Annotated in this window: 43 protein-coding genes and 1 tRNA gene (2 of these 44 running past the window's edge); 25 read left to right on the top strand and 19 right to left on the bottom strand. The window is 66.9% G+C overall.

The features are described from left to right. The 3 genes from ASE79_RS18890 to ASE79_RS18880 all read right to left on the bottom strand — a co-directional run. A protein-coding gene (locus tag ASE79_RS18890) for an aldo/keto reductase (protein WP_056420367.1) crosses the window boundary here: on the bottom strand, nucleotides 1-775 show its 5' portion. It extends 173 nt beyond the left edge of the window; 775 of the gene's 948 nt are visible here — the first part of the coding sequence; the start codon lies at nucleotides 773-775; the stop codon falls past the left edge of the window. Continuing rightward, nucleotides 772-960: a hypothetical protein gene (locus tag ASE79_RS18885; protein ID WP_235517068.1), complete on the bottom strand. Its 189-nt coding sequence runs from the start codon at nucleotides 958-960 to the stop codon at nucleotides 772-774. Before ASE79_RS18885 ends, ASE79_RS18890 begins: the two co-directional genes overlap by 4 nt. Before the next feature lie 142 nt (nucleotides 961-1,102). Further along, nucleotides 1,103-1,474 (bottom strand): hypothetical protein, encoded by a 372-nt coding sequence (locus ASE79_RS18880; RefSeq protein WP_056420363.1) that lies wholly within the window; start codon nucleotides 1,472-1,474, stop codon nucleotides 1,103-1,105. Between the two features lie 206 nt (nucleotides 1,475-1,680). On the opposite strand from ASE79_RS18880, the gene ASE79_RS18875 reads away from it, so the two are divergent. The 4 genes from ASE79_RS18875 to metH all read left to right on the top strand — a co-directional run bounded on the left by ASE79_RS18875 (nucleotide 1,681) and on the right by metH (nucleotide 7,466). Continuing rightward, nucleotides 1,681-2,634: an ArsR/SmtB family transcription factor gene (locus ASE79_RS18875; RefSeq protein ID WP_056420360.1), complete on the top strand. Its 954-nt coding sequence runs from the start codon at nucleotides 1,681-1,683 to the stop codon at nucleotides 2,632-2,634. Then, nucleotides 2,631-3,575, top strand: coding sequence for a methylenetetrahydrofolate reductase (metF, locus tag ASE79_RS18870; protein ID WP_056420357.1), 945 nt, complete (start codon nucleotides 2,631-2,633; stop codon nucleotides 3,573-3,575). The genes ASE79_RS18875 and metF overlap by 4 nt, the downstream gene beginning before the upstream one ends. Before the next feature lie 40 nt (nucleotides 3,576-3,615). Then, nucleotides 3,616-4,674: a homocysteine S-methyltransferase family protein gene (locus tag ASE79_RS18865; RefSeq protein WP_056420351.1), complete on the top strand. Its 1,059-nt coding sequence runs from the start codon at nucleotides 3,616-3,618 to the stop codon at nucleotides 4,672-4,674. A gap of 80 nt (nucleotides 4,675-4,754) precedes the next feature. Then, on the top strand, nucleotides 4,755-7,466 hold the full coding sequence (metH, locus tag ASE79_RS18860; RefSeq protein ID WP_056420349.1) for a methionine synthase: 2,712 nt from the start codon (nucleotides 4,755-4,757) through the stop codon (nucleotides 7,464-7,466). Nucleotides 7,467-7,578: 112 nt separating this feature from the next. On the opposite strand, the gene ASE79_RS18855 is transcribed toward metH, so the two are convergent. Beyond that, nucleotides 7,579-9,039, bottom strand: coding sequence for an aldehyde dehydrogenase family protein (locus tag ASE79_RS18855; protein ID WP_056420345.1), 1,461 nt, complete (start codon nucleotides 9,037-9,039; stop codon nucleotides 7,579-7,581). A gap of 106 nt (nucleotides 9,040-9,145) precedes the next feature. Between ASE79_RS18855 and ASE79_RS18850 the strand changes: the two genes are divergently transcribed. From ASE79_RS18850 to ASE79_RS18830, 5 genes are all read left to right on the top strand, one after another. Then, entirely contained in the window at nucleotides 9,146-10,123 is a 978-nt protein-coding gene (locus tag ASE79_RS18850; protein WP_056420344.1) for a quinone oxidoreductase family protein, read from the top strand. 89 nt (nucleotides 10,124-10,212) lie between these two features. Then, nucleotides 10,213-10,533, top strand: a complete 321-nt coding sequence (locus ASE79_RS18845; protein WP_235517066.1) for a hypothetical protein — start codon at nucleotides 10,213-10,215, stop codon at nucleotides 10,531-10,533. Beyond that, complete coding sequence (locus tag ASE79_RS18840; protein ID WP_056420341.1) at nucleotides 10,530-12,059, top strand: methyl-accepting chemotaxis protein; 1,530 nt, start codon at nucleotides 10,530-10,532, stop codon at nucleotides 12,057-12,059. Before ASE79_RS18845 ends, ASE79_RS18840 begins: the two co-directional genes overlap by 4 nt. A 66-nt stretch (nucleotides 12,060-12,125) precedes the next feature. After that, nucleotides 12,126-12,806, top strand: a complete 681-nt coding sequence (locus ASE79_RS18835) for a response regulator transcription factor (protein WP_199861102.1) — start codon at nucleotides 12,126-12,128, stop codon at nucleotides 12,804-12,806. Continuing rightward, complete coding sequence (locus ASE79_RS18830; protein WP_056420337.1) at nucleotides 12,803-14,143, top strand: sensor histidine kinase; 1,341 nt, start codon at nucleotides 12,803-12,805, stop codon at nucleotides 14,141-14,143. Before ASE79_RS18835 ends, ASE79_RS18830 begins: the two co-directional genes overlap by 4 nt. A 63-nt stretch (nucleotides 14,144-14,206) precedes the next feature. Here ASE79_RS18830 and ASE79_RS18825 read toward each other — a convergent pair whose 3' ends face one another. Then, nucleotides 14,207-16,753, bottom strand: a complete 2,547-nt coding sequence (locus ASE79_RS18825; protein WP_056420335.1) for a TonB-dependent receptor — start codon at nucleotides 16,751-16,753, stop codon at nucleotides 14,207-14,209. A 236-nt stretch (nucleotides 16,754-16,989) separates the two neighbouring features. Between ASE79_RS18825 and ASE79_RS18820 the strand changes: the two genes are divergently transcribed. Beyond that, nucleotides 16,990-20,088: a TonB-dependent receptor gene (locus ASE79_RS18820; RefSeq protein ID WP_082445444.1), complete on the top strand. Its 3,099-nt coding sequence runs from the start codon at nucleotides 16,990-16,992 to the stop codon at nucleotides 20,086-20,088. After that, nucleotides 20,088-21,110 carry a phytase gene (locus ASE79_RS18815; RefSeq protein WP_056420332.1) on the top strand — a complete coding sequence of 341 codons (1,023 nt, stop codon included), beginning with the start codon at nucleotides 20,088-20,090 and terminating at the stop codon, nucleotides 21,108-21,110. Before ASE79_RS18820 ends, ASE79_RS18815 begins: the two co-directional genes overlap by 1 nt. Before the next feature lie 34 nt (nucleotides 21,111-21,144). Here ASE79_RS18815 and ASE79_RS18810 read toward each other — a convergent pair. Beyond that, a tRNA-Gly gene (locus ASE79_RS18810) sits at nucleotides 21,145-21,218 on the bottom strand. Between the two features lie 137 nt (nucleotides 21,219-21,355). Here ASE79_RS18810 and ASE79_RS18805 point away from each other — a divergent pair. Genes ASE79_RS18805 through ASE79_RS18795 form a run of 3 tightly spaced genes read left to right on the top strand, consistent with a single transcriptional unit; the run spans nucleotide 21,356 to nucleotide 22,784 of the window. Continuing rightward, nucleotides 21,356-21,931 carry a TspO/MBR family protein gene (locus ASE79_RS18805; RefSeq protein WP_082445454.1) on the top strand — a complete coding sequence of 192 codons (576 nt, stop codon included), beginning with the start codon at nucleotides 21,356-21,358 and terminating at the stop codon, nucleotides 21,929-21,931. Continuing rightward, nucleotides 21,928-22,293 carry a thiol-disulfide oxidoreductase DCC family protein gene (locus ASE79_RS18800; RefSeq protein ID WP_056420330.1) on the top strand — a complete coding sequence of 122 codons (366 nt, stop codon included), beginning with the start codon at nucleotides 21,928-21,930 and terminating at the stop codon, nucleotides 22,291-22,293. Before ASE79_RS18805 ends, ASE79_RS18800 begins: the two co-directional genes overlap by 4 nt. Beyond that, nucleotides 22,290-22,784 carry a DUF427 domain-containing protein gene (locus tag ASE79_RS18795; RefSeq protein ID WP_056420328.1) on the top strand — a complete coding sequence of 165 codons (495 nt, stop codon included), beginning with the start codon at nucleotides 22,290-22,292 and terminating at the stop codon, nucleotides 22,782-22,784. The genes ASE79_RS18800 and ASE79_RS18795 overlap by 4 nt, the downstream gene beginning before the upstream one ends. 6 nt (nucleotides 22,785-22,790) lie before the next feature. On the opposite strand, the gene ASE79_RS18790 is transcribed toward ASE79_RS18795, so the two are convergent. From ASE79_RS18790 to ASE79_RS18780, 3 genes are read right to left on the bottom strand one after another with little or no spacing between them, the layout of a single operon-like run. Further along, a complete protein-coding gene (locus ASE79_RS18790) occupies nucleotides 22,791-23,825 on the bottom strand; it encodes an NAD(P)-dependent oxidoreductase (protein ID WP_156359774.1) in 1,035 nt (344 codons plus the stop codon). Beyond that, nucleotides 23,707-25,098 carry a sensor histidine kinase gene (locus ASE79_RS18785; RefSeq protein ID WP_056420321.1) on the bottom strand — a complete coding sequence of 464 codons (1,392 nt, stop codon included), beginning with the start codon at nucleotides 25,096-25,098 and terminating at the stop codon, nucleotides 23,707-23,709. Before ASE79_RS18785 ends, ASE79_RS18790 begins: the two co-directional genes overlap by 119 nt. Nucleotides 25,099-25,135: 37 nt before the next feature. After that, nucleotides 25,136-25,801, bottom strand: coding sequence for a response regulator transcription factor (locus tag ASE79_RS18780; RefSeq protein WP_056420590.1), 666 nt, complete (start codon nucleotides 25,799-25,801; stop codon nucleotides 25,136-25,138). Between the two features lie 111 nt (nucleotides 25,802-25,912). Here ASE79_RS18780 and ASE79_RS21335 point away from each other — a divergent pair, with 111 nt between their 5' ends. Next, nucleotides 25,913-26,572: a hypothetical protein gene (locus ASE79_RS21335; RefSeq protein WP_056420318.1), complete on the top strand. Its 660-nt coding sequence runs from the start codon at nucleotides 25,913-25,915 to the stop codon at nucleotides 26,570-26,572. Between the two features lie 91 nt (nucleotides 26,573-26,663). Here ASE79_RS21335 and ASE79_RS18770 read toward each other — a convergent pair whose 3' ends face one another. The 4 genes from ASE79_RS18770 to ASE79_RS18755 form a co-directional block, all read right to left on the bottom strand. Continuing rightward, nucleotides 26,664-26,894 (bottom strand): hypothetical protein, encoded by a 231-nt coding sequence (locus tag ASE79_RS18770; protein WP_056420315.1) that lies wholly within the window; start codon nucleotides 26,892-26,894, stop codon nucleotides 26,664-26,666. After that, a complete protein-coding gene (locus ASE79_RS18765; RefSeq protein ID WP_056420313.1) occupies nucleotides 26,891-28,024 on the bottom strand; it encodes a PepSY-associated TM helix domain-containing protein in 1,134 nt (377 codons plus the stop codon). The genes ASE79_RS18770 and ASE79_RS18765 overlap by 4 nt, the downstream gene beginning before the upstream one ends. A gap of 151 nt (nucleotides 28,025-28,175) precedes the next feature. Continuing rightward, nucleotides 28,176-29,810, bottom strand: a complete 1,635-nt coding sequence (locus ASE79_RS18760; RefSeq protein ID WP_056420310.1) for an OFA family MFS transporter — start codon at nucleotides 29,808-29,810, stop codon at nucleotides 28,176-28,178. Nucleotides 29,811-29,854: 44 nt separating this feature from the next. After that, a complete protein-coding gene (locus ASE79_RS18755) occupies nucleotides 29,855-30,529 on the bottom strand; it encodes a fumarylacetoacetate hydrolase family protein (protein ID WP_056420307.1) in 675 nt (224 codons plus the stop codon). 107 nt (nucleotides 30,530-30,636) lie between these two features. Here ASE79_RS18755 and ASE79_RS18750 point away from each other — a divergent pair, with 107 nt between their 5' ends. Both ASE79_RS18750 and ASE79_RS18745 read left to right on the top strand, forming a co-directional pair. Continuing rightward, complete coding sequence (locus ASE79_RS18750) at nucleotides 30,637-31,731, top strand: catalase family protein (RefSeq protein ID WP_156359762.1); 1,095 nt, start codon at nucleotides 30,637-30,639, stop codon at nucleotides 31,729-31,731. Further along, nucleotides 31,724-32,518: a metallophosphoesterase family protein gene (locus ASE79_RS18745; RefSeq protein WP_235517062.1), complete on the top strand. Its 795-nt coding sequence runs from the start codon at nucleotides 31,724-31,726 to the stop codon at nucleotides 32,516-32,518. Before ASE79_RS18750 ends, ASE79_RS18745 begins: the two co-directional genes overlap by 8 nt. A 20-nt stretch (nucleotides 32,519-32,538) precedes the next feature. Here the strand turns inward: ASE79_RS18745 and ASE79_RS21150 are convergent, their stop codons facing one another. The 4 genes from ASE79_RS21150 to rpoB form a co-directional block, all read right to left on the bottom strand. Next, nucleotides 32,539-33,405 carry a hypothetical protein gene (locus tag ASE79_RS21150; RefSeq protein ID WP_156359761.1) on the bottom strand — a complete coding sequence of 289 codons (867 nt, stop codon included), beginning with the start codon at nucleotides 33,403-33,405 and terminating at the stop codon, nucleotides 32,539-32,541. A 19-nt stretch (nucleotides 33,406-33,424) separates the two neighbouring features. Further along, nucleotides 33,425-34,708: a glycosyltransferase gene (locus ASE79_RS18735; protein WP_056420301.1), complete on the bottom strand. Its 1,284-nt coding sequence runs from the start codon at nucleotides 34,706-34,708 to the stop codon at nucleotides 33,425-33,427. 224 nt (nucleotides 34,709-34,932) lie between these two features. Next, nucleotides 34,933-39,219: a DNA-directed RNA polymerase subunit beta' gene (rpoC, locus tag ASE79_RS18730; RefSeq protein WP_056420298.1), complete on the bottom strand. Its 4,287-nt coding sequence runs from the start codon at nucleotides 39,217-39,219 to the stop codon at nucleotides 34,933-34,935. Between the two features lie 169 nt (nucleotides 39,220-39,388). Beyond that, complete coding sequence (gene rpoB / locus ASE79_RS18725; RefSeq protein WP_056420295.1) at nucleotides 39,389-43,543, bottom strand: DNA-directed RNA polymerase subunit beta; 4,155 nt, start codon at nucleotides 43,541-43,543, stop codon at nucleotides 39,389-39,391. A gap of 410 nt (nucleotides 43,544-43,953) precedes the next feature. Here rpoB and ASE79_RS18720 point away from each other — a divergent pair, with 410 nt between their 5' ends. Continuing rightward, nucleotides 43,954-44,418 carry a hemerythrin domain-containing protein gene (locus ASE79_RS18720; protein ID WP_056420291.1) on the top strand — a complete coding sequence of 155 codons (465 nt, stop codon included), beginning with the start codon at nucleotides 43,954-43,956 and terminating at the stop codon, nucleotides 44,416-44,418. A 200-nt stretch (nucleotides 44,419-44,618) separates the two neighbouring features. Here ASE79_RS18720 and ASE79_RS18715 read toward each other — a convergent pair whose 3' ends face one another. Beyond that, nucleotides 44,619-45,365, bottom strand: coding sequence for a M15 family metallopeptidase (locus ASE79_RS18715; RefSeq protein WP_235517061.1), 747 nt, complete (start codon nucleotides 45,363-45,365; stop codon nucleotides 44,619-44,621). Nucleotides 45,366-45,413: 48 nt separating this feature from the next. Between ASE79_RS18715 and ASE79_RS18710 the strand changes: the two genes are divergently transcribed. The 6 genes from ASE79_RS18710 (at nucleotide 45,414) to galA (ending at nucleotide 54,102) form a co-directional block, all read left to right on the top strand. Beyond that, nucleotides 45,414-46,127, top strand: coding sequence for an RluA family pseudouridine synthase (locus ASE79_RS18710; protein ID WP_056420285.1), 714 nt, complete (start codon nucleotides 45,414-45,416; stop codon nucleotides 46,125-46,127). A gap of 21 nt (nucleotides 46,128-46,148) precedes the next feature. After that, nucleotides 46,149-46,574: an alternative ribosome rescue aminoacyl-tRNA hydrolase ArfB gene (gene arfB, locus ASE79_RS18705; protein ID WP_056420283.1), complete on the top strand. Its 426-nt coding sequence runs from the start codon at nucleotides 46,149-46,151 to the stop codon at nucleotides 46,572-46,574. 198 nt (nucleotides 46,575-46,772) lie between these two features. Beyond that, nucleotides 46,773-47,258 carry a GAF domain-containing protein gene (locus tag ASE79_RS18700; RefSeq protein WP_056420279.1) on the top strand — a complete coding sequence of 162 codons (486 nt, stop codon included), beginning with the start codon at nucleotides 46,773-46,775 and terminating at the stop codon, nucleotides 47,256-47,258. 111 nt (nucleotides 47,259-47,369) lie between these two features. Next, on the top strand, nucleotides 47,370-48,449 hold the full coding sequence (locus ASE79_RS18695) for an RcnB family protein (protein WP_082445442.1): 1,080 nt from the start codon (nucleotides 47,370-47,372) through the stop codon (nucleotides 48,447-48,449). Nucleotides 48,450-48,687: 238 nt separating this feature from the next. Next, nucleotides 48,688-51,627: a TonB-dependent receptor gene (locus ASE79_RS18690; RefSeq protein ID WP_235517060.1), complete on the top strand. Its 2,940-nt coding sequence runs from the start codon at nucleotides 48,688-48,690 to the stop codon at nucleotides 51,625-51,627. 15 nt (nucleotides 51,628-51,642) lie between these two features. Next, nucleotides 51,643-54,102: a beta-galactosidase GalA gene (galA, locus tag ASE79_RS18685; protein WP_056420273.1), complete on the top strand. Its 2,460-nt coding sequence runs from the start codon at nucleotides 51,643-51,645 to the stop codon at nucleotides 54,100-54,102. Between the two features lie 11 nt (nucleotides 54,103-54,113). Here galA and ASE79_RS18680 read toward each other — a convergent pair whose 3' ends face one another. After that, nucleotides 54,114-56,843 (bottom strand): DUF5695 domain-containing protein, encoded by a 2,730-nt coding sequence (locus tag ASE79_RS18680; protein ID WP_056420270.1) that lies wholly within the window; start codon nucleotides 56,841-56,843, stop codon nucleotides 54,114-54,116. Between the two features lie 91 nt (nucleotides 56,844-56,934). Between ASE79_RS18680 and ASE79_RS18675 the strand changes: the two genes are divergently transcribed. Continuing rightward, nucleotides 56,935-57,671 carry the 5' end (the start) of a glycoside hydrolase family 127 protein gene (locus ASE79_RS18675; protein ID WP_056420265.1) on the top strand. The gene runs 1,636 nt beyond the window's last position, so 737 of the gene's 2,373 nt are visible here — the first part of the coding sequence; its start codon is at nucleotides 56,935-56,937; its stop codon lies beyond the right edge, outside the window.

Raw genomic sequence — 57,671 nt, 5'->3', positions numbered from 1 at the left:
CCTCGACCACCGAGTCCATCGCGTCGAGTACGGCCTTCCCCTTGCCGTCGAGCAGTTCACCCATCCGCCCGCCGCGGACGCTCTGACCCAGGTCGTCCTTGGTGCGGTATTTGCCGGTCAGGAAGCCCGAGGCGAGGCCGTAATAGGGCAGCACGCCGATATTCTCGGTGACGCAGTAATCCTGGAGTTCGCCCTCGAACTTGGTCCGGCTGACGAGGTTATATTCGGGCTGGAGCACGTGATAGCGCGGCAGGTCCGACGTCTTGGCGGCGTCGACCGCGGACTTCAGGCGGGCGGCGTGGAAATTGGACGCGCCGATGACGCGCACCTTGCCGGCATCGACGAGCTTACCGAACGCTTCGAGGACGGCCTCCTGCGAAACATCTTCATCGTCCTGATGCGCGTAATAGAGATCGATCCGATCGGTGCCGAGGCGCTTGAGCGAGGCTTCGGCTGCAGCGGCGATCCGCGCAGGCGCGAGCTTCTCGCCACCGTCGCCGGGCAGCATGCCGACCTTGGTCGCGATCAGCACGTCGTCGCGCTTGCCGCTAGCCTTCAGCCATTCGCCGATCATGCTCTCGGATTCGCCGCCCTTGTGGCCGTCGACCCAGGCCGAATAGATGTCGGCGGTATCGATCATCGTGCCGCCGCCAGCGACGAACGCGTCGAGCACCGCGAAGCTGGCGGCGCGGTCAGCCGTCCACCCGAAGACGTTGCCGCCGAGGACGAGGGGGGCGATCTTGAGATCGGTCGAACCGAGGCGGCGCAGGGTCATCGCGTCTGATCACTTTGATTTGAGGGTATGTCTGTATCGGGCGCCGTTTCGTCATGAGCGGTGACGACCGCGTTGAGATCGACGCTGTTCGCATCGAGCATCGCGGCCGCCTCGTTCAACTGATGCGCTTCGTCGGCGGTAACGGCCCCGGGTTCGCTGGCGGGCGAGCAGGCTGCCAGCACCACGGGTAGCAGGACCGCCGCCGCGCCCCATCCGTCATGCCAGCGAACGCTGGTATCTTTCCGCTTGGGTCGAGGAGACCCGAACGGGGAGATCCCGGCGTTCTCCGGGATGACGAGGGTAGGCGGGCGGCGATCCATTCAGGGCTTAGTCCTTGATCGCATTGCCGGCGCGGGTCAGCGCGTTGCCCGTGGCATCGGCAGCGCGGTCTGCACCGTTGCTGATCGAGGCGCCTGCGCGGTCTGCGCCGGCTTCGATACGGTCACCGGCGCGGTCGGCCTTCACGTCGAGATTGTCGGTGGCGTTGTCCATGCGCGCACCGGCATTGTCGAGCGAACGCTCGGCCGAACCCAGCGCACGATCGCTGGCGGCGCTGACGTCGTCGACCGCGTTCGCGGTGGTCGCGCTGGCATCGGCGGCGATTGCGTTGGCGGCCTGTGCCGTCTGGTCCTGCGCGTTGTTGCTGCAGGCTGCGAGACCGGCCGTCAGGGCCAGCGCGGGGATCAGAAACTTCTTCATATAAACTACTCCCGTTGACGATCTGGCGTCCCTCCCGCGGGTATTCCCGGGGACGTGGCCCTTGTGGACCAGCAAATGCCCGGCCCATAGCGCAATCGAACGCGGATGAAGCGTTTCCGATCCGTCACGATCGGACGCGATGCGATAAGTCGCAGAGGCTTACGGCTGCGTTGACCTCATATAAAGAAATCTTTATATGATCCGTCATGACGATGGCGCTCGAAATCTTCCGTGCATTGGCGGACGCAACGCGGTTGCGGATCCTTGCACTGTTGCGGCGCATGGAGCTGTCGGTCGGCGAGCTCGCGCAGGTGCTCGGGCAGAGCCAGCCACGCGTGTCGCGGCATGTGAAGATCCTGTGCGACGCCGGGCTTGCCGAGCGGCGCAAGGAGGGCAGCTGGGTGTTCGTCGCGCTGGGTACGCCGAGCGCGGTCGAGCCGATCGCGGCGGCGCTCGACGCCTGGGCGAAGGCCGAGCCCGATCACTGGGCGGTCGCGGATGCGGCGCGGCTCGCGGCGGTGCGCGCGGACCGGGCGGCGAGTGCGGCCGCGTGGTTCGAGGGGCATGCCGACGAATGGGACGCGATCCGCTCGCTCCACGTCGCCGAAAGCGAGATCGAGGCGGCGATGGCCGCTGTTCTCGGCGCGGCGCCGATGGAGACGCTGATCGATATCGGCACCGGCACCGGGCGGATGCTCGAGCTGTTCGGCGGGCGGGCGAAGGTCGCGCTCGGGATCGATCGTAGCTCGGAAATGCTGCGGCTCGCACGCGCGAAGCTGCACGACATGGCGCATGCCGAACTTCGCCAGGCGGACCTGTATGCGCTGCCGCTCGAAGATGCCGCGGCCGATGTCGCGATCCTGCACCACGTCCTGCATTTCGCGCAGCAGCCCGGCGCCGCGGTGAGCGAGGCGGCGCGCGTGCTCGCCCCCGGCGGCCGGTTGCTGATCGCCGATTTCGCGAGCCACGACCGCGAGGAACTGCGGCTGCGCGATGCGCATACGCGGCTGGGCTTTGCGGACGAGCAGATGGCGGCGTGGTTCGCGGGCGCCGGTCTGCACACGGCGCGGGTGGAGACGCTCGAGGGCGGCGAGTTGACAGTGAAATTATGGCTCGGTCGCAAGATCGGCGCGAGCTTGCGTGAGGTGAAGGCGGCATGACGAACATTTCGATTCCCCAATTGGCGGAAGCGCGTCGCGCGCTCGAGGAACCGCTGTTCGCGGATCTGGCGGGCGACGTCGGCATCAGCTTCGAATTCTTCCCCCCCAAGAGCGAGAAAATGGAGACGCAGCTTTGGGAGGCGATCCGGACGCTGGAGCCGCTCGCGCCCGATTTCGTGTCGGTCACTTATGGCGCTGGCGGGTCGACGCGCGAGCGGACGCACGCGACGGTCGCGCGGATCCAGCGCGAGACGTCGATGAACGCAGCGGCGCATCTCACCTGCGTCGAGGCGACCAAGGCCGAGATCGACCAGGTCGCGGAGGAGTATTGGGCGGCGGGCGTGCGCCATATCGTTGCGCTCCGCGGCGACATGCCGACGCTGGGCCAGCCCTATCAGGCGCATCCGGGCGGGTATGAGAATGCGGCGGCGCTCGTTGCGGGCCTGCGCAAACTGCACCCGTTCGAAATCTCGGTCGCGGCCTATCCCGAATGCCACCCGGAATCGGGTGATCCCAATGCCGATATCGACAATCTGAAGCGCAAGCTCGACGCGGGCGCGAGCCGCGCGATCACGCAGTTCTTCTTCTCGCCCGAGGCGTATTTCCGGTTCCGCGACCGGGTCGCTGCTGCTGGGATCACCGCGCAGATCTTGCCGGGCATCCTGCCGGTGTCGAACGTCGCGCAGACCCGCAAGTTCGCGGGGCTCTGCGGCGCGGAGATCCCGGCCTGGATGGACCGGTTATTCGAGGGGCTCGACGATCATCCCGCCGCGCGACAGCTCGTCGCGGCGACGATCGCGGCCGAGATGTGCCGGCGGCTTTACGCGGGCGGCGTGAAGGATTTCCACTTCTACACGCTCAACCGCGCCGAACTCGCCTATGCCATCTGTCACATGCTCGGCGTGCGCGCGAAGAGCGACGTGACGGTGGCTGCGGCGTAACTCGATCCTCCCCGKWMCGGGGAGGATCGAAGGATTGACGATGACACCACGTGAACGTTTCAACGCGGAAGCCGCCAAGCGCATCCTGATCACCGACGGCGCGTTCGGGACCGAGATCCAGAACTGGAAGCTCGACGAGGCGGCCTATGCGGGCGACCTCGGCCTGAGCCACGACCAGAAGGGCAACAACGACATCCTGGCGATCACCAAGCCGGAAGTGCCCGAGACGATCACGCGCGAATATCTGGAGGCCGGGTCCGACATCGTGTCGACCAACACGTTCAGCGCGAACATCATCAGCCAGGCGGATTACGGCGCGGAGCATCTGGTGCGCGCGATCAACGTCGAGTCCGCCCGCATCGCACGTGCGCTCGCGACCGAGTATGAAGCGAAGGACGGCCGTCCGCGGTTCGTTGCGGGTGCGATCGGGCCTACCAACAAGACGCTGTCGCTGTCGCCCGATGTCAACGATCCGGGCTTTCGCGAGATCGACTTCGATTATCTGAAGGGCGTCTACCGCGAACAGATCGACGCGCTGCTCGAAGGCGGCGAGGGGGTCGGCGTCGACTTCATCCTGATCGAGACGGTGTTCGATACCTTGAACGCCAAGGCCGGGATCATGGCGGCGATCGAGGCGGGCGACGATCTCGGGCGCGACGTGCCGATCATGCTGTCGATGACGCTGACCGATCTGTCGGGGCGCAACCTGTCGGGGCACACGGTCGAGGCGTTCTGGCACGCGGTGCGGCATGCGCGGCCGGTGACGATCGGGCTGAACTGTTCGTTCGGCGCGGAGCAGCTGCGGCCGCACGTGAAGACGCTGTCGGGGATCGCCGACACGCTGATCATGATCTACCCGAATGCCGGGCTGCCCAACGAACTCGGCGAGTATGACGAGATGCCGGCGACGACAGCCGGGCTGGTCGGCGAATGGGCGGTGGCCAAGCAGGTCAACGTGCTCGGCGGCTGCTGCGGCTCGACGCCGGCGCATATCAAGGCGATGGCGGACGGTGTGCGCGGGCTCGAACCGCGTGTGGTCGCGAGCCCGGAGGTTCGGACCAAGCTCGCCGGCCTCGAACCGTTCACGATGGCCGCCTAGTTCCCCTCCCGCTTGCGGGAGGGGTTAGGGGAGGGGCTCCCCCGACCCCTCCCGCAAGCGGGAGGGGAGGAAAGAAGATCATGACCACCACTTCCTCCTCCACCTCCTTCGTCAACATCGGCGAGCGCACCAACGTCACCGGCTCGGCGCGCTTCAAGAAGCTGATCATGGCGGGCGACTATCCCGCCGCGGTCGAGGTCGCGCGCCAGCAGGTCGAGAGCGGCGCGCAGGTGCTCGACGTCAACATGGACGAGGGGCTGCTCGACGCGCACCACGCGATGACGACGTTCCTGAAGCTCATCGCCGCGGAACCCGACATCGCGCGCATCCCGTTCATGGTCGACAGCTCGAAATGGAGCGTGATCGAGGCCGGGCTGAAGTGCGTCAGCGGCAAGCCGATCGTCAACTCGATCAGCATGAAGGAGGGCGAGGAGCAGTTCCTTGCCCAAGCCAAGAAGTGCATGGCGTACGGCGCCGCGGTGGTCGTGATGGCGTTCGACGAGGTCGGCCAGGCGGACACCAAGGCGCGGAAGGTCGAGATCTGCGAGCGCGCGTACAAGCTGCTCGTCGGGATCGGCTTCCCGCCCGAAGACATCATCTTCGATCCCAACGTCTTCGCGGTCGCGACGGGGATCGAGGAGCACGACAATTACGGCGTCGACTTCATCGAGGCATGCCGCGAGATCAAGGCGCGCTGCCCGCACGTCCATATCTCGGGCGGGCTGTCGAACTTCAGCTTCTCGTTCCGCGGCAACGAGCCCGTGCGCCGCGCGATGCACAGCGTGTTCCTATACTACGCGATCCCCGCGGGCATGGACATGGCGATCGTCAACGCCGGCCAACTCGACATCTATGACGATATCGACCCCGAGCTGCGCCAGGCGGTCGAGGATGTCGTGCTCAACAAGGATCCCGAGGCGGGTGAGCGGCTCGTCCAGCTCGCCGAACGCTATCGCGGTACCGATGTCGTCGCCGAGAAGGCAGCGGCCGAATGGCGCTCGCTCGACGTCAACAAGCGGCTCGAATATGCGCTGGTCAAGGGCATCGACCTCCACGTCGTCGAGGATACCGAGGAAGCGCGCCAGATCATCGATGGCAATGGCGGTCGCCCGATCGAGGTGATCGAGGGCCCGCTGATGGACGGCATGAACGTCGTCGGCGACCTGTTCGGCAGCGGCAAGATGTTCCTGCCGCAGGTCGTCAAGTCGGCGCGCGTGATGAAGAAAGCGGTCGCGCATCTGCTGCCCTACATCGAGGCGGCCAAGGAGCCCGGCGCGCGCGGCAAGGGCAAGATCATCATGGCGACCGTCAAGGGCGACGTGCATGATATCGGCAAGAACATCGTCGGCGTCGTGCTCCAGTGCAACGGGTTCGACGTGGTCGATCTAGGCGTCATGGTGCCGTGGTCGAAGATCCTCGAGGCCGCGAACGAGAATGACGCGGACATGATCGGGCTGTCGGGCCTCATCACGCCGAGCCTCGACGAGATGGTGACGGTCGCCGAGGAGATGAAGCGCGCGGGCATGACGATGCCGCTGCTGATCGGTGGTGCGACGACGTCGAAGGTACATACCGCGCTCAGGATCGCGCCGGCGTATGACGGTCCGGTGGTGCACGTGCTCGACGCGAGCCGCGCGGTCGGCGTTGCCTCGACGCTGGTGTCGGACACGATCCGCGACGAGTTCGTGACGAAGACCGCGGACGAATATGAGGCGGTGCGTCTGTCGCGCGCGAACAAGGGGCAGAGCGAGCTTCTTCCGCTTGCGACGGCGCGCGAGCGTGCGTTCGTGGCGGACTTCGCGATGAAGCCTGCCGCGCCCGTGAAGCCCGGCGTGCATGTGTTCGCCGACTGGGATCTGTCGGACCTGCGTGACTATATCGACTGGACGCCGTTCTTCCGCGCGTGGGAGCTGGCGGGCAACTTCCCCGCGATCCTGACCGACGAGGTGGTCGGCGAGAGCGCGTCGTCATTATATGCGGACGCGCAGGCGATGCTCGACACGATCGTCGCGGAAAAGTGGCTGACGCCCCGCGGTGTGGCCGGGTTGTGGCCCGCGCGGCGCGAGGGGGATGATGTGGTGGTCACTGCTCCCTCTCCCCTGCGGGGAGAGGGCTGGGGTGAGGGGCAGCCAAGCAATGCTGCGCCTGGAACAGCCCCTCACCCCGACCCTCTCCCCGCAGGGGAGAGGGAGCAGAAGGAGGTGCGCCTGCCCATGCTCCGACAGCAGATCGCCAAGCGCGAGGGCCGCGCAAACATGTGCCTGGCCGATTTCGTCGACACGCAGGACGACTGGTTCGGCGGCTTCGCGGTCGGCATCCACGGGATCGACGAGCACATCGCGCGCTTCAAGGCGGGGCATGACGACTATAACGACATCCTGCTGAAGGCGCTCGCCGACCGCTTCGCCGAGGCGTTTGCAGAGCGGCTCCACAAGCATGTCCGCACCGAGCTGTGGGGTTACGCGCCGGACGAACAGCTCACCAACGAGGCGATGATCAAGGAACAGTATCGCGGCATCCGCCCTGCGCCGGGCTATCCCGCATGCCCCGATCACAGCCTCAAGCCGATCCTGTTCGACCTGCTCGACGCAGAGACCGCGACCGGGCTCGAACTGACTGAGAGCTTCGCGATGTTCCCGACCGCAGCGGTCTCCGGCTTTTATTTCGGCCACCCGCAGGCCGAGTATTTCGGCGTCGCGCGCGTCGGCCGCGACCAGCTCGAGGATTATGCGGCGCGACGCGGCGCGGACCTGAAGACGGCCGAACGCTGGTTGCGTCCGAACCTCGATTAATCCGTCATCCTGACGAACGTCAGGATGACGGTCTGCGAGTGACTAACGCACGCGCACCCCACGCGTGCTTTGCAGGCTAGCCCCTCTCGCGAAAGGGGAGAGGGGCCTCCACTCAGGCCCCGGCTTCGGCAGGCTTGCCCTCGCGCACGTCGCCGGGCAGGCCGGTGATCGTCTTCACCTCCATGAAGTCGGTCAGGCCATAGCGGCCGTTCTCGCGGCCGTTGCCCGACTGTTTATATCCGCCGAACGGGGCGCCGATGTCGGGGCTCCACGAATTGATCGTCACCAGCCCCGCGCGCAACCGGCCTGCGACCTTCGCCGCCGCGGCCGGGTCGCCCGAGATGGTCGCCGACAGCCCGTATTCGGTCGCGTTGGCGATGCGAATGCCTTCGTCCTGATCGGCATAGGCGGTGATCGTCGCGACCGGGCCGAACGTCTCCTCCTGCGCGATCCGCATGTCCGGGCGGACGTCGGTGAACAGCGTCGGCTGGATGTAATAGCCCGCATTGCGCCCGTCCGGACGACCCACGCCGCCCGTCACCAGCGTCGCGCCTTCGTCGATCGCGGACTGGATCAGCCCCTGGATCTTGTCGAACTGCGCCTTGTTGACGACCGGGCCGATATGCTGGCCCATCTCGGCGGGATCGCCGACCTTGGTCTGCTCCATCATCGATTTCACGATCGCGGTCGCTTCGGCGACCTGGCTCGCATGGACCAGCAGGCGAGTCGGTGCGATGCAGCTCTGTCCCGAATTGGCGAGCACGCCGGCCACCGTCGGCGGCAGCACGGCCGCTAGATCGGACCCCTCGAGGACGAGGTTCGCCGCCTTGCCGCCAAGCTCCTGATGCACGCGCTTGACCGTCGGTGCCGCCGCCAGCGCGACCGCGATGCCGGCGCGTGTCGAGCCGGTAAAGCTCACCATATCGACGTCGCGGTGCGCGCACAGCGCCGCGCCGACCCCGGGCCCGTCGCCGTTGACGAGGTTGAACACCCCCGCCGGCACGCCCGCCGCATCCATGATCTCCGCCAGGATCACCGCGCACGACGGCGCCTCCTCGGACGGCTTCAGGATCATCGTGTCGCCCGCGGCGAGCGCCGGCGCGACCTTCGCGCAGATCTGGTTGAGCGGCCAGTTCCACGGCGTGATCATCGCGACGACGCCGAGCGGCTCGTGCACGACGGTCGCCTTGCCGATCGTTTCGGAGAATTCGAACGCCGCCAGCGCCTTTGCGGTCGCCGAGAAATGCGCGAGTCCCGTGGGCGCCTGCGCCATCGACGCGAGCGCCATCGGTGCGCCCATCTCCTGCGACATCGCCTTCGCCAGATCGGGCATCCGCGCCTTATATTCGGTCATGATCCGGCCGAGCACGTCGAGCCGCTCCTGCACGCTCGTCCGGCTCCAGCTCTCGAACGCCACGCGCGCCGCAGCGACCGCCTTGTCGACGTCGGCGGCGGTGCCCAGCGTGATTTCGGTGCACGGCTGCTCGGTCGACGGGTCGATCACCTGATAGACGGTGCCGCCCTCGCTATCGACCCACGCGCCATCGATATACTGCTTTAAATAGCTTTTCATCGTGCCTCTCCGCATCTTGTCTTGCCAAGGAATGGGCTCGCCGGAGATCGGTTGCAACCCGAAACGCGTCGGGTAGGTTGATGCCGAAATACATCAGGAGTCCGGCATGGCGAGAGTGGCATTCATCGAGCAGACCGGCGGCCCGGAGGTCATTCAGTGGCACGACGTGCAACTGCCGCCGCCGGGCAAGGGCGAGGTCTGGATGCGCAACACCGCGGTCGGGCTGAACTATATCGACACCTACCACCGCAGCGGCGTCTATCCTGTCGACCTGCCCTCGGGACTCGGCAGCGAGGCGGCGGGCGTGGTGATGGCGGTCGGCGAGGGCGTCACCGATTTCGCGCCTGGCGACCGGGTCGGCGCGTTCGGCCCGTCGCGCGGCGCCTATGCGACCGAGCGCAACGTGCCCGCGACCCAGCTGTTCAAACTGCCCGACGCGCTCGACGACCGCACCGCCGCGGCGATCCTGCTCAAGGGCACCACCGCCGAGTTCCTGGTCGAGCGCTGCGCCAAGGTGCAGGCGGGCCAGACCGTGCTCGTCCATGCGGCGGCTGGCGGAGTCGGGCATATCCTCGTCGGCTGGCTGAAGGCGATCGGTGCGACCGTCATCGCCAGCGTCGGCAGCGAGGACAAGGCGGCGCGCACGCGCAAGGCCGGTGCAGACCACGTCATCCTCCACAAGTCCGAGGATATCGCCGCGCGTGTTCGCCAGATCACCGAGGGCAAGGGCGTGCCGATCGTGCTGGACGGCGTGGGCGGCGCGACCTGGACTGCCTCGCTCGACAGCGCCGCCAGGCGTGGGCTGATCGTCAGCTACGGCAATGCGGGTGGCGTTGTCGACGGCGTCAATATCGGCGTTCTCGCGCGGAAGGGCTCGCTGTTCGTCACGCGGCCGACGCTGTTCGATTATTATGTGACGCCGGAAGAGCGGCAGGCCGGCATCGCGCGACTGTTCGCGATGCTCGACAGTGGCGCGATCACGCCCGAGATCGGCCAGACCTTCGCGCTCGAGGACGCGGCCGACGCGCACCGCGCGGTCGAGAGCGGCGACACCTGGGGCAGCACATTGCTGCTGCCCTCATAGCGCCGGTGATCGAGCGGCTGAATTAGCGAATGTGGAACAGCAGATGCGTTGTTAACCCCCGCCTAACCCGTTGATTGTACGTCGAACGAATGTCTCGTTCTTACAATCTCGCCACGCTCTCGTGCTTCGTCGCGCAAGGGCTGGCGGTCGTGCTCGGCTTTGCTGTGCTCACGGTGTGGCCGCCGCGACGCGGCGAGTATCTGCTGGTACCGGTCGGACGTGACGCCACCGCCAGCCTGCTGCCGATCGCAGTGGCGGAGCATGCCTTGCTGATCGGTGCGGGGCCTCTGCCGCACAGCTATGTGGTGCGGGGCGACCGGTCGCTGCTGGCGAGCGTGATGATGGCGCACGGGATCATCCTGCTTGCGGCTTCGGGCGTTGCCTGCGGTTCGTCCGACGGTGCGGCATGAACCCGACCGAGCTCGAAAGCCTGCGCGCGCGCGGCATCGCCATCCTAGCGGTCGCGGGCTGGGCGTGCACCGCATGGCTCGCGGTGATGGGGCTGTGGCTCGACGCTGACGGCCTCGTCCCGGTTCTTGTCGTCGCGGTTTTGGTCAATCTCGCGCCGAGCGTGATGGCGCAGCAGCGGCGGCACGATGCGTGCGCACGGCTCGTTTCGGGAGCCCCGGCCGCGGTGTACCCTGCGCTGGGGGTGTATCTGCTGCAGGGGCACCCCTGGCAGATGGACGCGCACATGTACTTCTTCGTCGCGCTGGCGGCGCTGGTCGTGCTGTGCGACTGGCGGCCGATCGCGCTCGCCGCGGGGTTGATCGCGCTCCACCACCTGGCGCTGGAGCATGCCGAGCCCGGCTGGGTCTTTACCGGCGTGGGCAATATCGGCCGGGTCGTGATCCACGCGGTCGCGGTCGGCCTGGAACTGGCGGTGCTGAGCTACGTCACCATCCGCCTGCGCGAGCTGACGATCCGGCAGGAGGTCGCGCGCAGCGAAAGCGAGACGTTGGCCAACGAGGCGATCGACAGCCGCAACCGGATGGAGGCCGCGATCGCGGGGTTACGCGCCGCCGAAGCGCGCGAGGCCAGCGAACGTACGCACCGGCAGGCGATCGAACGCGAACTGGTCGAGCGCCGCGAGGCCGAGATGATGGCGCTCGCCGAGGCGTTCCAGGCCTCGGTCGCGGACATCGTCGATTCGGTCGGCTCGGCATCGACCAGGCTCGATGGCTCCGCGCGCGCGCTGAACGAACTGGCACAGGCGGCGACCCGGCAGACGGTGGCGAGTGCCGCCGCCGCGACGCAGTCGTCCGAAAGCGCCGGCCGGCTGTCCGCGCAGATCCACGCGCTCACCCAGTCGGTGACATCGATCGCGGCCGTCGCGGCGCAACAGGTCCAGCTGGGGACCGAGGCGCGGACCGCCTCGACGTCGAGCCATGCGGCGATGCTGGCGCTGGTCGAGCGGACGCAGACGATCGGCGGTTTCGCCAATTCGATCCAGCAGATCGCGGCCCGCACCAACCTGCTCGCGCTGAACGCGACGATCGAGGCCGCGCGCGCGGGCGAGGCGGGGTACGGCTTCAAGGTGGTCGCCAGCGAGGTCAAGCAGCTGGCGGGGCAGGCGACGGGTGCGTCGAGCGAAATTCGAGCGCTGGCGGGATCGGCGGAGGAGGGCGCGGGGCTGGCGCATGATGCGATCGGCCGGATCGCCACGACGATCGGCCAGCTCGCGACGGCCGCGGACACGATCCAGGCCGAGGTCCGGCATCATCACCAGACCGCCGCGTCGATCGAGCGCACCGCCGACACGACCGCGGCGGGGATCGACCTGATGGCGGACGAAATGCTCGGCGTCGCGCGCGTGGCCGGGGAGACCGCGGGGCTGTCGGACATGGTCGCCCGCGCCGCGACCGGCCTGCTCGATACCGCGCGCCAGTTGCGCGCGGCGACCGACCGCTTCGTGGTGCAACTCAGGGCGGCGTAGCGCGCGGACCCGTTTGCGTTGGCTGCAAAGCGCGGTAGGGCAGGGACCCCTTTCGGCGAGACGATGATGAGCCTGAACCTGTTGCTGGTCGAGGACGATGCGGTGTTCGCGCAAGGGTTGGCGGACGAACTGCGCGGGTTCGATCACGCGGTGACGGTCGCCGCGGATGGGCGTGAGGCGCTGGCCGCGGTCGACAGCGTGCCGTTCGACGCGGTGGTGCTCGACCGGATGCTGCCGAAGGTCGACGGGATGTCGGTGCTCGCGCGGCTGCGCGGCAGCAACATGACGCTGCCGGTGATCATGCTCACCGCGCTCGGCCGCTCGGTCGAGAAGGTCGAGGGGCTTGAGGCGGGCGCGGACGATTATGTCGTCAAGCCGATCGCCGCCGCCGAGCTCAACGCCCGGCTGCTGGCGATGGTGCGCGGGCGGCGCTGGACCGCGGGCAGCAGCGACACGATCCGCGCGGGCGACATCGTCGTCAGCCCGACCAGGTTCCGCGCTTGGCGCGCCGGCACCGCGATCGATCTCGGCAAGCTGGAATTCAAGCTGCTCGCCGAGTTCGTCGCCAATGCCGACACCGTGATGACCCGCGCGATGCTGATCGAACGGGTCTGGGGCTATGACTTCGCGCCGACCACCAACATCGTCGACGTGTATGTCCGGCATCTGCGCGTCAAGCTGACCGCGGCAGGGGGTGAAGACCCGATCCTGACGGTGCGCGGCGTCGGCTATATGTTGCGCGGATGATACGGTTCCGGTCGCTGCGCACGCTGACGCTGGCGTTCCTGCTCGCGTTCCTCGTCGCCACGGTCGGTACCGGGTTCGCGATCCACGGCATCACGCTGCAGACGATCGAGCGGCTGGTCGACCGCCGCATCGTCGTCGTCAGCGACGCCATCGCGGGTGTGCCCGGCGAGCGACGCCAGACCGACGTGTTCCGCCGCATGGACGCGGCGATGCGCGAGCGCGACACCGGCGATATCGGCCTGCTGCTGGTCGATGCCAGCGGCCGTCCGCTTGCCGGCAACATCGCGCTGTCGCGCCGCCTGCCGCCGGGCTTCTCGACAATCGCGCGCGACGAGGGGATTGCCGGGCTCACCGCGGGGCGCGCGCTGGTCCGCGACGTCGGCAGCGGGATGACGCTGACGACGGTCGCCGAGACCGAGCCGTTCGACGATTATAATGCCGCGCGCACCTGGATCTATCTGCTCGGGTTCGGGTCGATCGTCCTGATCGTGGTCGGTGGCCTGGTGTTCTTCGTCGTCACCATCGGGCGGCGGATCGGCGAGACCCGGCGCACGGTCGAGGCGATCATCGACGGCGACATGGCGCGCCGCGTGCCGATCCATCCCTCCGGCGGCGAATTCGCGCACCAGGCGCGGGCGTTCAACCGGATGCTCGACCGGATCTCGGACCTGATGGCGAGCATCAGCAACGTCTCGAGCGACATCGCGCACGACCTGCGCACCCCGCTCGCGCGGTTGCGGGGGCAGCTATCGCTGGTGCTGCGCCGCGCGGAGACCGACGCGCAGCGCGGCGACATCGAAGCGGCGATCGCGATGAGCGATGACCTGCTCGAGATGTTCGCGGCGATCCTGCGGATTGCGGAGGTCGAGGGGGGCGATCGCCGCGCGGCCTTTGCTGCCCTCGACCTAGCCGCACTGGTCGATGAGATTGCGACGATGATGCAGCCGGTGGTCGTCGACGACGGTCGGACGATGCTGGTCCATTGCGCCGACCCGGCCCCGATCATCGGCGACCGGCATCTGCTCGGGCAGATGCTCGTGAACCTGATCGAGAACGTGCTGCGTCACACGCCGCCGGGAACGCAAATCGCGATCGGCGTGGCGACGACGGGGAAGACCGCGACGCTCTCGGTCAGCGATACCGGCCCCGGCATCCCGGCGGATCAGCGGAAGCTGGCGCTGCGACGCTTCGGCAGGCTCGACGCGAGCCGCCACGAACACGGGCATGGGCTTGGCCTGCCCCTGATCGAGGCGATCGTCCGGCTGCACCGCGGCACGATCGTGCTCGAAGATGCGTCCCCCGGGCTGCGCGTCGTGATCGCGCTGCCAAGGGGCTGAAACGATAAAACCCGGACAGGCGTGGCGCCTGCCCGGGTTTCCCGTCTCATAATAGCGTGGCGATCAGAACTTGACCGACGCCTCCATGCCGTAGGTGCGCGGCGCGTTGAAATTGCCGTAATCGCCCAGGACGTTGCTGATGCTGCCCGAGGTCGTGCTCGTCGTCGGCGAGCCCGGCAGGCTGTTCGACGGATCGCGGCGGAACACATACTGCTTGTCGAACAGGTTGCGGACCCAGGCCGAGATCGTCACCGCGTTGCTGCCGGCGACATGGATGTTCGCGAGCGCCAGGCGCGCATTGGCGATGAACGCCGCATCGTTCTTGGTGGCATATTGATCGAAGGTCTGCGTGGCCTGCGAGTAGTTGCCGTCGAGATGGAACTTCAGGTCCATGTCGCTCACCGGTACCGTATAGTCGATCGATCCGTTGGCGGCGTTGCGCGGCGTGAACACGATGTAGAAGTTCTGGTACACACCGGTCGACGCGATCAGCACCGGCGGGATCTTCGTGTAGGTATAGGCATAGCCCGCGGTCAGCGTGAGGCCCGTGACCGGCTGCACCGTCAGGTCGGCCTCGATCCCGCGGATCTTGGTGATGCCGGGGGCATTGATCGTCACCAGGTTGTTGAAGCTGCCCGACGCGGTGGTCTGGATCGAGCTGATGTCGACCTGGCTGTTTTTGCGATCCATGATGTAGCCGGCAAGGTTCAGGCGCGCGCGGTGACCCCAGAAGTCGGTCTTGGCGCCGATTTCGTACGACTTCACGTCCTCGGGATTGAACGTCTGGTAGTTGGACGTGCGCGAGCTGGCACCGCCGGCGCGGTAGCCGGTCGCGTATTTGGCGTAGAGATGGACCGAGTCGCTGGCGTCATAGGCAAGCGTGGCCATCGGGTTGAACCGGTTCCAGCTGGCGTCGAGCGGCTTGTACCCGGCGGCGGTCAGCTGCGCGGTGGTCGCCGTGTCGTAGTTCAGGTTGCGCGAATAATGCAGTACGCCCTGCTTCTCGTCACGCGTGTAGCGGCCGCCTGCGGTGAGGTGGATCGCGTCGGTCGGGTTCCAGGTGACCTGGCCGTAGCCTGCATAGCTCTTCGAATGCACTTCCGAGGCGCGATCGATCGAGCGGCACCCAGGCTGCGATCCGAACCCGCCAGACCCGGTGCAGGGATCGAGAACCGAGATCGTCGACAGCGTGGAATTGAACGCCAGCGAGTTCGGCGTCGCCGCGTCGTCGCTGATGTGCTCGTTGAAATAATAGAGCCCGGCGACATAGTCGAACTGGCCGACCGTGCCGACTGCCTGGAATTCCTGACTGAACTGGTTTTGGTGGAGGTCGGCAAGGCTGTAGCGGCTGAAATTGCACGCCGTGCCCGTGCAGCCTGCGGCGACGACGGGGACGCGGTGATAGCCGCCGCTATTGTCATACTGCGTCGCGTTCACGCCGCGCCATGCGGTGATCGAGCGGAGTTCGATCTCGGGCGCGACGTTCCAGCGGATGTTGGAGGTGAAACCGTGCGTCTTGTCGATGCTCGGCTGCTGCGGCACGCCGATATCGGCGGTCTTCATGCGGCTGGTGCCGTTGACGACGACCTGGCTCGGGACCGGCTTCACGCTACCGGTGAGCGTCGTGTAGTTGGTGCCGGGCAGCTTGCACGCGGACGCGGCGGACTGGGCGCCGGCGACGCAGCCGTTCGGGTTCACGTTCAGCAACTGGCTGTAGAACGGGCTGTTCGAGTCGTAGCCGTTATCGTAGCTGAAATCGGCGGTCATGCCCGAGATCGGGTGGACGCGTGCGGTCGCCTTGAAACCGCGGCGATCGTAATAGTTGAAGCCGGTCTGGCCGACGAGCGGGTTCTTGGTGGTCGCACCCTGATACTGGACGACGCCGTCGAGCTTCAGCGCGACGCCGTAGACTTCGGGAAGGTCGAGCCGCAGCGCGCCGTTATAGCCGCCGTAATTGGCGATCCCGCCGGTCGCGCTGCCGCCCCATTTGCCGCTCGGGCCCTTGGTGACGATGCTCAGCGCGCCGCCTTCGGTGTTGCGACCGAACAGCGTGCCCTGCGGACCCTTCAGCACTTCAATCCGGTCGACGTCGAACAGCGCCGCGTTCAGGCCGTGCTGGCGACCCAGATAGACGCCGTCGATATAGACGCCGACGCCCTGTTCGCGCGCGGGCTGGTTCGCGTCGAGCGGGACGATACCGCGAATGCCGATGGTCAGCGCGGACTGGCGCGCTTCGAACGTCGCGACGCGCAGCGACGGCACCGCGCCGTCGGCGAGATCGTACAGGCTCTGGACGTGACGATCGGTCAACGCCTGGCTGCTGAGCACGTTGATCGCGATCGGCGTCTTTTGCAGGTTCGTCTCGCGCTTGGTCGCGGTCACGACGATGTCGCCGAGACCGGTCTGGTCAGCGGGATCGGCCGTTGCAGGATCGGTGGGCGCAGGATCAGTCGCGCTCGGCGCGGCGGCGGTCGGCGTGGCAGCGGGCGGCGTGGCAGCGGGCGGCGTGGCGTCGGTTGGCGTGGCGGCGGCGAAGGCGGGCGACGCGATCGCGACCGTCAGGGCGGCGCCGGCCAGCAGCCGCAAGCGCAGGCTTGCTGAATTCAACATCGAGGGTTTCCCTTTTTCGGCAGTGTTTGCCTTGAGGGGCGCGATAGGCGGCGGTCGTGGCACGTCCGTTACGAATATAAGAATCGCGTGTCCGGGATTTTTAATGGTGGTTTAATGTTGGGCCAGATGACGCCGCTGTCATGATCTCGTCATGACGCCGTAACGCGCAAGCCACGCGCGGCGGCTACCGCGCCCCCAAGCCGGCTGGACAAAGCCGGGACACCCGGGGACCTATCATGAAATCCAATCCGTCGCGCCGCATTCGCGGCCCTGTTCTCGCGCATGTCCTGCTCGCCGGTTGCGCGCTGACACCGTTGACGATCGCCACCGCCTATGCGGGACCGATCGCCGCGACTCCCGCCGCTACGCCGCGCGCTGCCGGATCGATCACCGGCACCGTGTCGCAGGCGGGCAGCGGCGATTATCTGGATGGCGCATCGGTTTCGATCCCCGCGCTCGACCTGTCGACGGTGGTCGATCGCACCGGGCGGTTCACGCTGGTCGGCGTGCCCGCCGGTACGCATGACCTCGTGATCCGCTATGTCGGCTTTCCCGACGCGCGCCGGACCGTGACGGTCGCCGACGCCGCCGTGACGCTCGACGTCGCGATGACCGCCGACGCGCCCTCCGACGCCGGGGAGGGGGACGAGATCGTCGTCTCCGGCTCGCGCCCGATCGCGGAATCGGAAGCCGCCGCGCTCCAGATCCAGCGGACCAGCCCGTCGCTGGTCTCGGTCATCGCGTCGGATTCGATCGGTCGCCTGCCCGACCAGAACGTCGCCCAGGCGGTCAGCCGGCTGCCCGGCGTCGGCGTCCAGCGCGACCAGGGCCAGGCGCGCTACATCACGTTGCGCGGCGCGCCGATCAACTGGACCACGCTGTCGATCGACGGCATCAACGTCGTCAGCCCCGAGGGTCGCGACGCGCGCTTTGACTCGATCCCCTCGGCGATCGCGTCGCAGATCGTCGTCCGCAAGGCGGTCACCCCCGACATGACCGGCGAGACGATCGCGGGCAATGTCGACATCATCACGCGCTCGGCGTTCGATTATCCGGGGATGAAGGTGCAGGCCAAGGGCGGCCTCGGCCATGTCGAGCTTGGCAACAAGACCGAATATGAAGGCTCGCTCGTCATCTCCGACCGGATCGACACGGGGATCGGCGAATTCGGCATCGTGTCGTCGGCCAGCCTGTATCGCCGCGGCATGGTGACCGACAATTTCGAGACCGATTTCGAGGCGGTCGACCGCGATCGTCGGCCCGGCTACCAGACGCGCAACTGGGCGCGCGAGACCGAGAACAAGCTTTACCGGCTGACCCGCAAGAACTACTCGCTGTCGACCCGGCTCGACTGGCGTCCGGCACCCGGCCACAAGCTGTTCGCCGAGACGATCTACTCGGCGTTCCAGGACGATGAGCAGCGCAACAATTACATCTTCGATCTCGACGACCAGCAGTCGCGCACGCCGAACGGCACCGCCGCCTGCACGGTCAACGCCCGCCCCGCATCGGGCACCACGGGCTATGCCGATGTGTGCACCGGCAACACGCCGCTGCTCGGCACGGTATACGGGATCGATCTCAACTCGAACTTCACGGTGCGCAAGTACAAGCAGTCGGTGTTCACCAACACGATCGGCGGCGATCACGAACTCGGCGCGTGGAAGGTCGCCTGGCGCGGCAACTTCACGCGTTCGATCGACGATCGCACGCAGCCGGCGCAGCTCAATTACGACAGCCCGGCATTCGGGACGAACGGCGCGAACGCGGCCAATCGGCTCACCGTCGGCTACGACCTGACCGATCCGCAGCTTGCCAAGGTCCAGCTGTTCCGGACGATCCGCAACGCCGACGGCACCTTCTCGCGCGGGGACCAGGTGACCTCGATCGAGGACTTCCCGCGCACGCTGAGTCGTCTGCGCTCGCTCAAGGCGCAGGACGTCACCGAAGCGTACACCGCCAAGCTCGACATCAGCCGCGAAGCCTCGCTGTTCGGCGCGCAGACGGTGTTCACCGCCGGCGTCCGCTATGACGATCGCACCAAGACCGCGAACGAGGACCTGCTCGAACTGAACAGCGCCGCGCAGTTTGCCGCGGCGGGGATCCCCACCGGCTATGCGGCGATCGCCAAGACCGGCGGGTTCCAGGGCGAAATTCCGCTCGGCTACACCTTCCAGTATTTCGACCGCGACAAGGTGCTCGGGCTGGTAAACCAGGCGAAGAGCGTTGCCAGTTACCTGCCGGTCGATGCGAATTTCTACGAGGTCGGCGAGAAGGTCTATTCGGCCTATGCGATGGCCACCGTGACGACCAACTGGGGCAGCATCGTCGGTGGTGCCCGTGTCGAGCATATCCGCAACGACGCGCGCGCCTTCTCGATCGGCACGGTCGGCTCTGGCAGCGCTGTAACGACGGTCACCACCCCGGTCGCAGTGTCTTCGAGCCAGACGCTCGTCTATCCGAGCCTCCACCTGAACTGGGACGTGAACGACCGGATGAAGGCGCGGCTGTCGTTCAATACCGGCGCGGCGCGTCCCGATTACGATCAGCTGCGTCCCAACATAACGTACAACGATGCCGACGCCACCGTCTCCAGCGGAAACCCGGACGCGACCCCTGAAAAGGCCAAGGGCGTCGATCTCTACGTCGAATATTACACGATGCCGCGCGGCTTTCTGTCGATCGGCGCCTATTACAAGGACGTCTCCGACGTACTGTTCGACACGCGACAGACCTATGGCCTGACGACTCTCAATAGCGGTGGCGTCAATCGGTCCGAGTATCTGTTCTCGACGATCGTTAATGGCGGGAACGGCTATATCATGGGCATCGAGGGCGCGATCCAGCAGCAGCTGGAGCCTTTCACCGCCGATCTCGGCTTGCCAGAGTGGATGGGCGGGTTCGGCGTGCAGCTCAACGCGACGATCAACAAAAGCCGAGCGGATACCCCCGCTGGCTTCAACTCGCCCTCGCGGAAGGTGCCGCTGCCGGGCGCCTCGGATGCGATCTACAACCTGATCGGCTATTACGAGAAATACGGCTTCTCCGCGCGCGTCTCGTACCAGAACCGGTCCGCCTGGCTCGACGCGATCGGCGCGGTCGCGCAGGTCGGGGATACCGTTCGCGGCGTCGATGGCGGCGATTTCTACTGGGCCAAGGACAATGAACTCGACGCGTCGGTCCGGTATGCGATCAACGGCAATGTCGAGATCTATGCCGATTTCGCCAATCTGCTGAACGGCCCGGGGCGCCGTTATGTCGGCTCGTCCGCGTACACGATCGAGCATGAGACGTTCGGGCGTCGCTATACCGGCGGCATGCGGGTGACGTTCTGATGCGCGCGCTTCCCTTCGCCGCCTTGCTGCTCGCGGGGTGCGCCACCACCTCGGTGCCGCTGGCGACCGAGGCACCGATGGTCGCGGCCACGGCGGAGACCGATCCGGTCGACACTGCAGCGGACGCCGCGGACGATCCCGCGATCTGGCGCAATCCCGCCGATCCGTCGAAGAGCCTCGTCATCGGCACGGACAAGAAGGCGGGCATCCATGTGTATAGCCTGGCCGGCAAGCGGCTGAGCTTCACGCCCGCCGAGCGGCTCAACAATGTCGATCTGCGCGACACCGGCGCGCGGGTGATCGCCGCCGCCAGCGACCGCGCCGACGTCGCGACCGCGCATGTCTCGCTGTTCACGCTCGACACTGCCGCGGCGAAGCTCGTGCCGCTCGGCCGTTTCCCGGTCGGCGCGGGCGAGGCATATGGCATGTGCCTGTGGACCCGCGCCGGCGACCATGCGCTGTTCGGCTTCGTCGTGCTCAAGGACGGTCGCATCGACCAGGTCGCGATCGATCTGTCGGGTGCGACGCCCAAGGTAACCACGGTGCGCTCGATGAAGCTCGCCACACAGTCCGAAGGCTGCGTCGTCGACGATCGGACGGGGCAATTATACGTCGCGGAGGAAGATGTCGGGCTCTGGCGGTTCGATGCCGACCCGTCCGCAGCCACGACCGCAACCGCGATCGCCAGGGTCGACGGCAAGACGCTCGTCGCGGATGCGGAGGGGCTTGCGCTTGCACCGTCGGGCAGGAGCGGCGGCTATCTCGTCGCGTCGAGCCAGGGCGACAATGCCTATACGCTCTATCGCCTGCCCGGCGTCACCTATGCCGGCCGCTTCCGCATCGGCGGCGGTGCGATCGACGGCACCAGCGATACCGACGGCATCGACCTGATGCTGGGCGATTTCGGTCCGGCCTATCCGCGCGGCCTGCTGGTCGCGCAGGACGGCGACAATGCGCCCGCCACGCAGAACTTCAAATATGTCAGCTGGGGTGCGGTCCGCCGCGCGCTCAAACTGCGCTGATCGTCAAGCCGTCGGTGGTGGTCAGCGCTGGGATTGGAGCGGGTGAAGGGAATCGAACCCTCGTCACTTGCTTGGGAAGCAAAAGCTCTACCATTGAGCTACACCCGCAGACGCATGCCGATACCGGCGCGGTCCCGTGTCCGTACCCGGCACGATCGCGAAGTTCAAGCATCAAGCGCATGGGAACGTCCGTGCGCGTCCAGCGCTGTAGCGGGACGGGCCCGATGCCCGACAAGGATCATGGCATGCCGACCTCCCCATCGACCCGCGCGCCCGTGCCGGGCGCCCCCGAAACCGACAGCTTGAGCGAGGGGCCCGCGCGCGAAGGTTTGTCGCGGCCGGTCGCAGCGTTGATCGTCGCCGGCGTGCTGGGTGCGAGCGCGGTGCTCGGCCGGCGCAACGCGCCCGATCCGTCGCATCCCAAGACGCGGCGCTGGTACAAGCGGCTCGACAAGCCCGACTTCACGCCCCCCGACAGCGTGTTCGGCGCGGTCTGGCCGGTGCTCGAAACCGGGCTGGCAGTCGGTGGCTATCGACTGATGCGCGCGCCCGCCGGCCCGAGTCGCAACGCGGCGGTCGGGCTGTGGCTGCTCAACACGGCGATGGTCGGCGGCTGGACCGAATTGTTCTTTCGCAAGCGCGCGCTGGAGACGAGCGCGGTCGCCGCGGGCGCGATGGTCGTCACCGGGGCGGCCTATGTCGCGACCGCCGCGAAGGTCGATCGGCCCGCGGCGGGGTTGGGCGTACCGTTCGTCGCCTGGCTGGGCTTCGCCACCGTGCTGGCGGCGGGGATCAGCCGGCGCAACGATTCGCGACGATGAGCCGGCTCACCGTCTGGCATGACGGCGACTGCCCGTTATGCCGTCGCGAGATTGCGCTGATGCGCCGGCTCGACCGGCGGGGTGCGATCGACTTTATCGACGCGACCGACGGCGACGCGTCCTGCCCGATCGATCGCGGCGCTCTGCTCGCGCGGTTCCACGCCCGCGAGGATGGGCAGATGCTGTCGGGCGCCGCGGCGTTCGCGGCGATGTGGCGGGCGATCCCGATACTGCGCCCGCTGGGCTTCGCCGCGCGCCAGCCGACCGTGCTGCGCGTGCTAGAGCGCGTCTATGTTGGCTTTCTGCGCGTCCGGCCCAAGCTGCAACGTGCGCTGCGTCGGGGCGAGGCGAACGGGCGATGACGGTCCGCCGCGATCCCGTGCGGCCGGGGCAGACGAGCGTGTGGGACTTTCCTCGGCCGGCGATCGCGGTGCCGAGCGCGCAGCATGTGCGGATCGAGCATCGCGGCCAGGCGATCGCCGACACGCATGCGAGCGTGAAGACGCTCGAGACGTGTCATCCGCCCAACTATTACATCCCGCCGGACGCCATCGCGATGGGGCTGTTCCGCCGGTCGACCCACACCTCGTTTTGCGAATGGAAGGGCGATGCGGTCTATTACGACCTGCTGATCGACGGCGAGACGCTCCGCGGCATTGCCTGGAGCTATCCCGCCCCGACGCGCGCCTTCGCCGCGTTGCGTGACCATCTCGCCTTCTATGCAGCGCCGTTCGATGCATGCTTCGTCGACGACGAGCGGGTCGTGCCGCAGCCGGGCGGATTCTATGGGGGGTGGATCACCAGCGATCTTGCCGGGCCGTTCAAGGGCGTGCCCGGCAGTCGCTATTGGTAGAAGGCGTCAGTCCAGGCCAGCCGCCCGGCGGACGGCGAGGCCTGCACCCGCCCAGTCGACATCCTCGCCCTCCAGCGCGATCGCGGTACGCAGATGATCGCGAACGATCCCGAGCAGCGGCATCGGCGTCCGTGACGCGCCCGCCGCGGCGTCGACCAGGTTCATGTCCTTCAACCCCAGCGGTGCTGCAAAGCCCGCTGGCTTGAAGGCATCTGCTACCAGCATGTCGCCATAGGTCTTGTAGACCGGCGCTGAGAACAGCGTGCCGGTCAGCACCTCGAGCAAGGTCGCCCGGTCGACGCCGCCCTTTTCGGCCAGCGTCATCGCCTCCGCCATCGCCTCGACCGCGGCCATGATCATGAAATTGCCGCTCAGCTTGACCAGATTGGCGGCCGAGGGCGTGGTGCCGACGCGGAAGACGCGCTGGGCGATCGCCTCGAACACCGGTTCGCACAGGTCGATCAGGTCGTCCGCGCCGGCCGCGACGACGAACAGCTTGCCCGCCTCCGCCGCGGGCGGGCGGCCGAACACCGGTGCGGCGACATAACGCTGCCGCTCGCCCGCGAGCCGGTCGGCGAGCGCGACGCCGATCGTGCTGTGCGACACGTGCAGCGCCGGGCTATCGAGGATGCCGTCCTCACCGAAGACCACCGCTTCGAGCGCGCGATCGTCCGCGAGCATCGTCATCACGACATCGCCCTGCGCGGCGGCGGCGGGGGTGTCCGCGAGAACCGCGCCCGCCGCAACCAGCGCATCGGCCTTGCCGGGTGAGCGGTTCCAGACGGTGACCGCGTGGCCCGCCTTGACCAGATTGGCGGCCATGGCGCTGCCCATTTGGCCGAGCCCGATGAATCCGACCTTCATGCTACTTCCTTCCGAATGCCTGTCGCCGGGCCAACGCACACCGCGACGGATCGCTGCGTCATGCGCGCAGCGGGAGGCTGAGGCGTGCGAGCAGTCCGCCGGTCGTCGAACGCCCCAGGACGAGCGTGCCGCCGCTGAGTTCGGCGAGTTCGCGCGTGATCGACAGCCCGAAGCCATGGCCATCGCCGCGTTCGTCGAGGCGTCGGCCGGGCAGCATCGCCTGCGCGATTGCCGCGTCGTCGATCCCTTCGCCATCGTCCGCGACGTCCAGCGTCACGACGCCGTCTGCCGCCGCGGCGCTGATCGCCAGCGCCGCGCGCGCATGGCGCCAGGCGTTGTCGAGCAGGTTGCCGATCATCTCGTCGAGATCCTGCGCGTCGATTGCGACCGCGAGCCCGGCGGGGATGGCGATGTCGACCGCAATCGGGCGGTCGGCATGGATGCGGCGCAGCACCGCGACGAGGTCGTCGACCGCGGGGGCGATCGGCGTCCGGCTCCGCGCGCCGCCCGTGGCATCGGCGCGCGCGCGGCCGAGATGATGGCGCACGCGACGGTCGATCTGGTCGACCATGTCGCGGACGTCGTCGCCCGCGCCGGCCTCAGCGATCCGCAGCGACAGCGCGGCGAGGGGGGTCTTCAGGCCATGCGCGAGGTTGGCGACGTGCTGGCGTGCGTGCGCGAGCCCGGCGGCATTCTGGTCGATCAGCGCGTTCAGTTCGGTAACGAGCGGTTGCAGCTCGCCCGGTTGCTCGTCGGGGACATGCCGCTGCGTGCCCGCGCGCACGGCGGCGAGCGCGGTGCGCAGATCGCGCAAGGGCCGCAGCCCAAAGCGCAGCTGGAGGAGCGTCGCGAGCGCGAGCCCTGCGCCGAGCAGCGCAAGCGAGCCGAGCAGCGGGATCATTGCCTCGCGCAGCGGTTCCTCGACGATCCGGCGCGGGCCGATCGCGGTGATCGTCACCGCACCGCGTGGCGTGGGCACCTCCATCGTCCGCGAATGGAGCCGCTCGCCGCTGCTTGCCCGCGTGTCGCCGGCGTGAAGCTGGCGGTCCTCGGGGCCTCCGGGGCCGGGCGGGGGCGGGGGGCGATCGGCACCGGGCTTGGGCGCCGGCGGTGGTGCGGCAGGTCTCGGGGCGGGGAGCGGCGGCGTCGTACCGCTATCGACCCGACCGGCGGGGCCGTCGACATGCCACGACCAGTCCGATCCGGGGACGCCGAAGTCGGGCAGGTCGACCGCGCGGGTCCGGTCGAGCGTCGCGTCGGGGCGGACCGCGCGGGCAAGCACCGCGACCTGCGCGTCGAGGCGCTCGTCGAGTCCGCGCATGACGAACCGTTCGAGCACGTTGCCGATCGTGATCCCCGCGAAGACGAGCGCCAGACCCGTCGACAGTGCGGCGATCGCGAGCATCCGGCCGAACAACGATCGCGGGATGAGGCGTAGGGGCTTCTTCATCGCCGTGCTCGCGGGAGGATGGAAAAGGCCAGCGAGGTCACGATCCGTCCGCCGTCAGGCGGTAGCCGCGGCCGCGCACCGTCTCGATCATCTGCGCGCCGATCTTGCGGCGCAACCGGCCGATGATAACCTCGATCGAGTTCGAATCGACATCGGCATCGCCTTCGTAGACTCGCTCGATCAGGTCGGCGCGTTCGATCACGACTTCGCGGCGGAGCATGAGCGCCGACAGCACGCGCCATTCGAACGCGGTGAGTTTCAGCGGCAGGCCGTCGAGCTCGAACGTGCCGAGCTGCGCGTCGAACGCCAGCGGGCCGCAGGTGACTCGCGCCGCAGCGTGGCCGGCCGCGCGGCGGACGAGCGCGCGAAGTCGCATCACGACCTCCTCGACGCGGAAGGGTTTCACCACATAGTCGTCCGCGCCGGCCTTGAACCCCTCGACCTTCTCCGACCAGCCGTCGCGCGCAGTCAGGATGAGGACCGGCAAATCGCGGCCCGCGGCGCGCCAGTCGCGCAGGACGGAGAGCCCGTCGCGCTTGGGGAGCCCGAGATCGAGCACCGCCGCGTCGTAGAGTTCGGTGGCGCCGAGATGGCCGCCATCCTCGCCATTGCTCGCGACGTCGACCGCGAAATGCTCCGCGCGCAGGGCTCGCGCGAGCCCGTCGGCGATCGCCGCATCGTCTTCGACCAATAATACCCGCATGCGCATCCCCTATGTCCGAGACCCCAACGGAATCTGAACGGCTTGGTTCAGCGGGCGTCGGCAGCGTGCGCCTAAACGGTGATTCGTCAACCAATGAGAGGAAAGACGCACGTGACCGAACATTCCCACATCGCCCCGAAAAAGGGCTTCAACTTCCGCCGCAACCGCCTGGCGCTTGCCGCGGCCGGCCTGCTCGCCGTCGGTGGTGCCGCCGGTGCCGTCACCGTCGCCGCCACGCGCCCCAGCGTGACGATGGCGCCCGCCACGCCCATCGCGATCCGCTCGCTCCAGTCGGACGGCATCGTCACGATCCGCGGCACCGTCGCCGAGATCTACGGCAACAAGTTCGTGATGGCCGACCAGACCGGCCGCGCGCTGGTCGACCTCGGCCGCGAGGGCGACAATGGCGCTCTGGTCACCGCCGGCCAGCCGGTGACGATCCAGGGCCGGTTCGAGGATGGCTTCGTCCATGCCTCGTTCCTGGTCGGTGCCGGTGGCAAGGTGACCGCGCTCGGCCCGATCGGTGGCCCGCCACGTGGTCCTGGCGGTCCGGGTGGCCCCGGTGGTCCGGGTCGCGATGGCCCTGCCGGTCCTGGTGGTCCGGGTGGCCCCGGCGGTCCGGGGGCGCCTCCGCCCCCGGCCGGCATGGCACCCCCGCCGCCGCCAATGACTCCGGGTGCGGCGCGTGCGCCGGTCGGTGTCCCGGCGGGTGCGCCTGCTGCCCCGGCACCGGCGACCGCGCCGGCACCGCAGGCGACGCCAGCGACCTGATCCAGATGGAGCCGGTCATGCCGGCTCCATCACTCGTTCACTGCCGACAAAGCGGGGGCCGCAAGGACTCCGCTTTGTCGTCGTTGCGCGTTCAGGCTCGGCGCGCGATCTGCGCGGCCCTTGGCGTTTCGGCGCGGCGCGGTTGCGTGGCGGGGGGCAGGATCCAGCACCGCGCAGTCACGGCCAGCGGCAATGCGAGCAGCAGGCCTGCGCCGACATCCCAGACGCCGTCGCCCACCAGCCCAGCGCCGAGACCCGCGACGGTCGACACGCCCAGCAGGATCGGTACCGCGAAGATCTGGCGGTTGGTCTTGTGGCTCATGCTGTTTCTCCCGCCATCACGACTTCGCGGACCCGTTGCTCGCTCGGACCGCCCTTGCGGCGCAGCCACAGATACAGGCCGCTGCCGAGCACCACGATCGTCAGCACGTCGAACACCGCCCAGACGATCTTCATCACCAGCCCGCCATAATCGCCGAAGTGCAGCGGCTGCGCGAGCAGCATCGCCTGCATGTACCACGGCATCGGCGTCACCGAATCGAGTCGCCCGGTCGCGGCATCGACGAACCCGGGCAGCAGCAGCTTCGACGTCATCGGCGTCGTGCCCTTCATGAACACCGCATAATGATGCTTGCTGCTGAACACGACGCCGGGGAAGGCGATGAACTGCGGTTCCATGTCGGGCGCCTTGCGCTGCACCGCGTCGAGCGCCGCCTGCACCGAGGCGCGATTGGGGCCGAGCGGCGTGCGCGTCTCGCTCGCGGCGATCGCGGCAAGGCCGTTCGCCTTCCAGATGTTGGTGATCGGCACCACGAAGGTGTTGATCGTCCCCGTCACGCCGACGACGCTCGCCCAGGCGAGCGTGACGATGCCGAGCAGATTGTGGCGATCGAGCCAGCCGAGCCGCTTGCTGCGGCCGCGTCGCAGCGTGCCGAAGTCGAGCTTGGCCATGAACGGCGCGTAGAGAACGACGCCCGAGACGATCGCCGCGAAGAACAGCAGGCCCATCACGCCCAGGAAGATTTCCGCCCAGAAGCCGAGCAGCATGTCGGTGTGGAGTTCGAGGATGAACGCCATCACGCCGGGAACGTAGGGCGGCATCGTCGCACCGGTGCGCGCGTCGAAGGCGAGGAAGTGCATCGCCGCCGGTGCGACATCCGCGGTCGCGCCGGTCGTCACATAGACGATCGGCCGGTCGTCATCGAAGCTGATATAGAGCGGAATATCGCCCGGCGCGGTCGCGGCGGCCCGCTTCAGGATCGCGTCGAACGGGAGCGATGGCGTGCCCGCGGGCAGAGTCGCCATCGGCGCGGGCGGGTTGAGCCAGCCATCGATCTCGTCCTGGAAGATCAGCGGTAGCCCGGTGACGCACAGCATCAGCAGGAACGCGGTGCAGATCAGGCTCGTCCATTTGTGGACGAGGTACCAGGTCTTGATCGTGCCGCGAGTCATGCGCGCGCCGCGGCGTCGTCGAACGAAAAAGGCGGCCGGATGCTCACCGGCACACACGTACAGAGTTGATAACGATGTGCAATAGCGATGTGAACGAGCAACCTTTCAACCACTCCTCCCCCGCCAGGGGGAGGAGTGCAGTAGGGGCGCGTTACTTGAGCAGGATCAGCGCCTTCGACAGCGTCATGTAGATCCCCCAGAGGATCGGCAGCCCGACCGCCAGCCATGCGAAGATCACGATCGGCGAGGTGCCGGTTTCCGCCGCGACGGTGCCGCCGGCAACCGTCTCGACCGCCCGCGGCGCATCGTCCGCCGGCATGTGGAACTTCGCGGCGACCGGCCGGACGAACAGGTTCGCGACGAACCCGGCGACCAGCATCGCCGCCAGCACCCAGAAGATCGGCGGGTAGATATCGCCGCGCGGCACGCCCGCGGCGATCGCCCGGTCGCGCATGTTCGCGACGAGCAGCGGCCCGACCACGCCCGCGGTCGACCAGGCGGTCAGCAACCGGCCATGGATCGCGCCGACATATTTCGTCCCGAACAGATCGGCGAGATAGGCCGGCGCCGTCGCGAACCCGCCACCGTACATCGATGCAAGGATGCAGAAGACGAGGATGAACAGCCCGAGCGTCGTGCCCGCAAGCGCCGGTGCGGCAAGCCCGTAGAGCAGCGCGCCCGCGACGAGGATGGTCGCGAACAACGGCTTGCGGCCGATCCGGTCGGACAACCACGCCCAGAAGAACCGGCCGCCGATGTTGAACAGGCTGATCGCGCCGACAAAGCCCGCGCCGACCGCCGCCGCCGCCTTTTTCTGGTCGTCGTCGAACGCGGTGAACAGCACGCCGGGCGCATCGATCAGGCGACCGCCGAACAGCTCCTGCAACATCGGCGATGCGATGCCGATGATCCCGATCGAGGCGGAGACGTTGAAGAACAGCACCAGCCACACCAGCCAGAATTGCGGCGTGCGGTGTGCGTCGGACAGCGCGACGTTGAAGCGGCTGATCGATGCCTTGGCACTGGTGGGTGCGGTCCAGCCTGCCGGTGCCCAGCCCTCGGCCGGGACGCGGTAGCCGATCGCGCCGGCCATCATGAACACGAAATACACAGCCGCCAGCACCAGGAACGTCTGCCACACGCCGACGCCGGTCGCGCTGGCGAAATGCTTCATCAGCAGATCGGCGAGCGGTCCGCCGATCATCGCGCCGCCGCCAAAGCCCATGATCGCCATGCCGGTCGCCATGCCGCGCCGGTCGGGAAACCATTTGATCAGCGTCGAAACGGGCGAGATATAGCCGAGCCCAAGCCCGATCCCGCCAATCACGCCCGATCCGATCCAGATCAGCCACAACTGGTGCATCGCCACGCCGATCGCGGCGATCCCCATGCCGCCACACCAGCAGAAGGCGGCGACGACGCCGGCCTTGCGCGGCCCCGCGCGTTCGAGCCAGCCGCCCCAGATCGCCGCGGCGCCGCCGAGCACGACGAAGAACAGCGTGTACGTCCAGACGAGATCGCTCACCCGCCAGTCGCAGCTCGTCGTGGTCAGCGCGCCGAGCAGCGAGAGGTTGGGGCAGGCGACGGGGTCGGTGATCCCGATCGCACGCGACAGCGGCAGCCAGAAGACGCTGAACCCGTACGCCATGCCGATGCACAGATGGATCGCGAGCGCGCAGGGCGGCACCAGCCACCGGTTGAAACCGGGGGCGGCAACGGTGCGCGCGCGGCTGAGAAAGCCGTGTCCGCTTGCGTTACCGATGCCCGTATCGATCGTATCCGTCATCCAACCCCCGATTATATTTGGTTATCTTTCGGGAGCGTGGACGATCAGGCGGTGAATGTCACCCGCAGCGTTTCAAAACCGTCGATCGTTGCGCTGACGCTTTGCCCCGGGCGGATCGGGCCGACTCCCGCGGGGGTGCCGGTGAAGATCAGGTCGCCCGGCGCCAGCTCGACGAAGGTCGACAGCGTCGCGATGATCTCCGGCACGCTCCAGATCATCATCGACAGGTCGCCCGACTGGCGAGTCTCGCCGTCGATGGTGAGCGCGATGCCGCCGCTGGCTGCGGGCATCCCCGGCGTGATCGCGCCGATCGGGGCGGAGCGATCGAAGCCCTTTGCCATGTCCCATGGCCGGCCGATCGCCTTGGCCGCGGCCTGCAGATCGCGCCGGGTCAGGTCGATGCCGACCGCGGCGCCGAAGATCGTCGCTGCGGCATCGGCCACTGCGATATCCTTGCCGCCTGCGCCCAGCGCGATCACCAGCTCGACTTCGTGATGGAGGTCCTGCGTCTGCGGCGGGAAGGGGAGCGTGCTGCCGTTTGCGACGACGGCGTCGGCGGGCTTGGAGAAGAAGAACGGCTCCTGCCGGTCGGGATCGGAGCCCATCTCGCGCGCGTGATCGGCATAGTTCTGGCCGACGCAGAAGATCCGGCGGACGGGAAAGCGGTCGGTCGTACCGGCGATGGCGACGCTCGGCGCGGTGATCGTGGGAATGTGCATGGTGGCTCCTTTGGCGGCCTACATCACGTGTCCGGGCATGGTTTGCAACGCACGCGGAACGTCCTCCGGCACGATGGGTTGGGCCTGTCTACGTAGTGGAGATCGCGATGCCCAGCACCCAACCCGTCCGTTTCGACCCGTCGGTCGAGACGATCGCTCCCGACGAAGCGGAGACGTTGCAGGGCCTCAAGGCGTCGTTCCAGGAGATATTGGAGACGACGTCGCAGGATTATGGCCATGCCGTCCGCGCGGTCCATGCCAAGGCGCACGGCATCGCGCGCGGGTCTATCACGATATCCGAGGGCCTGCCGCCGCTCCTCGCGCAGGGAGCCTTCGCTAAGCCCGGTCGTCACGACGCGGTGATCCGGATCTCGACCAACGCGGGTGACATCCTCGACGACAGCGTCAGCCTGCCGCGGGGGCTGGCGCTAAAGATTCTCGACGTCGCAGGGGATCGGCTGCCCGGGTCGGAAGGCGACACGACGCAGGACTTCATCATGGTCAATGCGCCCGCTTTCTCCGCGAGCGATCCCAAGGCGTTCGGCAAGAACCTCAAGCTGCTGACCAAGACGACGGATCGGTTCGAGGGCGTGAAGAAGGCGATGTCGGCAACGTTCCGCGTCGTCGAATCCGCGCTGGAAGCAGTCGGTAAGCAGTCCGCGACGTTGCAGACATTGGGTGGCGCCAAGCCCGTGCACCCGCTCGGCGAGACCTATTATTCGCAGACCGCGTTTCGCTACGGCGATTCGATTGCGAAATTCGCGCTGGTCCCCGTCTCGCCCGAGTTGGTCGCGCTGACCGGCACCCTCGTCGATATCACCACGCGCCCGGATGCCTTGCGCGAGGTCGTTCGCGAAGCGCTGGCCGAGCATGGCGGGACGTGGGAACTGCGCGTGCAGATCAACACCGATCTCGAGGCCATGCCGATCGAGGACGCGTCGGTCGTGTGGGACGAGGCGATCAGCCCGTTCACGACGATCGCGAAGCTGGAGGTCCCGGCGCAGGCGTCCTGGGAACAGGGCAGCAGCGAGCGCACCGACGACGCACTCGTCTACAGCGTGTGGAACGGGATCACCGCGCACCAGCCGCTTGGCGGGATCAATCGCGTCCGCAAGGAAACCTATGAGCTGTCGTCCGAGTTTCGCGGACGGTTCAACGGATGCCCGGTGCATCAGCCCGCGAAGCTCTCCGACCTTGCGTGACGCGTCGGCCAAGGGCAGCGCATCGCTGAAGCTGTTCCACGTCAGCGACGTGCATTTCGGTGCAGAGGATCCGGCGGCGATTGCTTGGTTCTCCGAACGGGTAGCGGACGAGAAGCCCGACGCGGTCATCATGACCGGCGACCTGACGATGCGCGCCACCAAGGACGAGTTCCAGCGGGGCGGCGACTGGCTGCGCTCGCTGGGCGTGCCGGTGACGCTGGAAGTCGGCAACCACGACATTCCCTATTATTGGGATCCGTTCCGGCGGTTCTTCGCGCCCTATCAGCGCTATGCGGCGGTCGAGCAGATGATCGAACGGCCGCTCGAGCTTCCCGGCGTCACGGTCGTGCCGCTGAAAACGACCGCGCGCGCGCAGTGGCGGTGGAACTGGTCGAAGGGGCGCGTGAGCTCAGGCTCGCTCAAGCGTGCGCTGGCGATGATCGCCGACGTGCCCAAGGGCAATCTGATCTTTATCGGCGCGCATCATCCGCTGATCGAGGGGGGGACCACCGGCACCGCCAAGACTCGCCACGGCGACGAGGCGCTGACCGCGCTGGCGGAGGCGGGTGCGCATGCGGTGCTGTCTGGGCACGTCCATGATCCGTTCGACGTGCCGGTTGAGCGCGAGGGGCGGACGATCCGGATGATCGGCGCGGGCACGCTGTCGAAACGGACTCGCGGCAGTCCGCCTGCGTTCAACGAGATCCGACTCGAAAGCGGGCGCTTCGTGACACTCGCGCGGACGTTGTCGCCGGAGGCCAAGCATTCGATCACGTCGCCAAGCTGAGCGGGGCCGGTCGACGCCCCCTACCGCAGGCCGTTGCTCGTATACGTCATTCTGACTTGCATCCAGACCCCGATCAACGGTTTGCCGTCTTCCTTTGGGGGTAGGATGCGAAACTGCCATGCGGCTTGTCGCATGGCGCGTGCGATGCCCGATCCGACCGGCGATTCGCTGACCGTCCGGCAGTTTTCGACGCGATAGTCGGGGGCCGTCTTGCAGGCGATGATCCCCCAGCTCCCCGCGGGCTGATGGGACAGATAGCCATCCATTTCCGCATCCGTAGGTTCACGGTACCAGGCGACCATCTCGTAGATGGGCCCACCGTCCGGTCCTGAGCCTGGGCCGTACACCGCTGCGCTTTTCGTCTTGGGCTTGAGAGGCTTTTCGTCTTCCACCTTAGCGAGACGGTCTTCAGGATGCCGGGCCAGCTTTGCGACATCGGCCGCCTTGAACAGTTCATCACCCCCGAGCAGGTCGATCCCTAGCGTCAATTTGCCCGGAGGAGAGGCAGGCACGCTTCTGATCGGTGGTGAAACGCGCGGCGGTGTAGGCGGCTTTTCCCTTTGACCGCGACTTGCCGGTTTTGCCTCGGCCGCGGCTGGCGAACTTTGCTCCGGCGAGGGTGCTCCGCGGTCCGGAAGCATCTGGAATGTCGTCGGATTGCGTTGCCCGTTAGGCGAGGTTGGTAACGACGGGCCTAGCCGTAACACTAACAGAAGGATCAGGACGTGCGCGATGACGGTCAGGATGAACGCGGTGCTGCGCCGGCGTGCCGCGCCGGGCGTCTCGTTCGACGAAGGATGGTACGCCGACCGCATCGGCAGTCCGCCTAGACCGGCAACGGTCCAACGGCAACGTCCGGCATCGACGATCTTTTTTGCGCTATTCACCTGCAACGTGCCTGTCGGGTCAGTCGGGCGCGATCAGCAGGGATGCGATCTGGTCCGCGGCGGCGCCGGCGCCGTTCTCTCGCGAAACCTGCGCGCCGATCTGCGCAGCCTTCGATTCCAGGGACGGGCTCAGGATCGTGGCGATCGCGGCCCGCGCGCGCGTCGTCGTGAACTGGCGCGACGACAGCGTCCGGCCGACACCCATCCTCTGGATCCGACGCGCATTGTCGTGCTGGTCGCCCATATGCGGCACGACGAGTTGGGGTTTTCCCGCACGCAGCGCCTGGCCGGTCGAGCCGGCGCCGCCATGATGGATGATCGCGCACGCGCGTGGAAACAGCAGCGAGTGCGGCGCATAGCGGCAGACGTGAACCATCTCGGTCGAAACCGCCTGCGCGTCGTTGCCGGTGAGCAGGACCGCTCGCAGGCCGAGCGCCTGGGCTGCCGCTGCCGCCGTCGCGTAGAAATCGCCCGGCGCAAACGTGGCGAACGATCCCAGCGTGAACACCAGCGGCGCCGGTCCCGCGGCGAGGAACGCATCCAGCGCCGGATCGAGCCTCTCGGGCGCGCCGGTATCGCTGTCGAACACGGCAAAGCCGGTGATGCGCATCGTGGCGGGAAGATCGGGCTGTGACGGCGCGATAAGCGGCGAATAGCAGCAGAGCGTCAGCGCGGTGGCAGCGGGCGTCTCCAGCAACAGCGCCTGCGCGGACGGCGGCAACCCGTGCGCTGCGCGAACCGCGTTCACGGGGCGTGCGTGGCGGTGCCGCAGGACCCCGCGCATGACGCGGTATACCGCCCTGTTCCACGCTCTGCCGACCGGGCCGGCCGGGGCGGGGGCCATCATCCGGAAATCGGGGGTGCTGGGCGGGGCGTAAGCGGAGAAGGTCGCCATCGGCTGCAGCAGCACGTTGACGAGCGGTACGCCGCGTAGTTCCGCGACGATCGGCGCGGCGAACACGAACAGCGATGCGACCAGCGCGACCGCGCCGTCCATCGCCGCGTCCAGCGCGGTCGTACTATCGGCGAGCCACGGCATCAGGATCCGGTCCATCAGATAGGTCTGATCCGCCATGATCCGCCGCGCCGCCTGTTCGGGCGGCAGGCCAAGCGCCTTTGCCAGCGTATCGAACCCGCCGACGATCGCCACACCGGTCAACCCCGCCGCTTCGACCTTCGCGACGTGATCCGCCGGCACCGCCAGCACGACCGCGAACCCGCGGGCCTGCAGCGCGAGACCGATGGCGATGAAGGGATGCAGGTCACCAAGCGAGCCGATCGTGGCGAGGACGATCTTCCGCATCGGCGCTGGGGTCCTTTTCGGCCGCTGGAACAGGGGCCGTCATCAGCCGCCGAGAGCCGGCTGGTACGACATATTCATTGCGGGAAAATGTCAGCGACGGGCGCGCGCGGATCGGACCGCTGCCACCAAGGCCTGGACGGCTGCACAAACGAAAAAGGTCGCCGCCCGGTGTCCCGGACGGCGGCCATTTCCTCAGTCGGCGCCGAGGCGTCCGACGAAACCGATTACTCGGCTTCGTTCAGATACTCGCCGGCATCGGCATCGGTGCCGGTGCCCGACGTCACGACCTTGGCGAGCGGGTCTTCACCCACGCCACCCTCGTCACGCGGCGAGCGCGCGAGTTCGGCGGCATGCTCGTCCGCCGCCGACATCGGTGCGACGATCGAGGCTTCGGCCATCTTGCGCTGCGCGACGCGCATCGACGCATCGCGGCTGTTCGCCACGACCCGCAGGCGGTTGAGGCCTGCGCCGGTGCCTGCCGGGATGAGCCGGCCGACGATGACGTTTTCCTTCAGGCCCATCAGCATGTCCTGCTTACCCTGGACAGCCGCTTCGGTGAGAACGCGCGTGGTCTCCTGGAACGATGCCGCCGAGATGAAGCTGCGGGTCTGCAGCGACGCCTTGGTGATACCGAGCAGAATCGGCTTGCCCTGTGCGCGGGCCTGCTTCTTCTCCAGCTTCTCGTTGGTCGCGTCCATTTCTTCGCGATCGACCTGCTCGCCCTTCAGCAGCGTGGTGTCGCCGCCGTCGGTGATCTCGACCTTCTGCAGCATCTGACGAACGATCGTCTCGATGTGCTTGTCGTTGATCTTCACGCCCTGGAGTCGATAGACCTCCTGGATTTCCGACACGAGATACTCGGCGAGGGGCTCGATACCCATCGTCTCGAGGATGTCGTGCGGATCGGGCGAGCCGCCGATCAGGTTGTCGCCGCGCTTGACGTAATCGCCTTCCTGCACGTCGATGACCTTCGACTTCGGCACCAGATACTCGACGACGTCGCCGCCATCCTCGGGCTGGATGCCGATCTTGCGCTTCGCCTTGTAGTCCTTGCCGAACACGACGCGGCCCGAGATCTTGGCGATGATCGCCGAGTCCTTGGGGATGCGTGCCTCGAACAGCTCGGCAACGCGCGGCAGACCACCGGTGATGTCGCGCGTCTTGGCGCTCTCGCGGCTGACGCGGGCCACGACGTCGCCGCCGAACACCTGTGCGCCATCCTCGACCGACAAGGTCGCACCGATCGCCAGCATGTAGCGGCCGGTCTCGCCCGACGTCTCGTCGAGCAGGGTCATGCGCGGACGCAGATCCTCCTTCGACTTCGTCGCCGCACGATATTCGATCACGACGCGCTGGGCGATGCCCGTGGCTTCGTCGGTCTGCTCGGTGAGCGTCTTGCCCTCGATCAGGTCGACATACTTGATCGTGCCCGGGTTCTCCGTGATCACCGGCATGGTGAACGGATCCCACTCGGCCATCCGGTCGCCGCGCGACACGATGTGACCATCGTCGAACAGCACATAGGCGCCGTACGGGATACGATCGACCGAGAGCTCGCGGCCGTCCATGTCGACGATCGCGATTTCGCCCGAGCGGCTGAGCACCACGCGACGACCACGCTGGTCGACGATGATACGCAGATCGCGGAACTGCACCGTACCGTCGGCATGCGCCTCGAGGTTCGACGTCTCGTTGAGCTGCGCTGCACCACCGATGTGGAACGTACGCATCGTCAGCTGCGTGCCCGGCTCACCGATCGACTGCGCGGCGATGACGCCGACAGCTTCACCGATGTTGACCGGCGTACCGCGGGCGAGATCGCGCCCGTAGCACTTGCCGCAGACGCCGATCTTCGACTCGCAGACCAGTGGGCTGCGGATCTTGCACGACTGCGTGCCGAGGCCCTCGATCGTCGTGATCATCGGCTCGTCGAGCAGCGTGCCCGACGGGATGATGACCTTACCGGTCTTCGGATCGACGATGTCTTCCGCGGTCGTACGACCGAGGATGCGCTCGCCGAGGCTTGCGATCGTCGAACCACCCTGAAGGATCGCCTTCATCTCGAGTGCGCGCGTGGTGCCGCAATCGGGTTCGATGATGACACAATCCTGCGACACGTCGACCAGGCGACGCGTGAGGTACCCCGAGTTCGCCGTCTTCAACGCCGTATCCGCGAGGCCCTTGCGAGCGCCGTGGGTCGAGTTGAAGTACTCAAGGACGGTCAGGCCTTCCTTGAAGTTCGAGATGATCGGCGTCTCGATGATCTCGCCCGACGGCTTGGCCATCAGGCCGCGCATGCCGGCAAGCTGCTTGATCTGTGCCTGCGAACCACGCGCACCCGAGTGGGCCATCATGTAGATCGAGTTGATCGGCTTTTCACGGCCGGTCTCCGTATCGACCTTCACCGCACGGATCTCGTCCATCATGGCGTTCGCGACCTGATCGCCGCAACGGCTCCAGGCGTCGATCACCTTGTTGTACTTCTCCTGCTGCGTGATCAGACCGTCCTGATACTGCTGCTCGAAGTCCTTCACGAGCGCCTTGGTGTCGTCGACCAGACCAACCTTCGCGTCCGGAATGATCATGTCGTCCTTGCCGAACGAGATGCCGGCGCGGAAGGCGTGGCGGAAGCCGAGCGTCATGATCGCATCGGCGAACAGCACGGTCTCCTTCTGGCCGGTGTGACGATAGACCTCGTCGATCACGTCGCCCACGTCCTTCTTGGTGAGCAGGCGGTTGACGGTGTCGAACGGCACCTTGTGGCTGTGCGGCAGGCACTCGCCCAGCAGCATGCGGCCCGGCGTCGTCTCGTAGCGCTTGAGGTACTGCTTGCCCTTCTCATCGGTCTGCGGAACGCGGCTGATGATCTTGGTGTGCAGCGTGACCGACTGCGCGTTCAGTGCCTGATGGACTTCCGACATGTCGGAAATCATCATGCCCTGACCCGGCTCGTTCTCCTTCATCATCGACAGATAATAGAGGCCGAGGACCATGTCCTGCGACGGAACGATGATCGGCTTGCCGTTGGCGGGCGACAGGATGTTGTTCGTCGACATCATCAGGACGCGCGCTTCGAGCTGGGCCTCGAGGCTCAGCGGAACGTGCACGGCCATCTGATCGCCGTCGAAATCGGCGTTGAACGCGGAGCAGACCAGCGGGTGAAGCTGGATCGCCTTGCCCTCGATCAGCACCGGCTCGAACGCCTGGATGCCGAGACGGTGAAGCGTCGGCGCACGGTTCAGCATGACCGGATGCTCGCGGATCACCTCGTCCAGGATATCCCAGACTTCCTTGCGCTCCTTCTCGACCCACTTCTTCGCCTGCTTCAGGGTCATCGACAGACCCTTGGCATCGAGACGTGCGTAGATGAACGGCTTGAACAGCTCGAGCGCCATCTTCTTCGGCAGGCCGCACTGGTGCAGCTTGAGCTCAGGCCCGGTCACGATGACCGAACGACCCGAGTAATCGACGCGCTTGCCGAGAAGGTTCTGGCGGAAGCGGCCCTGCTTGCCCTTGAGCATGTCGGAGAGCGACTTGAGCGGACGCTTGTTGGCGCCCGTGATAGTGCGACCGCGGCGACCGTTATCGAACAATGCGTCGACGGCCTCCTGGAGCATGCGCTTCTCGTTGCGGACGATGATGTCCGGCGCGCGGAGCTCCATCAGGCGCTTGAGGCGGTTGTTGCGGTTGATCACGCGGCGATACAGATCGTTCAGATCCGACGTCGCGAAACGACCACCGTCCAGCGGCACCAGCGGGCGCAGCTCGGGCGGGATGACCGGCACGACCTCGAGGATCATCCACTCGGGACGGTTGCCCGAATCGATGAAGCTCTCGACGACTTTCAGCCGCTTGATGATCTTCTTGGGCTTCAGCTCGGACTTGGTGACCGCGAGCTCTTCGAGCAGCGTGGTACGCTCACCCTCGAGATCGAGCGACTCGAGCATGATGCGGACCGCTTCGGCACCGATACCGGCCGAGAACGCGTCCTCGCCATACTGGTCCTGCGCGTCGAGGAGCTCGTCCTCGGTCATCAGCTGGTACTTCTCGAGCGGGGTCAGGCCCGGCTCGATGACGATATACGCCTCGAAGTACAGCACGCGCTCGAGCTGCTTGAGCTGCATGTCGAGCAGCAGGCCGATGCGCGACGGCAGCGACTTCAGGAACCAGATGTGCGCGACGGGCGCGGCGAGCTCGATATGGCCCATCCGCTCGCGGCGGACCTTCGAGACGGTAACCTCGACGCCGCACTTCTCGCAGACGATGCCCTTGTACTTCATGCGCTTGTACTTGCCGCACAGGCACTCGTAATCCTTGATCGGACCGAAGATGCGCGCGCAGAACAGGCCGTCACGCTCGGGCTTGAACGTGCGGTAGTTGATGGTCTCGGGCTTCTTGATCTCGCCGAACGACCACGAGCGGATCTTGTCCGGGGACGCGATGCCGATCTGGATCTGGTCGAACGTCTCGGTCTTGGCGACCGGATTGGCGAAGGGGGTCATCTCGTTCATGAGCTGTCCTTAGGAAAAATCTTCCCCCCTACCGCTTGCGGGAGGGGGAGGGGCCCAGCCTCTTCAGGCTGGGAGGGGGTGGGCGCCCGGCATCGGCGTCGTGTTTCGCTGCCGGCCGGGAGCCCACCCCTCGGTCCCCTCCCGCGAGCGGGAGGGGAGGGCACAGGAGTTACTCCGCCGCGATCTGGATGCCGTCGCTGTCGAAGCCGGGCTCCGACTGCTTCAGGTCCACATTCAGGCCGAGCGAGCGCATTTCCTTGACGAGAACGTTGAAGCTCTCCGGGATGCCGGCCTCGAACGTGTCGTCGCCCTTGACGATCGCCTCGTAGACCTTGGTGCGGCCGACCACGTCGTCCGACTTCACCGTCAGCATTTCCTGCAAGGTATACGCCGCGCCGTAGGCCTGGAGTGCCCAGACCTCCATCTCGCCGAAGCGCTGGCCACCGAACTGCGCCTTACCACCCAGCGGCTGCTGCGTGACCAACGAGTACGGCCCGATCGAGCGTGCGTGGATCTTGTCGTCGACCAGATGGTGGAGCTTGAGCATGTAGATATACCCAACCGTCACCTTGCGATCGAACTTGTCGCCGGTACGTCCGTCGAACAGGTCCGACTGGCCCGACGGATCGAGACCCGCCAGTTCCAGCATTGCCGACACATCCGCTTCGCGCGCGCCGTCGAACACCGGCGTCGCCATCGGCACGCCGCCCTTCAGGTTCTTGGCCAGCTCGACGATCTCGTCACCCGAACGGGCGTCGATCTCGGCGTGATACTGCTCGCCATAGACGGTCTTGAGGCGATCGCGGACCGCTTCCGGCATCGCGCCGGCCTTGGCCTCGGGATTCTCCTCGCGCCACGTCTCGAGCGCCGCGGTGATCGACTGACCCAGGCCGCGTGCGGCCCAGCCCAGATGCGTCTCGAAGATCTGCCCGACGTTCATGCGCGACGGCACGCCCAGCGGGTTGAGCACGATATCGACCGGCGTACCGTCGGCGAGGAACGGCATGTCCTCCGCCGGCAGGATGCGGCTGATGACGCCCTTGTTCCCGTGACGGCCGGCCATCTTGTCGCCCGGCTGCAGCTTGCGCTTCACCGCGACGAACACCTTGACCATCTTCAGCACGCCCGGCGACAGCTCGTCACCTCGCTCCAGCTTCTCGCGACGATCGTGGAACTTGTCGGTGATCAGCTTGGCGGCATCGTCATACTGGATCTTGACCGCTTCCAGATCGCTCTGGATCTTGTCGTCGGCGACCGCGAACTTCCACCACTCGTGGCGGTCGACGCTGTCGAGCAGATCCATGTCGATCACGACGCCCTTCTTGACGCCCTTGGGCGCCGAGGTGGCCGTCTGGTCGAGCAGCATCTCGCGGAGACGCGACCAGGTCGCACGGTTCAGGATCGAACGCTCGTCGTCCGAATCCTTCTTCAGCCGCTCGATCTCCTCGCGCTCGATCGCCATCGCGCGCTCGTCCTTGTCGATGCCGTGACGGTTGAAGACGCGAACGTCGACGACCGTACCCGACACGCCCGGCGGCAGGCGAAGCGACGTATCGCGCACGTCGCTGGCCTTCTCGCCGAAGATCGCACGGAGCAGCTTCTCCTCCGGCGTCATCGGCGATTCACCCTTCGGCGTGATCTTGCCGGCGAGGATATCGCCCGGCTCGACCTCTGCACCGATGTAGACGATGCCCGCTTCGTCGAGGTTGCGAAGCGCTTCCTCGCCGACGTTCGGGATGTCGCGCGTGATGTCCTCAGGCCCGAGCTTCGTGTCGCGAGCCATCACCTCGAACTCGTCGATATGGATCGACGTGAACACGTCGTCCTTCACGATCCGCTCGGAGATCAGGATCGAATCCTCGTAGTTGTAGCCGTTCCACGGCATGAACGCGACGAGGCTGTTGCGACCCAGCGCCAGCTCGCCGAACTCGGTCGACGGGCCGTCGGCGAGCACGTCGCCCGCACGGACCACGTCGCCCACCTTCACCAGCGGACGCTGGTTGATGCAGGTCGACTGGTTCGAGCGCTGGAACTTCATCAGCGTGTAGATGTCGACGCCCGACTTGCCGGCATCGATCTCGCCGGTGGCCCGGATCACGATACGCGCCGCGTCGACCTGGTCGACGATGCCCGCACGCTTTGCCGAGATCGCGGCGCCCGAGTCACGCGCGACGGTCTCTTCCATGCCGGTGCCGACGAACGGCGCCTCGGCCTGGACGAGCGGCACGGCCTGACGCTGCATGTTCGAGCCCATCAGCGCGCGGTTGGCGTCATCGTTTTCCAGGAACGGAATGAGCGATGCGGCAACCGAGACGAGCTGCTTGGGGCTGACGTCCATCAGCGTGATGTTGTCGGGCAGCGCCATCAGGAATTCACCCGCCTGACGCGACGACACGAGCTCCTCGGTGAAGCCGCCATCCGACGTCAGCTCGGCGTTGGCCTGCGCGATTGTGTGCTTGGCCTCTTCCATTGCCGACAGGTACACGACGTCGTCGGTCACCTTGTGGTCGACGACCTTGCGGTACGGCGTCTCGATGAAGCCGTACTTGTTGACGCGGCTGAACGATGCCAGCGAGTTGATCAGACCGATGTTCGGGCCTTCCGGCGTCTCGATCGGGCAGATGCGGCCATAATGCGTCGGGTGAACGTCGCGGACTTCGAAGCCAGCACGCTCACGCGTCAGACCACCCGGTCCAAGCGCCGACACGCGACGCTTGTGGGTGACTTCCGACAGCGGGTTGGTCTGATCCATGAACTGCGACAGCTGCGACGAGCCGAAGAATTCGCGGACCGCGGCAACCGCAGGCTTCGCGTTGATCAGGTCGTTCGGCATGACGGTCGAGACGTCGACCGACGACATGCGCTCCTTCACGGCGCGCTCCATGCGGAGCAGGCCGACGCGGTACTGGTTCTCGAGCAGCTCGCCGACCGAACGGACACGACGGTTACCGAGGTTGTCGATATCGTCGATCTCGCCCTTGCCGTCCTTGAGGTTCACGAGCGTCTTGATGACCTCGAGAATGTCCTCGGTACGCAGCGTCGTCACGGTATCCTCGACGTCGAGGTCGAGGCGCATGTTCAGCTTCACGCGGCCCACGGCCGACAGGTCGTAGCGATCCGGATCGAAGAATAGACCCGAGAACAGGGCCTCGGCCGTCTCCAGCGTCGGCGGCTCGCCGGGACGCATGACGCGGTAAATGTCGCTGAGGGCCTGCTCGCGCTCTTCGGCCTTGTCGACCTTGAGCGTGTTGCGGATCCACGGGCCGGTCGCGACGTGATCGATGTCGAGCAGGTCGAGACGCTCGATACCTGCCTGGTCGAGCAGTTCGAGGTTCTCGGCGGTCACTTCGTCACCGGCTTCGATGTAGATGCGGCCGGTCGACTCGTCGATCAGGTCGTACGCCGAATAGCGGCCGAAGATTTCCTCGGTCGGGATCAGCAGGTCGGTGAGACCGTCCTTGAACGCCTTGTTCGCAGCGCGCGGGGAGATCTTCTGGCCGTTCGGGAACACGACTTCGCCGGTCTTCGCATCGACGATGTCGAACATCGGCTTCTGGCCACGCCAGTTCTCGACCTGGAACGGAACGATCCAGCCACCCTGGCCGCGGACGAACGTCACGCGGTTGTAGAAATAGTTGAGGATCTCTTCCGACGTCATGCCGAGCGCGTAGAGCAGCGCGGTGACGGGCAGCTTGCGCTTGCGATCGATGCGGACGTTGACGATGTCCTTGGCGTCGAACTCGAAATCAAGCCACGAGCCGCGATACGGAATGACGCGGGCGGCGAACAGATACTTGCCCGACGCGTGCGTCTTGCCGCGATCGTGATCGAACAGAACGCCCGGCGAACGGTGCATCTGGCTGACGATGACGCGCTCGGTGCCGTTGATGAAGAACGTGCCGTTCTCGGTCATGAGCGGCATGTCGCCCATGTACACGTCCTGCTCCTTGATATCGATGACCGACTTGGCCTCGGTATCGGGATCGACCTCGAACGCGGTCAGACGCAGCGTGACGCGCATCGGGGCGGCATAGGTGATCCCGCGCTGGCGGCATTCCTCGACGTCGAACTTCGGCGGCTCAAGGACGTAATCGTCGAAATCGAGATAGGCGGTGCCGGCGAAATCCTGGATCGGGAACACGCTGCGCAGCGTCTTCTCGAGACCCGAGACATGGCCGATCGACTTGTCGGAGCGCAGGAACTGCTCGTAGCTCTCGCGCTGGACTTCGATCAGGTTCGGCATCTGCACGACTTCGTGGATGTTGCCGAAAACCTTGCGGATACGGCGCTTTGCAGTGCCGTGTTCGATCGCCTTGGATGCCATAGGTTTAATTTGCCCTCAAAAAACTGACGGGTCAGCCGTAAATTCGTGCTTGGGAACCCCCAAGCGGGACGCACGTTCACGCAAAAAGGCCGCTCGCATCAGGTGCGGCGGCTCTCAGCGTATGAAACCTCGGTATCCAATACGATCGACACGCTGCGCGACGGCATGTCATTTCCCGGATGCTGTGGTGAGCTGCGGATATAGGCGTGGCACGGCGTCATGTCAAAGGGGGAAGGGGTCACCGTGTCGCCCGATCGCAGGCCGGGTCCTTTCGGACCGTCGTTACCGACGAAAATACTATAGATTGTGCGTCCCCCGCGCAGCTAGGCGCATCCACTGTAGGACCTCGATCGTATACGCATGGGGAATACGGCAGGATGAACGACAAAGTGGTAAGCCAAAGCGTTGGAGTGCAACCAGCCTCGGACGAGGATCGCGCGAACTGGGCGCGGCTGATCGACGATCACCGGCATATTGCCGCGCAGTGCGTCGAGATCGCTGACCTGGCGCAGGGGCCGCGTGAGCAGAGCGGGCCGGCGTCGCGCAAGCTGATCGAGCTCGCGATCACCGTGGCCAGGCATCTCGACGTCGAGGACGAGGTGATCGACCGCACCGTCATCGCGATGGAGCCGCGGTTTTCGGCCGACACGATCGCGATGATGGAGGAGGACCTCGATATCCTCCGGTCCGACTGGAAGGTGTTTATCAGTCGCTGGCTGCCGGTGATCGCGCCGAGCGAGTGGGAGGCGTTCGGCGTCGAGGCGGAGTCGATGCTCGATCGCCTGTCGAGCCAGGTGATGCTCGAAACCGAGATACTCTACGACCACGCGCTGCGTGACGGCGTGGTCCGTGCCGGTGGCGCGGTGTTGCACTGAGCCTAGGGGGCGACGGCGACCTACGCTATCGTCGTGTACAAGTAGTACCGCCAAACCCTGCCACCCCGGCGAAGGCCGGGGTCCAATTGGTGAGGTGGCGGTAACGAAGCGTTGCGCTCAACCATCGGCGTCCCCCAATTGGGCCCCGGCCTTCGCCGGGGTGGCGTCTGTATAGATTGTCAGCGCGGCTCCGCTTCTAGCTACCGCCGCTTCTTCTTCGACGGCACAGCGACCACCGGAGCCACCGGCACGGGCGGTTGCGTCGTCACCTTCACCACCATCGGCACGATACCAGGATCCGCCGGATATTGCCGCCGCGCGCGCGCGAACACGAAACGCGCCTTGGCAGCGCCGAGCGCGCTTTCGGTGGCGCCGACCCAGCGCCAGTGCCACGGCTCCCACTTCACGTTCTGCTTGTTGCCGCCGGGAAAGCTCTGCTCGAACCCGAACCGCGGCGCGTTGGCGCGGAGCCAGCGCGCGGCGGGGGTGGCGGCCATGCAGGCCTCTGCGTCCGGACACCCGTTGGCCGGACGCACCGCGAAGTCGAGCGCATAGCCGGTCGAGTGCTCGCTATAGCCCGGGGGCGCGACCGAGATCGCCCGGTCGGCCGCGCTGCTCGACTCGCCGCGACAGAAGACGCTGCGCTGGCGGGCGATCGAGCGCTGGCACGACAGCGCGCGGAGCTGGCCCATCACCGCCGGATCGCTCTGGGCCGCGGCGAACAGCCGCAGCAGGTCGGGCAAGATATCGGCGCGCACCACGCACGGATTGCCCACCGAATATTCGGTGGGCAGCGTGACGAGCTCGGTCTCGGGCGCGTCGCCGTAAGGCAGATGCCCGAAGGCGCGGCCGTCGGGGGCGATCGCCGCGCTCTGCCCCTCGCACAGTTGCGCGTCCGCGATGGTCGGGGCGAAGAGGAGCGCGAGGGCCAGTGTGCGGTGCAACATCGACGCGGGCTCTGGCACGCAGGCGCTAATGATGGCAAGGGCGGCGCCATGCATGGTGAACGCGTACTCTTCCTCGACGGCGAGGCCCTGGTGATCGACAAGCCCGCAGGGCTGCCGGTCGATCCGCCCCGCGATGGCTCGTTGAGCCTCGAAAATCATCTCGAAAGCCTGAAGTTCGGGTTTCAGCGCTGGCCCAAGGCCGTCCACCGGCTCGACCGCGACACGAGCGGCTGTCTGCTCCTGTCGCGCAATCCCAAGGCGCATGCCCGGTTGCAGCAGGCGTTCGAGCAGGGCCTCGTGTCGAAGCGCTACGTCGCGCTGCTCGACGGCGTGGTCGAGGGCACGTCCGGCCTGATCGAGATGGCGCTGGGCAAGGTCAGCACCGCCGAGACCGGCTGGCGGATGGTCGAGGATCCCAACGGCAAGAAGTCGCGCACCAAGTGGCGCGTGCTCGAGATCAAGGACGGCCGCTCGCTGGTCGAGTTCCTGCCCGAGACCGGCCGCACGCACCAGATTCGCGTGCATGCCGCCAGCGGGCTCGGCGCGCCGGTGGTCGGCGACGGCGTGTACGGCAAGGCGGATGGCCTCGGCATGATGCTCCACGCGCAGCGGCTGATCGTGCCGCGCGCGGGCAAGCCCGACGTGCTCGCCGAAGCGCCCTTGCCGGAGCGCTTCGCCAAGGCCGGGTTCGCCGACGAGGCCGCGCCTGCGCCCGCTGCAGTTGCGACCGACGTCGCGACGCCTGCACCCACCGACGATTGAGCGGCCCGAGGGAAGACGCGGATGGTCGCGATCCCGATAACCCGGTCCATCTCGATCGATGACAGCGAACTGATCGAGAGCACGACCCGGTCGGGCGGTCCCGGTGGGCAGCACGTCAACACCACCGATAGCGCGGTGATCTTGCGGTTCGATGTCGGCCTGTCGCCGGGATTGCCGCTGGCGGTGAAGAACCGGATCGCGGTGCTCGCCGGATCGCGGCTCACGCGTGACGGCGTGCTGGTGCTGCGGAGCGAGGGATCGCGGTCGCAACTGCTCAACCGGCAGGAGGTCCGCGAGCGGCTCGTCGCGCTGATCAAGGACGCCACGATCGTCCCCAAGGCGCGACGCGCGACCAAGCCGTCCAAGGCGGCGAAGGCACGCCGCGTCGATACCAAGAAGGTGCGCAGCGGCGTGAAGGCGGGACGGGGCAAGGTCCGCGACGATTGAGCGCCGGCGCGACAGAGCGACGATCAAAGCGACAAAACATTGCCGCGGAGCTCCGCCCCAAAACCCGTCACCCCAGCGAAAGCTGGGGTATCCTTGAGGAACGGGCAATGCGCGCCAACATGGAGGCCCCAGCGTTCGCTGGGGTGACGGATCTGCGAGCGTCATCGCTCCACTACGCCGCCGACCAAGGAAGAAGACATGTACCAGTTCGATATCGCCGCCGGCAGCAAGGCCGATCTCTATCGCGACCTGCTCGCCGCGCTCGACGCGCTGACCGCGGACGAGCGTGATCCGATCGCCAACATGGCCAATGCCGCCGCGCTGGTGTGGGAATATCTGCCCGACCTGAACTGGGCGGGCTTCTACCGGATGGTCGAAGGCGAGCTCGTGCTCGGGCCGTTCCAGGGCAAGGTCGCCTGCATCCGCATCCCGGTCGGCAAGGGCGTCTGCGGCGCCGCCGCCGCGACGCTGACGACCCAGCTGGTCGAGGACGTGCACGCCTTTCCCGGCCATATCGCCTGCGATGCCGCGAGCCGCTCCGAACTGGTCGTGCCCGTGACGAAGGACGGCGTGCTGGTCGCGGTGCTCGACCTCGACAGCCCAGAGCCCGCGCGGTTCGATGCCGAGGACGCGGCGGGGTGCGAGGCGCTCGCGGCGTTGCTCGGCGAACGCCTGCCGGGGTGACCCGTTTCGGGACTGTGCGCAAACTGGTGAGTCCCCCGGCGCTTTGGTAAGCAACCGGTCAAGATATTCGGCGTTTGCGCGGGATAGGGTGGCAAAACCAGGGAGACGGACATGCGGGGCCTTTTGATCGCTGGCGTGGGAATGGCGCTGGCTGGCAGTGGCGCGGCGGATGCGCAGCAGCGCCCGGGCGCAAGCTACGGTGTCCCGGGCGTCGCGATGCAGGCCCCGATGCAGACGGCCCAACGCCCCGGTCCGATCGTGGCGCGTCCGCCCGTCGTCCACACATCGTCGCAGCAGGTAGGCGGTCACCGCGCTCCGCGCTGGGGTAGCAAGATCGGCGGCCGCTGGTGGGGCGGGGCAAATGCGCCCGGCGGCTGGGCCGCCTATCGCCGGCCCAACCGTGGCTGGGCAGTACCCGGCTACTGGAACGCGCCGCGCTTTTACGTCAACGACTGGTCGACCTATGACCTGCCGCAGCCGCCGGCGGGGTATCGCTGGGCGCGCTATTATGACGACGCGGTGCTGATCGATCCGCGAGGCTCGGTCTACGACACGGTCAGCGGTACCGACTGGGACCGGTATGACACGGACGGCTATGCGCACGTCGCACCGGGCGCGTACGCGCAGACCGACTCGGTCTACGCCGGTCCGGCGGACCGTGGTTCCGTCGCGCCCTATGCCGATCGCCAACCGCGCCGCGACTCCGGTCTTGGCGGTGCCGCGATCGGTGCGGTGGCGGGCGGTGCTGCCGGCAACCTGATCGCAGGGCGCGGCAACCGGCTGGGCGGTACGCTGATCGGCGCCGGCGTCGGCGCCGCGGCGGGCTATGCGATCGACAAGGCCGAGGACCGCGGTCGTCGCCCTCTGCCGCCACCGCCCGCGAGCTATGGCGCGCCCTACGCCCCGCCGTCGCCAGCCTATGCGGAGGATTACCCGATCTACGACGCGCCGCCGGTATCGCCGGCCGCACGCTATCCGCAACCGCAGCGCTATGCCTCGGCACCGGGCGGAAGCTGGGTATCGCCCGACGGGATGACGACGGTGACGACGACCAGCGGCACCGTGTATCCCACCGGTGCGACCACCGTCGTGGTCCAGTCCGCGCCGATCGTGACGACGACGACCACGACCGACTATTACGACTCCGTGTCCTACGCCCCGCGCAAGGCCTGGCGGAAGCGCGCCCGCTAGCGCGCGACCGTCGCCCCGTTTGAGGCCCTCCCACCACGCGCCTGATCGCGTCGCGGCAGGGTTTCCGCAGTCTCGAAGATCGTCCGGCCGTCGCCTGATTCCAGGCGGCGGCTTTCGCGTGCCCTGCGTAGGTCGATTTCCCAACAAATACGAATATAGAATATCGTATATTATATTTGACATCGTTTCGGCGACGTGATGGATTGCGCGCAACATCCAAACAGGAGCGCGGGCACTCATGACATTTCCGGTCGCAAAACTTCGCCAACGGTCGAGCATCGGTGCGATGCTCGCGATGCTGCTGTCGTCGGGCGCCTATGCGCAGGTACTCCCCGCGCCGCAGCCCGGCGCCGAATCGACTCCCGACGATGCGATCGTCGTGACCGGCACACGCATCCGCCGCCCCGACTTGGCAAGCAACAGCCCGATCACCTCGGTGACCGACCAGGAGATCAAATATCAGGGCGCGGTCAACGTCGAGAACGTGCTCAACCGCCTGCCGCAGTTCACCGCGGACGCAAACGAGAACGTCTCGAACGGATCGGACGGCACCGCCAACATCAACCTGCGCAACCTCGGCTCGAACCGCACGCTGATCCTGCTCAACGGCCAGCGTCTGCTGCCGCAACAGGCGATCGATCTGAACTTCGTGCCGTCGGCGCTGATCGAACGGGTCGACGTGGTCAGCGGCGGCGCGTCCGCGGTGTACGGGTCCGACGCGGTCGCGGGCGTCGTCAACTTCGTGCTGAAGGATCATCTCGACGGGTTGCGGATCGACGTGCAGTCGGGGCTCGGCGTGCACACCAACGACAACAGCGCAGTACGCAACGTCCTGACCACGCGCGGCTATGCGAACGCGCCGGGGCGGGTCGCCGATGGCGGCAAGCAGGATCTCAACGCGGCGTACGGCAAGAACTTCGCGGGCGGGCGCGGCAACATCACCGTCTATGGCGGCTATCGTCACACCGATCCGGTGCTGCAGGCGAACCGCGACGTCTCCGCCTGCGCACTGAACCCCTCGGACTCGGCCGGCACCGGCCTGGTCTGCGGCGGATCGAGCAACACGCCGACCGGAACGTTCGTACCGCTCGGCGGCCCGAACGCGGGCAAGACGCTGACCAACAATGCCAACGGCACGCAGACCTGGGTGCCGTACACCTCGGCCTATGCGTATAACTACGCGCCGACCAACTACTTCCAGCGCTCCGACGAGCGCTACACCGGCGGTGCGTTCGCCAAGTTCGAAATCGCGCCGATCGCCGAAGTCTATGGCAGCTTCATGTACATGAAGGACCACACCTTCTCGCAGGTCGCGCCGTCCGCGCTGTTCCTCGGCACGACGTTTACCGTCCCCTGCAACAACCCGCTGATGAGCGCGTCGCAGCAGCAGTCGCTCTGCGGCGCGGCGGCGGGGACGAGCGCGACCCAGGACACGCTGATCGGCTATCGCCTCGGCTCGGGCCAGTCGCGCCGCGACGACCTGCGCCACCAGGATTATCGCTATTCGGCCGGCGTCCGCGGCGATCTCGGCCACGGCTTCCGCTACGACGTCAACTATCTGCACTCGCTCGTGAAACTCAACGAGACCTATTTGAACAACGTCGACAATGTGAAGGCGCAGCGCGCGCTCGACGTGGTCAGCGTCAACGGCGTGCCGACCTGCCGCTCGGTCATCGACGGTAGCGACCCGGCGTGCGTGCCGATCAACGTGTTCCAGGCGAACGCGATCACCGACACGCAGGGCGCATACCTGTTTTCCGAGAGCAACACCGCGTCGCGCAACGTGCTCGACGTCATCTCCGCGAACGTGAACGGCGATCTCGGGACGTTCGGTATCACGAGCCCCTGGGCCAAGCGCGGCGTCAGCATCGCGCTGGGCGGCGAGCATCGCCGCGAGACGCTCAACTTCACCGCCGATGAGATCGCCAAGCAGGGCGGCACCACCGACTCGGACGGGCGCATCTCGGTCAACGAAGGCTATGGGGAGATCGAGATCCCGATCCTGCAGGACCTGCCGTTCGCGCACGAACTGACACTGAACGGCGGCCTGCGCTACTCCGCCTATCGCAATTCGCAGCAATCGACCGGACTGAAATCCAAGTACAATGTCTGGACCTACAAGGGCGAGGCGAGCTGGGCGCCGGTCAAGGACGCGCGGTTCCGCTTCAGCTACAACCGCGCGATCCGCGCGCCCAACATCGGCGAGCTGTTCGGGTCGCGCTCGATCGGCAACGTCTCCGCGCAGGATCCGTGCTCGGGCGCGTCGCCGAGCGCGTCGATCGACATCTGCCGCCTCACCGGCGTGACGCAGGCGCAATATGGCAACATCGTCGAATGTCCGTCGGATACCTGCTCGGCGCAATTTGGCGGCAACGCTGCGCTCAAGCCCGAAAAGGCGGACACCTATACCGCGGGGCTGGTGCTGACGCCGCGCATCATGCGCAACCTGACGCTGACCGCGGATTATTACCACATCAAGGTGAAGGACTATATCAGCTCGGTCGATCCGTCGCTGGCGATCAGCCAGTGCGTGGCGGCGAGCGATCCGTTCTATTGCGGGCTGTTCACGCGCGATCCGCGTTCGGGCGCACTGTTCGGCAGCAACGGCTATATCGTCTCGACGACGTATAATACGGGATCGCTCACGACGTCGGGGATCGACCTGACCGCGGACTACACGCTGGGGATCGGCGCGCTGGGTAAGATCAACCTCAACATGGTCGGCACGCGGTTGATCTCGCAGGAATCGGAGCCGCTGAAGGGTCTCGGCAGCTACGACTGCAAGGGTCTTTACGGGTACACCTGCGGCCAGCCCAGCCCGAAGTGGCGGCACGTGATGCGGACGACATGGACGATGCCGCAGGGCGCGAGCGTCTCGGTGTCGTGGCGGCATATCGACCAGGTCAAATTGTCGTCGCTGTCGGACAACACCTTCCTCGCGGGGACGCCGAGCGTGATCAACCGGAAGATCTCGGCGTATAACTATATCGATCTGGCCGGCACGCTCGCGGTCGGCGAGGGGCTCCAGCTTCGGGCGGGCGTCAACAACCTGTTCGACAAGGATCCGCCCGCGATCGCCTCGGGCATCCTGTCGTCGTTCGGCAACGGCAATACCTATCCGGGCGTGTATGACGTGCTGGGCCGCACGCTGTTCGTCGGCGCGACGGTGAACTTCTGACGGTGGGATGACGCTATGACGAACCTGGTCCGCCGCGACGTTCTGAAGACGGGCGGCGTGACCGCGCTTGCCGCAATCGTCCCCGCGGTGCCGATCGGTGCTGCGGCGGCCGCGCCGGTCAGCCCTCGCGAGGTCGTATCGCTCGGCACCGGGTGGCGGTTCCATCTCGGCCATGCGAGCGATCCCGCGAAGGATTTCGGCTTCGGCCGCTCGCACGACACCTATGGCAAGTCGGGCGATGTCGGCACGCCGGTCGCCGAGCCGAAATTCGCCGATGCGACATGGGACGCGGTGACTCTCCCGCACGACTGGGCGGTCGACCTGCCGTTCGAACGGTTCGGGGCCGCGGGAAGCGAGGCGGACCGGACCGGCGCGTTCCAGGGGTTCAAGCCGGTCGGGCGGATGTGGCCCGCGACCAGCGTCGGCTGGTATCGGCGCGTCGTCCCGCTCGCGAAGACGGATGCAGGGCGGCGTCTGCTGCTCCAGTTCGACGGCGTGGCGCGCGACTGCATCGTCATCCTCAACGGCTTCATTGTCGGCGCGAACGAGAGCGGCTATGCGCCGTTCGAGATCGACGTCACCGATTTCGCCAAGCCGGGCGAGGACAATATCCTCGTCATCCGCTGCGACGTGAGCCTGGGCGAGGCGTGGTCGTATGAGGGCGCGGGGCTGTACCGCGACGTCCGGCTCGTCAAGACAGCACCGGTGCACGTGCCGTGCTGGGGGACGACGGTGCGGTGTACCGTCGAGGGCGGTAGCGCGACCGTCCGGATCGCGACCGAGATCGCAAACGACGGTGCCGCGTGCGACGCGCGGGTTCGGTCGACGGTGATCGGCCCCAATGGGAAGAATGTGGTGCTCGTCGCGGACCCGCTCGCATTGCCGGCCTGGGGCACGACGACGGCGACGCAGGAAACGCGTCTTGCCTCGCCAGGCTTGTGGTCGCTGGAGACGCCGCATCTCTACACCCTGGTCAGCGAGATCCTCGTCGACGGCATCGTAGTCGATCGCGACAGCTGTACCTTCGGGATCCGCACGATCCGCTTCGACGCGACCCACGGCTTTTTCCTCAACGGCAAACCGGTCAAGATCAAGGGGACCTGCAACCATCAGGATCATGCCGGAGTCGGCTTCGCGGTGCCCGACAGCCTACACGTCTGGCGGCTCGAGCAACTGAAGGCGATGGGGAGCAACGCCTATCGCTCGACGCATCATTCGCCGTCGCCCGCGATCCTCGATGCGTGCGACCGGATGGGGATCCTGATGATCGACGAGACCCGGCAGATGTCGAGCAATGCCGAGGGGCTGGGGCAGCTAGAACGGATGGTGCGGCAGGGGCGCAACCACCCGTGCATCATCCTGTGGAGCATCGGCAACGAGGAGATCCACCGCGGCACCGAGACGGGCGCGCGGATCGCCGAGACGATGAAGCGCAAGGTGTACGAACTCGACGGGACGCGGCCGGTAACGGAGGCGTTCAACGGCAAGTTCGGCGAGGGGGCGTCGCGCGTGCTCGACGTGATGGGGTGCAATTACTACCTCGACGCGATCGATCCGTACCATGCCGCGCACCCCGACATGCCGATGATCGGCACCGAGACGGGCAGCACGGTGATGACCCGCGGCGAATACACGCGCGACGACACGCAGGGCTTCGTGCCGGCGTACGACCGCGACTTCCCCAAATGGGCGACGACCGCGGAGACATGGTGGCGCTTCTACGGCTCGCGGCCGTTCCTGAGCGGCGGGTTCGTCTGGACCGGGTTCGATTATCGCGGCGAACCCACCCCGTTCGAACGCTGGCCGGAGAATGTCTCGAACTTCGGCCAGATGGATCTGTGCGGCTTCCCCAAGGACAATTACCATTATTACCGCGCGTGGTGGAGCGGCGAGCCGGTGCTCCACCTGTTCCCACACTGGAACTGGGCCGGGCGCGAGGGGCAGCCTGTCTCGGTGTGGGTCCACAGCAACTGCGATGCGGTCGAGCTGGTCCTCAACGGCCGCAGCCTCGGGCGGCAATCGGTGGTGAAGAACACGCATCTCGAATGGCAGGTGGCCTATGCGCCCGGCCGAATCGAGGCGCATGGCTACCGCGACGGCAAGCGCGTGATGCATGCTGTGCGCGAGACGACCGGGGCGCCGGCGCGGATCGGGGTGACGAGCGAGCGGCGGCATTTGGCCCCGGGCGAGGTCGCCGTCGTACGCGTCGCGATCCTCGACGCAAAACAGCGCGAAATACCGACCGCGTGGGATCGCGTGACGTTCGCCCTGTCGGGCGATGCGAAACTACTCGGCGTCGGCAATGGCGATCCGCGAAGCCTGGAGCCCGATCACGCGACGTCGCGATCTGCATTCAATGGGCTGTGCATGGCGCTGGTGCAGGCGGGCGAGCAAGGCGGACCAATTCGGCTCGAGGCTCATGGTGAGGGGCTGGCACCAGCGATGCTGGCGCTAATCGGGCGGGGCGGGGACTGACCGCCCCCTTGCTACTGCGGAGACAGATCGAGCTGCATCGGTACGGCCCCTAACGCTATGGTGTAGCCGCCCCGGTCTTGCCGCGCGCCGGCGGCGGCGTATTGCCGGCCGGTCTTGGTCGTCGTCTCGACGAACACGCGCGCGGTCGGAGTAGTCGCCGTCGCGGCGTCCAGCGTCAGCGTGACCAAGCCCGTGCTCGGCCGATACGTAGCCCGCGCGATCTTGCCGGATTCGAGCGTGATCCACAGGCCCGCAGGCGCGACGAACAGCCGCGCCCGCGCGCCGTCCTTCGGCACGATGCCGATCGCGTCGGCCGCCTGCTCCACCGTCCCGCCAAAGCCGAGCCAGCCGAAGGTCGGGTCGTTCACCAGATAGCTCGCGGCGGTGATCGCGTGGCCGTAAAAGCCCATGCCGTAATCGCCGCTATACGGGTCCCAGCGCATCATGTCGGGCGCGGAGTGGAACGCGGCGGACGAGAAGCCGTCCCGGTCGATGTTGGTGATCCCGCCCATCATCCCGCCATACGCGATCCGCAGCAGCCGCAGATCGGTCGGGTCGGCGCGATAGGCGTCGAACAGCGGGACGGCGTTCAGCGTCGAGCCGTAATGATGAAGCTGCCGCTCGATCCGCGGGTATTTGCCGCCATACAGGAAATCCCAATAGCGCCGCGCATTGCCGTTATAGCCCCAGCTCGGGATCGCCGGATCGTAGGCTAGGATCACCTGCCGCGTGACGTCGGCCTGGGGCTGATAGCCGAAATAGCGCATCCACGCGTAGACCTCGGGCTGGCCGGTCGAGTCCCACGCCATCTCGCTGCCGAACGGATAGCGCAGTGTGCGCCAGTGATCCGCGCGCTGCTTCATCAGGCGTTCCATGTCAGTCCCCTCCGCGGTCAGTCCCTCGCGCTTCAGGTCCTTCAGGATGTCGACGAACACGTCGCCCTCCATCAGCCCGAACTGCGTGTAATAGGGCGCGTCGCGCATCATCGCGGTGGTCGTCTGGTAGGCGTGGTCGAGATACCAGCGCCACGGATGCGCGGTGACAAGCCCCGGATGGTTGCGCGCGACGCGGTAGAGCACCCAGTGCCCGATCGCGACATGCGGGTAATTATACGCGCGACCGAGATCGCCCGCGTCCTTCCTCGACCAGGACGTCCAGGTCTTCCAGTCGACGCTCGGATCATAATAGCCCGGGTGCGCGGCGGGGTCGTAATAGAACAGGCTCTTGCGGACGGCGCCTGCGTGCGGGCCGTCGGGGAGTTGCAGGCCGCCCTGGATCGTCCCGTCGACGAGGCGTTGCAGCTTGGCGATCTCGGCGGGGTCGGGGTTGTCGAGCTGCTTCGCCACTGCCGCGACCCAGCTGCCTGCGCCGCCTTCGTCGCTCATGCCGGAGATCCAGACGCGCGGGTCCTGCGTGACGACCTTGCCCGCCTCGCGGTCGTAGGTGAGGATCGCGGGATTGCGGCCGAACGGGTCGGCCTTGTTCTCGTACCATTGCCGGGTGGTCGAGAAGCGACCGAGATCGGCCATCGTCTGGTCGAGCGGCTTGGTGATGTAATAGCTGACCGTCTGGACGCTGCCATCGGCATAGGTGATCGCAAGGCTCGCGCGGCCCCAGCCTTTGCTGCGAACGGTGTAGCGGGCCCAGCCTTTTGCGCTGGCCGTCGGGGTTGCGGTGAGCGCACCGGCCGGCAGGCTCTCGACCTTCGCGACCGGCGACGGTGTCGTTAGGAACAGCGCGGCCTCCTGATCGGTCGGCACGACGTAGCCGGGGATGCCGACCGCGACCGGGCGGTGATTGGCGACGAGCGTGTCCTCGATCGCGGCGATCGAGGGCGCGGTGACGAAGCGGACGCCGATCGTGCGCGCCGTCCCCGGCGCGAGCGTGAAGCTGGTCGGTGCGTTCCACTGCTCGCCCGCCTTGGCCCATTCCTTGTCGGCGAACGCCTTGCTCGCGACGGTCCAGTCGTAGAAGCCTTCGGAGGTCTGGCCACGCTTGCTGCGATCGGTGAAGATGTCGCCCTTCGGCGCTTTGGCGGCCTCAAGGATCGGGCGATACGCCTCGAGCGGCGTGCCCTTTTCGGGGAGCACGAGCAGGGCGGGGCCGGCGCCGTTGAGGCGGGTGACCTGGAGATAGCCCGCGTCGCGGCCGATATACGGGTCGACGAAGCTCGCCTGCGCGTGCGCCTGTTCGAGGCTGCGATCGGTGATGATGTTGTCGAACACCATCGGCATCCCGAGCGCGCCGATCTCGACGGGGGCCTTCGTCGTGTTGGTCAGCGTGAACCGGAGCGCGAGGACCCCGTGATCGTCCACCCAGCGGCGTTCGACGCGCAACGGGCTGGCCGTCCCCAACGAGGCGGTGATGTCGGCAGCGGCGAGCGTCGCACCGATCGCAGGCAGGCGGCGGATCGCCTTGCGGTGCTGCGCGGAGGCGAAGTCGGCCCACGCGCCTCCAGCCTGGCGCACGCGGAGGTGGATGTCGCCAATATGGACATAGCCGTCTCTGGCGCGCTCGGCTTCGCGCCCGCCGGGGACGAAATCGCAACCCGGTTCGGCGGCGGGGGACAGCCGGGCAAGCGTCTGCGTGTCGGTGCGGAGCGCAGCGCGGAAGGCGGGCGTGCGGATCGCAGTCTGCGCGATCGGGCGATAGGTTGGCCGTGCGATCTTGGGCTGTGCGTCGATTGGCAGCGCCGCCGTGGTGACGAGGAGCAGCGCGAGCAGGGGGCGGAATGGCGACATGATGGGGCTCGCTCGTCAGGATGCGGTGTCGAGATGGCGCTTGCACCGCAAGGCTTAACGTATAGTATACGATATCCAAGTGGAGATAAAGATGTTCGCGAACCGGCGGGACGTATTGATGGGCACGACCGCGGTGGCGCTGTTGTCGGTGGGCGACAAGGCATTCGGCAAGGGGGCGGCGACGCTGCCGACAAGCGCGAAACCCTTGCCGCTCTCAGCGGTGCGCTTGCGCCCATCCGCCTACGCAACCGCGGTCGAGGTCAATCGTACGTACCTGCTGCGGCTGAGCGCGGACCGGTTCCTGCACAATTTCATGGTCTATGCCCGGCTCCCGGCGAAAGCGACGATCTATGGCGGGTGGGAAAGCGACACGATCGCGGGGCATACGCTCGGCCATTATCTGACCGCGCTGGTGCTGATGCACGCGCAGACGGGTGACGCGGAGTGTCGCGCGCGCGCCGATTATATCGTCGCTGAATTGGCGCGCGCGCAGGCGAAGCGTGGCACCGGCTATGTCGGCGCGCTCGGGCGCAAGCGGAAGGACGGGACGATCGTCGACGGGGAGGAGATCTTCCCGGAAGTGATGCGCGGCGAGATCAAGTCGGGCGGGTTCGATCTGAATGGCTCGTGGTCGCCGCTCTATACGGTGCACAAGGTGTTCGCAGGGCTGCTCGACGTGCACGCGGCATGGGGCAACACGCAGGCGCTCACCGTCGCGACGGGCCTCGCGACCTATTTCGCCAAGGTGTTCGCGGCGCTCGACGATGCGCAGATGCAGACCTTGCTCGGGTGCGAATATGGTGGGTTGAACGAGAGCTATGCCGAGTT

This window comes from Sphingomonas sp. Leaf28 (assembly GCF_001421685.1).
Lineage (GTDB): Bacteria > Pseudomonadota > Alphaproteobacteria > Sphingomonadales > Sphingomonadaceae > Sphingomonas > Sphingomonas aurantiaca.
The sequence above is the reverse complement of the archived record's forward strand: the minus strand, read 5'-3'. Positions and strand labels throughout refer to the sequence as shown.

Coding starts and splice junctions, on each gene's coding strand:
- ASE79_RS18760 (WP_056420310.1), bottom strand. CDS start 29,810: ATGACGGATACGATCGATACGGGCATCGGTAACGCAAGCGGACACGGC.
- ASE79_RS18795 (WP_056420328.1), top strand. CDS start 22,290: ATGACGGTCCGCCGCGATCCCGTGCGGCCGGGGCAGACGAGCGTGTGG.
- galA (WP_056420273.1), top strand. CDS start 51,643: ATGACGAACCTGGTCCGCCGCGACGTTCTGAAGACGGGCGGCGTGACC.
- rpoB (WP_056420295.1), bottom strand. CDS start 43,543: ATGGCATCCAAGGCGATCGAACACGGCACTGCAAAGCGCCGTATCCGC.
- ASE79_RS18755 (WP_056420307.1), bottom strand. CDS start 30,529: ATGCACATTCCCACGATCACCGCGCCGAGCGTCGCCATCGCCGGTACG.
- ASE79_RS18850 (WP_056420344.1), top strand. CDS start 9,146: ATGGCGAGAGTGGCATTCATCGAGCAGACCGGCGGCCCGGAGGTCATT.
- arfB (WP_056420283.1), top strand. CDS start 46,149: ATGGTCGCGATCCCGATAACCCGGTCCATCTCGATCGATGACAGCGAA.
- ASE79_RS18690 (WP_235517060.1), top strand. CDS start 48,688: ATGACATTTCCGGTCGCAAAACTTCGCCAACGGTCGAGCATCGGTGCG.
- ASE79_RS18765 (WP_056420313.1), bottom strand. CDS start 28,024: ATGACTCGCGGCACGATCAAGACCTGGTACCTCGTCCACAAATGGACG.
- ASE79_RS18780 (WP_056420590.1), bottom strand. CDS start 25,801: ATGCGGGTATTATTGGTCGAAGACGATGCGGCGATCGCCGACGGGCTC.
- ASE79_RS18830 (WP_056420337.1), top strand. CDS start 12,803: ATGATACGGTTCCGGTCGCTGCGCACGCTGACGCTGGCGTTCCTGCTC.
- ASE79_RS18750 (WP_156359762.1), top strand. CDS start 30,637: ATGCCCAGCACCCAACCCGTCCGTTTCGACCCGTCGGTCGAGACGATC.
- ASE79_RS18845 (WP_235517066.1), top strand. CDS start 10,213: ATGTCTCGTTCTTACAATCTCGCCACGCTCTCGTGCTTCGTCGCGCAA.
- ASE79_RS18700 (WP_056420279.1), top strand. CDS start 46,773: ATGTACCAGTTCGATATCGCCGCCGGCAGCAAGGCCGATCTCTATCGC.
- ASE79_RS18805 (WP_082445454.1), top strand. CDS start 21,356: ATGCCGACCTCCCCATCGACCCGCGCGCCCGTGCCGGGCGCCCCCGAA.
- ASE79_RS18875 (WP_056420360.1), top strand. CDS start 1,681: ATGACGATGGCGCTCGAAATCTTCCGTGCATTGGCGGACGCAACGCGG.
- ASE79_RS18735 (WP_056420301.1), bottom strand. CDS start 34,708: ATGCGGAAGATCGTCCTCGCCACGATCGGCTCGCTTGGTGACCTGCAT.
- ASE79_RS18865 (WP_056420351.1), top strand. CDS start 3,616: ATGACACCACGTGAACGTTTCAACGCGGAAGCCGCCAAGCGCATCCTG.
- ASE79_RS18790 (WP_156359774.1), bottom strand. CDS start 23,825: ATGGCTTCGGGCTGTCGATCACGCGCGAACTCGCCGAACTCAGCGGCG.
- metF (WP_056420357.1), top strand. CDS start 2,631: ATGACGAACATTTCGATTCCCCAATTGGCGGAAGCGCGTCGCGCGCTC.
- ASE79_RS18680 (WP_056420270.1), bottom strand. CDS start 56,843: ATGTCGCCATTCCGCCCCCTGCTCGCGCTGCTCCTCGTCACCACGGCG.
- ASE79_RS18880 (WP_056420363.1), bottom strand. CDS start 1,474: ATGAAGAAGTTTCTGATCCCCGCGCTGGCCCTGACGGCCGGTCTCGCA.
- ASE79_RS18695 (WP_082445442.1), top strand. CDS start 47,370: ATGCGGGGCCTTTTGATCGCTGGCGTGGGAATGGCGCTGGCTGGCAGT.
- ASE79_RS18770 (WP_056420315.1), bottom strand. CDS start 26,894: ATGAGCCACAAGACCAACCGCCAGATCTTCGCGGTACCGATCCTGCTG.
- rpoC (WP_056420298.1), bottom strand. CDS start 39,219: ATGAACGAGATGACCCCCTTCGCCAATCCGGTCGCCAAGACCGAGACG.
- ASE79_RS18785 (WP_056420321.1), bottom strand. CDS start 25,098: ATGAAGAAGCCCCTACGCCTCATCCCGCGATCGTTGTTCGGCCGGATG.
- ASE79_RS18825 (WP_056420335.1), bottom strand. CDS start 16,753: ATGTTGAATTCAGCAAGCCTGCGCTTGCGGCTGCTGGCCGGCGCCGCC.
- ASE79_RS18815 (WP_056420332.1), top strand. CDS start 20,088: ATGCGCGCGCTTCCCTTCGCCGCCTTGCTGCTCGCGGGGTGCGCCACC.
- ASE79_RS18840 (WP_056420341.1), top strand. CDS start 10,530: ATGAACCCGACCGAGCTCGAAAGCCTGCGCGCGCGCGGCATCGCCATC.
- ASE79_RS18835 (WP_199861102.1), top strand. CDS start 12,126: ATGAGCCTGAACCTGTTGCTGGTCGAGGACGATGCGGTGTTCGCGCAA.
- ASE79_RS18800 (WP_056420330.1), top strand. CDS start 21,928: ATGAGCCGGCTCACCGTCTGGCATGACGGCGACTGCCCGTTATGCCGT.
- ASE79_RS18710 (WP_056420285.1), top strand. CDS start 45,414: ATGCATGGTGAACGCGTACTCTTCCTCGACGGCGAGGCCCTGGTGATC.
- ASE79_RS18715 (WP_235517061.1), bottom strand. CDS start 45,365: ATGTTGCACCGCACACTGGCCCTCGCGCTCCTCTTCGCCCCGACCATC.
- ASE79_RS18855 (WP_056420345.1), bottom strand. CDS start 9,039: ATGAAAAGCTATTTAAAGCAGTATATCGATGGCGCGTGGGTCGATAGC.
- metH (WP_056420349.1), top strand. CDS start 4,755: ATGACCACCACTTCCTCCTCCACCTCCTTCGTCAACATCGGCGAGCGC.
- ASE79_RS18820 (WP_082445444.1), top strand. CDS start 16,990: ATGAAATCCAATCCGTCGCGCCGCATTCGCGGCCCTGTTCTCGCGCAT.